The sequence below is a fragment of the Microcoleus sp. Pol14D4 genome (assembly GCF_036701245.1).
Classification (GTDB): Bacteria; Cyanobacteriota; Cyanobacteriia; order Cyanobacteriales; family Microcoleaceae; genus Microcoleus.
Genome location: NZ_JAUBQM010000008.1, coordinates 75,004 through 119,852 on the forward strand (window position 1 = coordinate 75,004; position 44,849 = coordinate 119,852).

Annotated in this window: 41 protein-coding genes and 1 other RNA gene; 19 read left to right on the forward strand and 23 right to left on the reverse strand. The window is 45.7% G+C overall.

Features of this window, described 5'->3' with window-relative positions; all coding sequences use genetic code 11:
* From QUA33_RS05960 to QUA33_RS05970, 3 genes are all read left to right on the forward strand, one after another.
* Positions 1-610: transposase (locus tag QUA33_RS05960; RefSeq protein WP_333147275.1), on the forward strand; the 610-nt coding region annotated here is incomplete at its 5' end.
* Positions 611-1,199: 589 nt separating this feature from the next.
* Positions 1,200-2,051, forward strand: a complete 852-nt coding sequence (locus tag QUA33_RS05965; RefSeq protein ID WP_333147277.1) for a hypothetical protein — start codon at positions 1,200-1,202, stop codon at positions 2,049-2,051.
* Positions 2,052-2,420: 369 nt separating this feature from the next.
* The gene (locus QUA33_RS05970) at positions 2,421-2,660 is read left to right on the forward strand and encodes a type II toxin-antitoxin system PemK/MazF family toxin (protein ID WP_333147279.1); all 240 of its coding nucleotides are present in this window, start codon (positions 2,421-2,423) and stop codon (positions 2,658-2,660) included.
* Positions 2,661-2,980: 320 nt separating this feature from the next.
* Here QUA33_RS05970 and QUA33_RS05975 read toward each other — a convergent pair whose 3' ends face one another.
* Positions 2,981-3,922: a glutathione S-transferase family protein gene (locus QUA33_RS05975; protein ID WP_333147336.1), complete on the reverse strand. Its 942-nt coding sequence runs from the start codon at positions 3,920-3,922 to the stop codon at positions 2,981-2,983.
* Between the two features lie 233 nt (positions 3,923-4,155).
* On the opposite strand from QUA33_RS05975, the gene QUA33_RS05980 reads away from it, so the two are divergent.
* Together QUA33_RS05980 and QUA33_RS05985 are read left to right on the forward strand one after the other, a co-directional pair.
* Positions 4,156-4,380: an addiction module protein gene (locus QUA33_RS05980; RefSeq protein ID WP_333147281.1), complete on the forward strand. Its 225-nt coding sequence runs from the start codon at positions 4,156-4,158 to the stop codon at positions 4,378-4,380.
* Between the two features lie 3 nt (positions 4,381-4,383).
* A complete protein-coding gene (locus QUA33_RS05985; protein ID WP_333147283.1) occupies positions 4,384-4,680 on the forward strand; it encodes a type II toxin-antitoxin system RelE/ParE family toxin in 297 nt (98 codons plus the stop codon).
* A 59-nt stretch (positions 4,681-4,739) separates the two neighbouring features.
* Here QUA33_RS05985 and QUA33_RS05990 read toward each other — a convergent pair whose 3' ends face one another.
* Complete coding sequence (locus QUA33_RS05990; RefSeq protein WP_333147285.1) at positions 4,740-5,642, reverse strand: hypothetical protein; 903 nt, start codon at positions 5,640-5,642, stop codon at positions 4,740-4,742.
* A gap of 146 nt (positions 5,643-5,788) precedes the next feature.
* Here QUA33_RS05990 and QUA33_RS05995 point away from each other — a divergent pair, with 146 nt between their 5' ends.
* The 4 genes from QUA33_RS05995 (at position 5,789) to QUA33_RS06010 (ending at position 7,965) form a co-directional block, all read left to right on the forward strand.
* On the forward strand, positions 5,789-6,079 hold the full coding sequence (locus QUA33_RS05995; RefSeq protein ID WP_194066274.1) for a hypothetical protein: 291 nt from the start codon (positions 5,789-5,791) through the stop codon (positions 6,077-6,079).
* Between the two features lie 42 nt (positions 6,080-6,121).
* The gene (locus tag QUA33_RS06000) at positions 6,122-6,346 is read left to right on the forward strand and encodes an addiction module protein (RefSeq protein WP_333147286.1); all 225 of its coding nucleotides are present in this window, start codon (positions 6,122-6,124) and stop codon (positions 6,344-6,346) included.
* Positions 6,347-6,402: 56 nt separating this feature from the next.
* Positions 6,403-7,338 (forward strand): class I SAM-dependent methyltransferase, encoded by a 936-nt coding sequence (locus tag QUA33_RS06005; protein WP_333147288.1) that lies wholly within the window; start codon positions 6,403-6,405, stop codon positions 7,336-7,338.
* A 303-nt stretch (positions 7,339-7,641) separates the two neighbouring features.
* A complete protein-coding gene (locus QUA33_RS06010) occupies positions 7,642-7,965 on the forward strand; it encodes a hypothetical protein (protein WP_333099580.1) in 324 nt (107 codons plus the stop codon).
* 32 nt (positions 7,966-7,997) lie between these two features.
* On the opposite strand, the gene QUA33_RS06015 is transcribed toward QUA33_RS06010, so the two are convergent.
* From QUA33_RS06015 to QUA33_RS06045, 7 genes are all read right to left on the reverse strand, one after another.
* Positions 7,998-9,350, reverse strand: a complete 1,353-nt coding sequence (locus tag QUA33_RS06015; protein ID WP_333147290.1) for a cytochrome P450 — start codon at positions 9,348-9,350, stop codon at positions 7,998-8,000.
* A 104-nt stretch (positions 9,351-9,454) separates the two neighbouring features.
* Positions 9,455-10,324 carry a methylated-DNA--[protein]-cysteine S-methyltransferase gene (locus tag QUA33_RS06020; RefSeq protein ID WP_333147292.1) on the reverse strand — a complete coding sequence of 290 codons (870 nt, stop codon included), beginning with the start codon at positions 10,322-10,324 and terminating at the stop codon, positions 9,455-9,457.
* A gap of 277 nt (positions 10,325-10,601) precedes the next feature.
* Positions 10,602-11,108 carry a MogA/MoaB family molybdenum cofactor biosynthesis protein gene (locus tag QUA33_RS06025; RefSeq protein ID WP_006632696.1) on the reverse strand — a complete coding sequence of 169 codons (507 nt, stop codon included), beginning with the start codon at positions 11,106-11,108 and terminating at the stop codon, positions 10,602-10,604.
* Between the two features lie 83 nt (positions 11,109-11,191).
* The gene (gene psb28, locus QUA33_RS06030) at positions 11,192-11,527 is read right to left on the reverse strand and encodes a photosystem II reaction center protein Psb28 (RefSeq protein WP_333075282.1); all 336 of its coding nucleotides are present in this window, start codon (positions 11,525-11,527) and stop codon (positions 11,192-11,194) included.
* A 199-nt stretch (positions 11,528-11,726) separates the two neighbouring features.
* Positions 11,727-13,187, reverse strand: a complete 1,461-nt coding sequence (locus QUA33_RS06035; protein ID WP_333147294.1) for a DUF1565 domain-containing protein — start codon at positions 13,185-13,187, stop codon at positions 11,727-11,729.
* A 308-nt stretch (positions 13,188-13,495) separates the two neighbouring features.
* Positions 13,496-14,092 carry a Uma2 family endonuclease gene (locus QUA33_RS06040; protein ID WP_333147296.1) on the reverse strand — a complete coding sequence of 199 codons (597 nt, stop codon included), beginning with the start codon at positions 14,090-14,092 and terminating at the stop codon, positions 13,496-13,498.
* A gap of 290 nt (positions 14,093-14,382) precedes the next feature.
* Entirely contained in the window at positions 14,383-15,432 is a 1,050-nt protein-coding gene (locus QUA33_RS06045; RefSeq protein ID WP_333147298.1) for a hypothetical protein, read from the reverse strand.
* Between the two features lie 39 nt (positions 15,433-15,471).
* Between QUA33_RS06045 and QUA33_RS06050 the strand changes: the two genes are divergently transcribed.
* On the forward strand, positions 15,472-19,350 hold the full coding sequence (locus tag QUA33_RS06050; protein ID WP_333147300.1) for a zinc-ribbon domain-containing protein: 3,879 nt from the start codon (positions 15,472-15,474) through the stop codon (positions 19,348-19,350).
* A 164-nt stretch (positions 19,351-19,514) separates the two neighbouring features.
* On the opposite strand, the gene QUA33_RS06055 is transcribed toward QUA33_RS06050, so the two are convergent.
* The gene (locus QUA33_RS06055) at positions 19,515-21,242 is read right to left on the reverse strand and encodes a hypothetical protein (protein ID WP_333147302.1); all 1,728 of its coding nucleotides are present in this window, start codon (positions 21,240-21,242) and stop codon (positions 19,515-19,517) included.
* A gap of 97 nt (positions 21,243-21,339) precedes the next feature.
* Positions 21,340-22,254, reverse strand: a complete 915-nt coding sequence (locus QUA33_RS06060) for an SMP-30/gluconolactonase/LRE family protein (protein WP_333147304.1) — start codon at positions 22,252-22,254, stop codon at positions 21,340-21,342.
* 362 nt (positions 22,255-22,616) lie between these two features.
* Here QUA33_RS06060 and QUA33_RS06065 point away from each other — a divergent pair, with 362 nt between their 5' ends.
* The 6 genes from QUA33_RS06065 to QUA33_RS06090 all read left to right on the forward strand — a co-directional run bounded on the left by QUA33_RS06065 (position 22,617) and on the right by QUA33_RS06090 (position 30,798).
* On the forward strand, positions 22,617-25,751 hold the full coding sequence (locus QUA33_RS06065; protein WP_333147305.1) for a BTAD domain-containing putative transcriptional regulator: 3,135 nt from the start codon (positions 22,617-22,619) through the stop codon (positions 25,749-25,751).
* A 201-nt stretch (positions 25,752-25,952) separates the two neighbouring features.
* Positions 25,953-27,161: a flavin monoamine oxidase family protein gene (locus QUA33_RS06070; RefSeq protein ID WP_333147307.1), complete on the forward strand. Its 1,209-nt coding sequence runs from the start codon at positions 25,953-25,955 to the stop codon at positions 27,159-27,161.
* 245 nt (positions 27,162-27,406) lie between these two features.
* Positions 27,407-27,928 carry a DUF4242 domain-containing protein gene (locus tag QUA33_RS06075; RefSeq protein ID WP_333147309.1) on the forward strand — a complete coding sequence of 174 codons (522 nt, stop codon included), beginning with the start codon at positions 27,407-27,409 and terminating at the stop codon, positions 27,926-27,928.
* Positions 27,929-28,079: 151 nt separating this feature from the next.
* Positions 28,080-28,823, forward strand: coding sequence for a hypothetical protein (locus tag QUA33_RS06080; protein WP_333147311.1), 744 nt, complete (start codon positions 28,080-28,082; stop codon positions 28,821-28,823).
* 97 nt (positions 28,824-28,920) lie between these two features.
* Positions 28,921-29,643, forward strand: a complete 723-nt coding sequence (locus QUA33_RS06085) for a peptidylprolyl isomerase (RefSeq protein ID WP_333147313.1) — start codon at positions 28,921-28,923, stop codon at positions 29,641-29,643.
* 81 nt (positions 29,644-29,724) lie between these two features.
* On the forward strand, positions 29,725-30,798 hold the full coding sequence (locus QUA33_RS06090; RefSeq protein ID WP_333147315.1) for a class I SAM-dependent methyltransferase: 1,074 nt from the start codon (positions 29,725-29,727) through the stop codon (positions 30,796-30,798).
* Positions 30,799-31,125: 327 nt separating this feature from the next.
* On the opposite strand, the gene QUA33_RS06095 is transcribed toward QUA33_RS06090, so the two are convergent.
* Positions 31,126-32,850, reverse strand: a complete 1,725-nt coding sequence (locus tag QUA33_RS06095; RefSeq protein WP_333147317.1) for a zinc metalloprotease HtpX — start codon at positions 32,848-32,850, stop codon at positions 31,126-31,128.
* A gap of 226 nt (positions 32,851-33,076) precedes the next feature.
* On the opposite strand from QUA33_RS06095, the gene QUA33_RS06100 reads away from it, so the two are divergent.
* From QUA33_RS06100 to folB, 3 genes are all read left to right on the forward strand, one after another.
* On the forward strand, positions 33,077-34,360 hold the full coding sequence (locus tag QUA33_RS06100; protein ID WP_333147318.1) for a glutamate-5-semialdehyde dehydrogenase: 1,284 nt from the start codon (positions 33,077-33,079) through the stop codon (positions 34,358-34,360).
* Between the two features lie 183 nt (positions 34,361-34,543).
* Positions 34,544-35,911: a serine/threonine-protein kinase gene (locus QUA33_RS06105; protein WP_333147320.1), complete on the forward strand. Its 1,368-nt coding sequence runs from the start codon at positions 34,544-34,546 to the stop codon at positions 35,909-35,911.
* Positions 35,912-36,064: 153 nt separating this feature from the next.
* Positions 36,065-36,421 carry a dihydroneopterin aldolase gene (folB, locus tag QUA33_RS06110; protein WP_006632705.1) on the forward strand — a complete coding sequence of 119 codons (357 nt, stop codon included), beginning with the start codon at positions 36,065-36,067 and terminating at the stop codon, positions 36,419-36,421.
* A gap of 91 nt (positions 36,422-36,512) precedes the next feature.
* On the opposite strand, the gene nuoK is transcribed toward folB, so the two are convergent.
* The 11 genes from nuoK to QUA33_RS06165 form a co-directional block, all read right to left on the reverse strand.
* Complete coding sequence (nuoK, locus tag QUA33_RS06115; RefSeq protein WP_228042566.1) at positions 36,513-36,818, reverse strand: NADH-quinone oxidoreductase subunit NuoK; 306 nt, start codon at positions 36,816-36,818, stop codon at positions 36,513-36,515.
* Between the two features lie 79 nt (positions 36,819-36,897).
* Positions 36,898-37,521, reverse strand: coding sequence for an NADH-quinone oxidoreductase subunit J (locus tag QUA33_RS06120; RefSeq protein ID WP_333070831.1), 624 nt, complete (start codon positions 37,519-37,521; stop codon positions 36,898-36,900).
* A 197-nt stretch (positions 37,522-37,718) separates the two neighbouring features.
* Complete coding sequence (gene ndhI / locus QUA33_RS06125) at positions 37,719-38,294, reverse strand: NAD(P)H-quinone oxidoreductase subunit I (protein ID WP_333042046.1); 576 nt, start codon at positions 38,292-38,294, stop codon at positions 37,719-37,721.
* A gap of 103 nt (positions 38,295-38,397) precedes the next feature.
* On the reverse strand, positions 38,398-39,516 hold the full coding sequence (nuoH, locus tag QUA33_RS06130; RefSeq protein WP_333147322.1) for an NADH-quinone oxidoreductase subunit NuoH: 1,119 nt from the start codon (positions 39,514-39,516) through the stop codon (positions 38,398-38,400).
* Between the two features lie 365 nt (positions 39,517-39,881).
* Positions 39,882-40,272: a transfer-messenger RNA gene (gene ssrA, locus QUA33_RS06135) on the reverse strand.
* 168 nt (positions 40,273-40,440) lie between these two features.
* Positions 40,441-42,222, reverse strand: coding sequence for a serine/threonine-protein kinase (locus tag QUA33_RS06140; protein ID WP_333147324.1), 1,782 nt, complete (start codon positions 42,220-42,222; stop codon positions 40,441-40,443).
* 117 nt (positions 42,223-42,339) lie between these two features.
* Positions 42,340-42,603, reverse strand: a complete 264-nt coding sequence (locus QUA33_RS06145; protein WP_006632711.1) for a Txe/YoeB family addiction module toxin — start codon at positions 42,601-42,603, stop codon at positions 42,340-42,342.
* The gene (locus QUA33_RS06150; protein WP_333147326.1) at positions 42,600-43,178 is read right to left on the reverse strand and encodes a hypothetical protein; all 579 of its coding nucleotides are present in this window, start codon (positions 43,176-43,178) and stop codon (positions 42,600-42,602) included. Before QUA33_RS06150 ends, QUA33_RS06145 begins: the two co-directional genes overlap by 4 nt.
* 2 nt (positions 43,179-43,180) lie before the next feature.
* Entirely contained in the window at positions 43,181-43,837 is a 657-nt protein-coding gene (locus QUA33_RS06155) for a serine protease (RefSeq protein WP_333147328.1), read from the reverse strand.
* Positions 43,838-44,064: 227 nt separating this feature from the next.
* The gene (locus QUA33_RS06160; protein WP_333147329.1) at positions 44,065-44,307 is read right to left on the reverse strand and encodes a hypothetical protein; all 243 of its coding nucleotides are present in this window, start codon (positions 44,305-44,307) and stop codon (positions 44,065-44,067) included.
* 137 nt (positions 44,308-44,444) lie between these two features.
* Positions 44,445-44,849 (reverse strand): GNAT family N-acetyltransferase (locus tag QUA33_RS06165; protein WP_333147331.1); only part of this gene is annotated, 405 nt, incomplete at its 5' end.

Consider the following 44,849-nt stretch of genomic DNA (forward strand, 5'->3'; position numbering starts at 1 on the left):
TCTGAACCCTCCCCTTCCGCTAGCCACTCACCTATCCTCTGATATGCCACGTCGCCAAATTATCTTCCAAGCGGGTAATTACTACCATGTTTATAACCGAGGTAATAACCGTCAGCTTATCTTTTTTGAGCGAGAAAACTATATTTATTTTTTACGTCAATTAAGAAACCATCTGATTATTCATGATGTCGATATTATTGCTTATTGTTTGATGCCGAACCACTATCATTTATTAGTTTACCTGCAAACGGATGATTTTTCCAAGCTGATGCAGTCATTTACTCTGTCTTATGCTAAGGCTATCAATAAACGCTATCAAAGGGTGGGTTCACTATTTCAGGGACGGTTTCAGGCGATTCATGTGGATGGAGAAGACTATTTATTACACTTAACTCGATATATTCACTTAAACCCAGTCTGTGCTAATATAGTTGAAAAAGCAGAGGATTGGGAGTTTTCCAGCTATCAGGAATATATTGATTTGCGTCAGGGAAGTTTACCTAAAATAGATGGAGTGCGATCGCAATTTTTTTTAGCCGATGCTTATCGTGACTTTTTAGAAGGTTCAACTAGCGATAAATTAATCCAGTATTTAACATTTGAAGAATAGAAGGCTTTAAGAAACCGGGTTTCTGGGAGAATTTTGACATCCTCACGCCCGATTTGGGTAAGAAACCCGGTTTCTGAATCCCCACGCGTGTTCCCAGAAACTCCAAGAAACCGGGTTTCTGGGAGAATTTTGGCATCCCAACAGAGATTTGGGTTTCAAACCCGGTTTCTCAACCCCCCACGCGATCGCGCCTAACCCTGAGCCAAGAAACCGGGTTTCTGTGATAATTTAGGCATCCTACCCAAGACTTGGGTTTCAAACCCGGTTTCTGAGCCCCACGCGCGACTATATCTAGTTGTTATAATAAATAAACCTGAGCATTTTTTCTTCTAATAGAATAGCTTGTATTAATTGCCAGATGAAGATTAAGCGCGATCGCCCCCCCGGAGAGTGACAGAAGAGGGATATAGGGTTTAATCTTCAATATTGCGATCGCAATAGAAACGCATTCTTAATATTCTGTTTATTCCTTGCTATTGAAACTGTTTCAGAGTAATCTAGTAACCATAAGTCAGTTATAATATTTTCCTAAGTTGGATTCACGAAAAATTTCTGCAAGTTTAACTCACATCTCTTGCGATCAAATCATATGGACACATCTGAAAAGTTTGGTTTTTGTACTCTAGCTGTAGGTGAGAGGTATCGTGCTCATGTAAAGATGCTAGCTCAAGATATCCAGACCCATATGCCTTCCACAACTTTATGTATCCTAAGCGATCAACCAGAGCAGTTTAAAAATTTCCCTCATGTTCTGGTGTTCAAGCACCACCTCCAGAGTGTGAAAGGGTATCATGACAAACGTTTCGTTCTTGAAAAAGCTCTCTCACTATTTGAGAGTTGTATGTTTTTAGACTCTGATGTTAGATTGCTAGGCCCTCTAGTAGAAGAAATGAATTGGTCTCCTGGAATTACAGCAAGAGCAGGTACTGATTTGGTCAAACGCATACAAAACATTAAAAATCCGAAAGAAATTGAAGTTATAAAAGCAGCAGGGCAAAAACTAAATATTGATATTCAACAAGTGAAGTGGCTTCACGAGTTTATGTTTGTCATGAAGAGACAGAATGGATTAGAAGGGGAATTTTTTGAACTTTGGCAGACAATTTCTTACTTTTTTGAAATGCAAGAAATCTATCATGGTGAGGGTTATGCTATGGGGCTAGCTGCAGCTCGAATTGGGATGACATTTGATTTTTTCCGCGAAGACAAATTTCCATTCTTTAAGGATAATATTGAACGAGTAAGAATCCAAAATGGACAAGCAATTATTCAGGAGAAACAAATTTACTTCGACATCCATAAACAGATTGAATATCCCAAACGTTCCCTTTGGGAGAAAATCAACAACAAACTAAGTAAACAGGTTGTGTTTTATTATCGATTATTGAGACTGAGAGTTTTTATTAAAAAAGATCCTAATTATTATAAAATCTTTGGATGAGTATACAAAAAATAATGGCTCTTCATTACTTGGTATGCCAACTTGTATATAAATAGTCAAAACCTTTGCTCCGCAAAGGTTTTGACTATTTATTTAGATGAATAGGGCTAGAATGAGCGATATTTCGTTTAATCCTTATTTAACAAGGTTTACAGCTTGATTTTGGGTTGTTTAGCATACTACGTACTGAAGAACCAAATATTTCAACCTGAAAGCAGATGATGCAGTAATTTGCAGTATAGAAAATGGAAAAATAGTCATAGATCCTGTAAATCAGAAAGTTTCCAAATATACCCTAGATGAATTATTAGCAGGCGAAATATAACCGGGCGAAGAAATCTCTTGGGGAAAACCAGAAGGAGAAGAATTTTGCTAAAATATATCCCCGAACGAGGTCATTTCATTCGCCTCAATTTCGATCCTCAAGCCGGACACGAACAAATGGGTACTAGACCTGCACTGGTTGTAAGTCAAACTAAATTTAACCGAAAAATGGGGTTTGTGTTTGTCTGTCCGATTAGCACCACACAACGCAAAAATCCGTTTTATGTTCCCATTCCTGAAGGTGAAGCGGTGACAGGTGTAATTATGACAGATCAAATCCGTTAAGCAAGATTATCGCTCAAGGCAAGCAAGTTTGATTGGTGAATGTCCAGAAGATTTAGTTAAGGAAGTATTGAAGCGAATTGAACCTATTTTGTTTGAAGATATGACTGTTGATGAGTAGTTAATCATCAAGAATACGGCAGTTGTAGAGTTGGCATTAACAAGATCGACCCTCAGCCAAGAAATCGGGTTTCTGCGATAATTTTGGCATCCTCACGCCCGATTTGGGTAAGAAACCCGGTTTCTGAGTCCCCACGCGATCGCCCAAGCATCCTAGAAACCTGGTTTCTGCGATAATTCTGGCATCCTCACGCCCGATTTTGTTAAGAAACCCGGTTTCTGAGCCCGGCGCGATCGTGAGCTTTGAGCAAACTCCCCGGATCGGGCCCAGCGGGGATAATGCAGCCGGGATTCAGCGGGAACAAATTGCCGTAATAATCGCGCTTCACAGCCTCCAAATCGCAAGTGCCCGCAACTCCCGGTAACTGGTACAAATCGCGCAGATAAGCTCCCAAATGCTCGTAATCTTGAATGCGGCGCAGATTGCATTTGAACAAGCTGTAGTAAACGGCATCAAAACGGAATAGAGTAGTAAAAAGCCGCACGTCTGCTAATGTCACCCGATCGCCACAAAGGTAACGGCTCATCAAGAGCGATCGATCGATCTCGTCTAAAACAGCAAACAATTCACTGCAAGCCGAATCATAAGCAGCTTGAGATTGCGCGAAACCGCAGCGATAAACGCCGTTATTCACCGATTGGTAAATCTTCTCATTCCACTCGTCAATTTGTTCTCGCAAATCCAGAGGATAAAGATCCATTTGAGGATTGCTAGCAAACTCATTAAACTCGGAGTTTAGCATCACAATAATTTCCGAACTCTCGTTATTGACGATCGCCTTTTTCGACTCATCCCACAACACCGGCACCGTACACCGCCCCTGATAGCCCGGTAAAGCCAACTGGTAAAGTTCCGGCATCGTGTTGCAGCCAAAAGTCTCCGACTCCATCACCCACATTCCCCCTTCCGAGGGATAGACAATAGATACGGATATCGCATCTTCCAGCCCTTTGAGCGCCCTCGTCACCAGAGTGCGGTGCGCCCAAGGGCATCCCGTACCCACGAAGAGGCGATAGCGTCCCGCAGCGGGCCCGTGAGGGTTGTCTGGTGCAGTGCTGACAAAGTTGCGGAAACTGCTGCTGGGGCGAATGTATGCTCCCGTGCGATCGGGCGGCGCTAGTTTTGACATCATTAATTGCCACATTGATGTCCAGACAAATTTGCCTAGCTTGACTGTTACGGATGAAGGAAGCGATTTGTTTTTCACAATGCGATTAAAAGAGCTTTGCTAACATAATCAGCTTATTTTAACTCACATTGCGACGTTTATTCCCTCGTTCCCAGCCTCTTCCTGGGAACGCATATCCAGAGGCTCTGCCTCGATGTTGGTTTTGAGTTATAATAATCTACTAAGTCCTTGGTGCTTAACTTAAATTTATGGATTTCACAGGCACTTTAAATCAGATCGTCGCCCTCAGCGTTCAAGATCGGATTCGTCTTGTACAAGCAATCTTAGAGAGTATAGCGGCAGAACAGGTTCACCCAGACCTGACAGACTTTCAAAAGCAGGAACTCGATCGCCGAATTGATGATTCTGAAGCAAATCCTGATAATGTGCTGACTTGGGAAGAAGTTAAAGCTTCAGTCAAAGCACGAAAATAAACAATGAATTATGCGTTAGTATTCCGTCCAGAAGCTCGTGAAGAAGTTGATGAAGCTTACACTTGGTATGAAAGCCAGCAAATAGGGCTTGGTGACGAGTTTTTAGACTGTATTCAGGAAATGCTCGATCGAATTTGCCAGATGCCGGAGTCATATCCAGTTTTCTATCGCGATGTTCGGCGATCGGTGGTGCGTCGCTTTCCCTATGCTGTGTATTATCGCATTGTATCAAGCCGAGTGATAGTGACCGCCATTTTTCACGGTCGCAGAGACTCAACAGCATGGCAAACGCGAACCTAACCAGTTCCCTCGTTACCATGCTCTGCCTTCCGCTGTTCCCTCGCCTGAGAACGACTTTTCTAGTATCTGCCAGAGGCTATTTCAGCATAAGCTCGATCGATCAATTGGCGAGCAACTGTCTGAATTCCTGTATGTTCGTAATAATTGGTAGTCATGTCTAAAAACGCCGCCACATAATCCAATTTGTCATCAGTAACATCAACATATTGCTTGAGATGGCCCAAAACTATGGCGGGAGTTAAGCCGCGAGACTGTACTAAATTGTTCATCCAACCTTGGGCTGAGGCGAAAGTTGCTGTTACAAATCCGAACTTTTGTGAATTATTTGCGCCCGGAATTAGATTGCTGATATTTTGGAATGTTGAGTTTTGCTGCAAGGTTGAAGGATTCAATCCGCCTAGGGTATTTTGTGCTACTCGAAGGAAGTCTGGACCGAGGGGAATTAAACCGTCAGCACACACTAAAGCAGCCATCCGCATCACAGATTCGCCTTTGTAATGAGATAAATAATTACCAAAACTTCCCACATTGTCAAGGGAAATATTGTTAAGTTTGCAGAAGGCAATTAGCTCGATCGCCACTTTGACGCACAAGTCGATCGTTTGAGTGGTGTCAGCTTTGGGAGTGAGGCGGTTGAGAAAAGAAAGAAAGCCGATGTTTTCGCCGATTTTACTGGCCATAGCCGTTGCACCTAACGCACTGTCAGCGCTGTCTGCTAACTGGTAAAGCCTGACTGCGCCTTGATATGGCTCGTTGGGGTTGGCGTAAAGCTCGATCGCGCGATCGCGAATTTTTTCAACTAATTTGCGCTTGGTTTCCCCAGTCACCGCTTGAATAGTATTATCAAAACCCGTTAGATTGTTCCACTCCCCCGGAACCACAAAATCGAGAGATTTTAACATCATCACAGTCACGCCACCAGACGGCAAATTGTCAACCAGTTCCGCAATAGATTTACTCACAGCAAACTCCTGAATAGCCTGATTTAAAAATGTTCTATCAAATACTCCAACTTCGGGCAAAGGGATTCCAGAAAAGTCTAAATTCTGACGGATGCCAGCGGTTAATAGTTTTGAGTTATAATAATTCCCAAGCAGCGAACTTACATATGACAGTCATCATGGCAAAACTTACACTTCAAGTCCGAACAGATGATAATTTGCTAGATCTGCTTGCCAAGTCAGAGTCTGGGGCTTGGGTTATTGCAGAAGACAGGGTTCAGAGAATTACTCATGTTCAAGTTATAAACTTTGTCGGATCACAGATGATTGAAGGTATATTTGACCGAAGCGCCAGCTATAGAAAAGAGGATAATAGGCTTGTTGTAAAGTTTTTAGACGGGCGTATTGTCAATTGCAATGTTCAGTTTGTTGGACAAAACCCTGTCCGCTATATTTGAGATGTACTAATTCATTACCTCCATGACGCTTAACTAAAATTTATGGATTTCACAGCCACTTTAAATCAGATCGTCGCCCTCAGCATTCAAGATCGGATTCGTCTTGTACAAGCAATCTTGGAAAGTATAGCGGCAGAACAGGTTCACCCCGACCTTACAGAGTTTCAAAAGCAGGAACTCGCTCGCCGAATTAATGATTCTGAAGCAAATCCTGAAAATGTGCTGACTTGGGAAGAAGTTAAAGCTTCAGTCAAAGCACGAAAATGAACTATGAATCCAGTGCCGTGGTAAAATAACTATCGCCAAATAGAAACAAATAAAATATGACTGCTGCTGTTAACACAACTCCAGGATTAGCATCGCGCTTAGTAAACGGCGTACTCTCCATCAAACCTTTGGCTAATCTAGCCAAGCACCAAGCGCGGGAAATGATGATAAAAAGAGCAGAAAAAATCGGAGTGCATTGGCGACAAGAATCCCAAGCACTTTTAGCTCGGAATTGGGAGGCAGAATTGCTCAGCGTCCAAAATCGCGATCTTGTTTACCCGAAATATTATCTAACTTCATTCCACGCTTACGAACAAGGTAATATGAGTTGGGAAGCTGCTACAGAAGTTGAAGTTGCCGCCCGTACAGTTCACGCCACAATTTGGCCGGAAGCAGGTGCAGAAGGCGATGCTAAACTCCGCGCCAGCTATCACGAAGTCATCAAATCTCAAATTGCTTCTTCACCGCAGGATATTGTTGATTTGGGATGCAGTGTCGGAATGAGTACCTTTGCTCTTGGGGAGGTTTACCCGGAAGCGAAGATGACTGGGGTGGAATTGTCGCCTTATTTTTTAGCAGTTGCTAAATACCGTTCCCAACAGCGAGAATCTGAATTTTCCAATCAAAAGTCTCCGACTTGGGTTCACGCTGCTGCTGAATCTACTGGTTTGCCTGCGGCTGCTTTTGATTTAGTTTCTATTTGTCTAGTTTGTCACGAATTGCCGCAGAAAGCTACTAGAGAAGTGTTCCGGGAAGCGAGGCGTTTGCTACGTGTTGGCGGACACTTGACAATTATGGATATGAATCCTCAGTCGGAAATTTATGCCAAAATGCCTCCTTATATTTTGACTTTGCTCAAGAGTACGGAGCCTTATTTGGATCAGTATTTTGGGTTGGATATTGAGCAAGCTTTAGTTGATTCGGGTTTTGCCCAGCCCACAATCACTTGCAATACAGTCCGACACCGCACTATTGTTGCTGAGGCAATCTAGCGCTTTTCAGTATAGTGCACTACAGATATCGGGTAGGACACGGCAATGCCGTGTCTAAAGCTGTCTTTATTTAATTCGATTAAAAACTGCTATAAATAGTAAAGTTGCATCGATATTATTCAGTTCTTGGGGTGGTGCGTGAGTGTAAATAGTCTAATCTGTGGATTTTAAAATTTCTGCGATCGCGCCCCCTACTGATAAATAATTCCCATGCAACCGGATTTGATATTAGACCGACGTAGGAACTATTAACAGCGCCATTTGTTACTGATTTTGATCGAACCCTAACTAAAGGACATCATCATGAACTTGACAGCCCCCTCTCAAAAGGTCATTGATTGTTTGCAGGTTATCTTGGATGCCACGGCAGCGAAAAATTACGAGCTTTTTACAACAGTGGGCGATGCAGGCTACAAAGCGAGCATTACACAAAAAATGTTTGACGATGTTAGCGAGCAACTCGCTTCCCGCCTGGAAAAGGGATACTCAATTAATTATTTTGGTGAGCTAAAACAAGGTAATTGTCAGATTTATTTGTGGAAGCTGAGTTTTGAAGATGGTGGAGATGAATTTGTCGTACACATGACTATGAATGGAGACAAAGTTGCTGGGATTTTCATCGAATAACATATCTTGCTTGACACGGCTTTTCAATGAATCTAACGCCGATCGCCCACAACTGTTAATCGAAACCGATCGGGCGGCACAAAGGTGATTCCCCGGCGCGCCGGACGAATTGGCCGATCGAGATTCGATACAAACTCGCGCGAAGACAAAACCGTTGCTAAAACCAGCTTCATTTCAAACATCGATAACGCCATCCCGATGCAGCTTCGACTCCCGCCTCCAAACGGTAAAAATTCAGAGGCGGAAAACTTGCGATCTAAAAAGCGATCGGGGTTGAATTGAGCTGGATTTTCGTAGGTTTCAGGGCGGCGGTGGGCCAAATAGACACAGGGGATTAAAATCGTTCCCGGTTGATATGTATAGCCTTCGAGTTCGATCGTCCGTTTCACCTTGCGCGGCTGCGAAATTAAGGCAATTGGATAAACGCGCAGCGCTTCCTTGCAGACTGCTGTTAAGTAGGGCGACTGCGAAAGCGCGATCGGATCGGGATTCTCGCCCAATTCATCCAATTCCTTCCGCAACCTAGCAAGGCATTCGGGAAACTGATGCAGCCAGTAAAACGCCCAAGTCAAGGCCGATCCAGTGGTTTCATGTCCCAACAACAACAGCGTCATCAACTGATCGCGCAATTCTCGATCGCCGAGGGATTCGCCGGTGTCGTCGCGGGCCATCATCAACACCGACAGAATATCCGTGCGAGACGAATCGAGAGATTGCGATCGCCTCTCGGCAATTTCCGCATAAATCAGCGAGTCAATCTGCGCCATCTGCTCCAAAAACTGCCCCCACGGACTCCAAGGCCCCAAATTTTGCTGCAACGGTTCAAAGAAAAATTGCATGGAGTAAAGCTCAGAGGTAATCGCCTCTAAAAGCTTGCTGAGCAATTGTTTCAGCCGTTCGTAGCGCTCTCCCGGCACTAATCCAAACACGACTTGCAATATTACTTGCAGCGAAATTTCTGACATTTCTTCGCGGACTGCGATCGCATCTGGGGCCTTCCAGTCGATCGTCTGCTTTTTCGTCAAATCAACAATCAAATGCCCTTGACTGTGCAACTGTTCCCGATGCAGCGCGGGCATTAATAGCTGTCGCTGTCGCAGATGTCGCGGCCCTTCATTCATAATTAGGGATTCATTTCCCACCAGCGGGCGAAATACGTTGGTCACTTTGCCAAACTCAAAGGCATCGGCTAACGTCGTAAACACCGCCTGAATCGCTTCTGGACGGCCCAGAAACACCACGGGGGGCGAAGAGGGCCCCAACACGCGGGCGGTAAATGTATCGCCGTATTTGGCAGAGTACCGATCGAAAAAAGCGATCGGGTCAGCTACCAGCGAAAGCGTTTGGAACAAAGCAGGAGAACGAGATCCGGTAGGCAGCGTCATTGAAAAACTGGCGATACACAATCTTTCTAGTGTATATCGATCGACCTTGCCGCCTGAACTTTATCTGCGATCGATTGCCAAGGCAAGTAGGAAAAATAGTAATGCTATCGGGATCGATCGCAGATTGTACGGCTAGCTTCCCAACCTAACATGACTGTTTTACGCTCTAATCCCCAGCCATAGCCGCCGAGTTCTCCAGATTCTCGAATGACTCGGTGACACGGAATTAGATAGCCGATGGGATTGTTACCGATCGCATTTCCTACAGCTCTAGCAGCAGTTGGGCGAGCTACCATTTGAGCTATAGTTTGATAAGTTGCGATCGCACCAAATGGCAATTGCAAAAGTGCTCGCCAAACTTGAATCTGAAAGTTAGTGCCTTTTACCAAGAGCGTTAGTGGTTTTTGCTCGCTGAGAGTTTCTGAATTGAAAATCAGGTCACACAATGATTGAGTGGTTTGCTCATCACGAATGATTTCAGCATTTTTCCAGGTCAATCGCAGTCTTTGTGCGGCGGTTTGTTCCTCTGTTGTCTCCAAGAAATAAAGATTACAAATACCGCGGGTAGTTGTAGCAATTAGAGATGTGCCAAACGGGGTATCATGAATGCCATAGCGAATTTGCAAACCTGCTCCGCCTGCTTTGAACTCCCCTGGTGACATTGCTTCTAAGTTCACAAATAAATCGTGCAATCGTCCGGGACTCGATAGCCTCACGTCCAATGTTAGGTCTAGAAGGCTTTTAGTCTGAGTGATTTTTGACTTGGCATATTCAACTGTCAGATATTGCAAAAACCGCTTGGGGCTAATGCCTGCCCATTGAGTAAATAGCCGTTGAAAATGATATTCACTAAGTCCTATGTGCTCGGCCACAGTTGCCAGATTGGGCTGGTTTAGGTGGTGTTGTCGCATAAAGGCGATCGCCCGAGCAATCCGGTGATAATCTTCGCTAGCATAGACACTCGCATTCTGCATCGAAATCATCTAGTCTAAGTCAAGGGAATTTTGATGTTTCCTTACTTTAGCTATAGAGCAGGCTCAAAGCCACCCGTTTCTTGCGGTGAATTCAGTCAGTCGATTTTAGATTTTAGATTGAAGAGATTGAAGAGATTGAAGAGATTGAAGAAAGCGACCTCATTGCTAAACCGGGGGCTGGCGATGAGGATTCAAAGCTTTTTTCTCACTCCCCGGAGGCATCGGGGGGGTTGTAACCAAATTGCTTTCGGCCAGGTGATTAACCGAACTTTCGCTCTCACCCACCGCGCAACTGCGTCACCAAGTGAACTAATTCAGGTAAAATTAGCTTCTCCACAGCTAGTTTCACGCCATTGCTAGAGCCCGGAAGAGAAAAGACTAACTTGCCTTGATAAACGCCTGCAACGGCGCGAGAGGCGATCGCCCTCGAACCAATTTCTTGATAGCTCAAAAACCGAAATATTTCACCAAATCCTGGTAAAATCCTGTCTAGCAAACTCTCCATCACATCATAAGTCGTATCTCGCGGAGCGATGCCCGTGCCGCCGTTAAAAATGATTGCATCCACATCTTCACGCTGGGAAAACGCCTGCATTTGCAATACAATTTTGGCCGCATCATCTTTAACAACAGTGTAAGCTACCACCGAGTGACCCGCATCTTTTAGCAGCTTCTTAGTTAACAAGCCACTATTGTCGGTTTCAGCGGAGCGCGTGTCGCTAACAGTAATGATAGCGCAGTTTACGGTTATTTTAGATAAGTCGGGGTGAGGAATTTGCGTCATAGTTTCTTCTTCTAAGCAATCGGCAACCGGCAACCGGCGATCGGCTAATTACCAATTACCAATTACCAATTACCAACTACCCATTATGCCTTGCTAAATCCTAAACCGTTTGCTTCCGAGTAGCGTTCCATGAAACGGATAAATCGATCCCATTCGGCGGAACTTTTCATGATATAAAGAGCTTCCAAACCCGCAGGCTGACCGTTGATGAACTTAGCCTTAACCTCGCGAGTGAGGAGTTCGCCTTCGTCGTCGATCAGGTACATTCCAGTAATGTCTTCGGTACTGGTGCTGCTGAGAGCTTTGGGATTTTCAAAGAGAAACGTGGCAGTGCCTTGCTCTCCGCTTTTAGAACGGGTTAGGCGCACTTCGGGCACAACATCTTCGTCTATACCCCGAGAAAATTGAATTTTAGCCATAATCTGACACTCGAACCTTAAGGATTGCTTAATTTCTTAATGTTTAATCATAAAACGATTCGGGTACTCGCAAATCAAGACTTGGGAGAGTGGGAGTGGGTGAGAGTGGGTAAGAGGGAGGCAATCGGAGACAAGGGCGAGGGGATATGGGTTAGTTCTTTGTACCGCAAGTTATCCTCTCCCTTATCTCCCAATTCCCTTAGACGATGTAGGGAGAGTTAATGGGTTCGGCCCGCTTTGTAGCTACCAGAGTTTGGTAGATGAGGGCGGATATCTCGCCACGGGTGATGTCGTGGGCGGGAGAAAACTTTTCGCGCGCGGGATAGTTGACCACGATTTTGCGCTCTGTGGCGGTTGCTATCTCGTCGGTGGCAAAACTGGGAATCTGAGCTCGATCGACATAAACGCTCAAAGAATTGGGGTTGCCGCCACCCAACTGCAAGCCGTTTACCAAAGATACGATCGCCTGAACTCTAGTCAAATTCTGCTCCGGGCGAAACGTGCTGTCTGGATATCCAGCCAAAAAGCCAGCTCGATTAGCTTGGTCGATCGCTCCCTTGGCCCAAAAATCCGCCGCCACATCCTTAAAAACCGCCGCCTCACGGCGCGGCACCAATTCAAACGCCTTCGCCAACACAGCCGCATACTGAGCTCTGGTTACAATCTCGTAAGGTTGAAAAGTCCCGTTGGGAAACCCGCTAACAATATTCATCTTTGCCAAGCGATCGATAAAATCCTTAGCCCAATGCGTGCTGATGTCGCTAAACTTTAGCTCGCCAGGAGTCGTAGTTGGCGTCACATTGCCCAAATCAAATAAACCTTTCACCCGCGAAGAATTGAGCTGATTTCCCACCGCAGAAATTTTAACCCCAGTCGCGTTTTGCAAGTCTAATTCACCGTTATTCTGAAAAATATTGCCCCCCAAATCTTGAGCAGTACCAATATCTGGCAGCGACTTCCCCACCGCAGTCAAACCGTCTTCGGTATTTTTTTCAATGCGATTCTTGCGTAAAACCGGCTGAGATTCCCCCGCTACAACTATACCGGAGCGATTTTCCAAAATTTGGTTATCAACAATCAAAGGAGCCGACTGAGCTTGCAGAGAAATCCCGAAACCCGTCTTTTGAAAAATATTGCGCCGTATTGCTCCTTTAGCAGTTCCCGCCACAATCACCCCAGCGGATGAGTTTTCCACAAATATGTTGTCTAGAATCGCAGGATTAGCAGTGCCCGCGGCAAAAACACCTTCGCCCTTACAAAGTGTGAAAGTGCAGTTAGCCACAGTCGGAGAAGTTGACTCAATCCAGACTCCCGTGCCGCGACTATCGAGATTAGTAACAGTTACTCCGCGCAATTGGGAATTAGTTGCTAGCAGTATCGTGATATTTTGGCCCGCAGCGGTGGGACTGACAAATTTGCCGCTGCCTTGAACCAGAATGCCTCTACCTTTGTTATCTTCATTGCCAATAACTTTTACTCCAGAGGGAATTTCCAAGGGGAATTTTTCGCCACTAGCAGCGCTGTAAATTCCCGGTGCTAACTCAATAGTGCTTCCCGATGCAGCGCGGGCGATCGCGCGGGCTATAGTTTTGAATGGGGCCGATTGGGTGCCCGCTGCGGCATCACTGCCTGTTTGCGGGTTGACGTAAAGTGTTGCCATGTTTTTGTTAAAGAGATAATTGGCGATCGAGCTTTTGTGCAATTTTCATTGTCTGCGAACTTGACCCCGGATCTATATTCAGCTTTGATTGCGGAGATTATTTAATTGCACGATATCCGCAACATCACCCATCAGGAGTGGCAACCGCAGGGGAATTGCCCCTACAAAAGACTGTATTTCTCGTTCCCAGCAACAGCAGAACCCGACTTATTTAAGAAGTCCGGGATCTGGGGATTATATTTTTTCCAGATGTTGCCAAAACCACTAAAATTGCGATCGCCTCCACCGGAAAATGGAACGTTTTGCTGTCATGTACGATCGATCGAGATTCCCTGCCCAAAAACCTTAACCGCTTCAGCCAAATCAGTTTCACCCATTAAAATGCAGCGTCTTAGCAAATCGATATCCAGCGTTTCCAATCCTGATAGTTGACTCTGAATTACTTGCTCGTAGCCATCTTCCCGGAGATGATACAGCCGCAGCGTGCCATCTTCCCAAAACCAGATTTCAGGCACGCCCAAAGCGCGATATTTTGGCAACTTGCTCAGTCCACCGCTAGTATAAACAACCTCGATCGACAAATCGGGAATCAACTTAGGTTCTCCCAAACAAAACGATTTGTCTGCTTGAGTTGAAGCTTCTCCCGCCCTCTCCTGCGTCATTGAACCAGAAGGGTAAAACTTAATACCTTGTTGCAGCAGAAAAGTGGTCACCAAGTAACCAATGATTTCAGAAAAATTTTCGTGTTGGAATCCCGGCATCAGAATCTCGATCGCCCCTGCAAAAAAAGACAACTTTATGCCAGGGGAATCTTCCGAAACCTTCTGGATTAACTTGAATTGCTCCCAAGTGCCGTTGAGCACCACTCGCCCATCGAGAGTTTCCCGATCGAGAACTTGTGTCATTGACCCGCACCATTATCTCCTATCGGCATTATAACGCATTGTGCGATCGATCCTACAGAATATCCATGCAGCAATTGTAGCTGAGGAATGCGAACATTTTTTAGTTTATCAGAGTCAGTAAGAATCACAATGTATTATGTCCGGTCACTCGATCGCAATATTTCAGCAAGCTTGGGTGGGTTTACGAGACAGGACTTACCCAGGCACACTACATACAGTAATATCGCCTTTTTAACATCAAATAACCAAATGAAGAGTGGAAAGTAGCAGGGATGGAAGCTTACGCTTGCTTATAACTCTATAGATGATAACTTTATTAACTTTTCTTGCTCTAGCTCTATTGTTTGTATTAAATTCATCGCAGGCCAGTTTGTATATGAATACTCAAAATTAAACCAAGGCAGAGAAATTAATTTTTTCCATAAAGATGGTTTAATTGCTTTTTTACTGAAAGGGTTTTCTAAAATTACCGTATTTCGGGAAAAAGATATTATGACAGCATCTAATTTAGTAGGTTCAGTAGAATTTATAAATCGTCCCGCATGACCCATTTTTACTACAGGGTTAAGAAGCGTATCCAAGCTAAACTGTTCAAAGATAGGAGCATCTTTCCATCCATAAAAGGCATACCAAAATTCTCCCGAGTAAAAAGCCCTATTCCAAGTTCTTACAGGTAATACTCTATCGACTGTATCTAATAATTCCCATACCTCATCTTGAAAATCTAACCATAGGATAGACGTATAGTCTGTACTCATTTGATGTTCTCTTTTTTTTATAGCGCATAGTTTCCTTATAGCATTTGCAGTTACATTTTCATCTTTTTTGGGTTTTCCAAAAGGAACAGTTTTATGCTCACCAATAACCAATCCTGTCTTTCTGTCACTCTTAGTCATTTCATTCCTTAAATCATTGTAGAATTTTTCTAACGATTCAGATTCTTCATCATAAAATTGCTTTGAGTGTACTTCTATCAAAACTTTTTCTTGGTTATCTTCAACCAAAAAATCCGCTCCGTTTCGCCTTATTGGTTCCACTGAAATACCAGCCTCTAGTATGGCTCCTAAAGCTCTGATTTCTCCTAAAGCTCCAGAAGAAGTTGAATAATCATCAATATTAAGAAGCCTTGGCTTTAAATTCCTAAGCCATTGAGTATGATGTTGCTTGAGATGCCTAAATGATCTTTCAGTATTTACTATAACTTGAGAGTCTCTTTCGCCTCTATCTTTGGGATATAATAGTCTCTTGACAGGGTGACACCTATCTTTGATGGTAGTATTTTCTATTTTTTCTATTTCCGATTCCGAAAGCTCTAAAAATTGTTTTAGTTGATCTGTCATTTATTTACAAAAATTAACAATTTACAACAGGTATTTTCGATGAAAAACCCTTTATCAATTATAAGCCCTCAACTAGCCGCGCAGTGGCATCCCACAAAAAATGGTGGGCTCACTCCAGAACAGGTTTCGGCAGGCTCAAAAACGAAAGTTTGGTGGAAATGTTCTAATGGGCCTGACCACCAATGGCCAGCTTCTATTGAGAAAAGAGTCAAAAGAAGGGAGGGATGTCCCTGTTGTGCTGGGCAAAAAGTATCAGTTACTAACTCCTTGGCAAGTATTTCTCCTGAAATAGCCCAACAGTGGCATCCGACAGAAAACGGTAGCCTGACTCCAGAGCAAGTCGTAGCAGGTTCACCAAAGAAAGCTTGGTGGAAATGCCCCAAAGGTCCCGATCACGAGTGGCCAGCTTCTATAGGCAGTAGAGCAGGAGAGAATGGGCGAGGATGCCCCTTTTGTGCTGGTATAAGAGTATCGGTCACTAATTCTCTAGCAAGTCTTTACCCTGAGTTAGCACAACAGTGGCATCCGACAAAAAATGGTAGTCTGACTCCAGAGCAAGTAGTCGCAGGTTCAGGCAAGAAAGCTTGGTGGAAATGCCCCACAGGGCCTGACCACGAGTGGGAAGCTGTTATTGACAGGAGAGCTAGAGGGAACGGATGTCCATGTTGTCGTGGTCTACAAGCTTCAATCACTAATTCTTTAGCAAGTATTTCTCCTGAGTTAACACAACAGTGGCATCCGACAAAAAATGGAAAACTCACTCCCGCTGAAGTAGTGGCGGGGTCAAACAAGAAAGCTTGGTGGAAATGCTCCAATGGTTCCGATCACGAGTGGGAAGCTGTTATTGACAATAGAGTTAGAGGGAACGGATGTCCATTTTGTCGGGGTCTACAATCATCTATCACTAACTCTCTAACAAGTCTTTATCCAGAGATAGCAAAACAGTGGCATCCGACAAAAAATGGAAAACTCCCGCCAGATCAAGTAGTGGCTGGTTCAACTAAAAAAGCTTGGTGGATCTGTCCTGAAGGAGCAGATCACGAGTGGGAAGCTGTTATTGACAATAGAGTTAGAGGGAAAGGATGTCCATATTGTGCTGGGCAAAAGGTCTCGGTTACTAATTGTCTGGCAACTCGTTATCCTGAAATTGCTAAACAATGGCATCCCACCAAAAATGGGACACTTACTCCAAGTGCAGTTGTAGCAGGTACACAACAGAAAGTTTGGTGGCAATGCACTCAAGACTCAAAACATGAGTGGGAAGCGAGAATTTCCAATAGAGTTCATGGGAGAGGATGTCCGTTTTGTAATTTAGGTTGGACAATAGAAGCGATTCGTGGATTTGTCGCTTCCTTAATAAATTATATGGAAATTTTCACTCCTGCTGAACTCTATATACTCTTCCAACAAAGCGGGCTACTTCAAATCAAAGGTAAAGGCAAAAGCTTCGTAAAAGCTCTCGCTACTGGACGCTTCCCAAAAGAAGAAATAGCAAAATTCGTTAACGATGAATCTTCAATCGTTGATAAATTCATCCAAGATAAACAGCTAACTCTGGAATCACTAGAAACAAACAGCAATAATGACATCTCTGATGAACAATACATCACCTCGGACGATAATCTTGATAACCCGATCAATGAAACTATCGAACCATCTCATGGAGAAGACAACTTTAACCTTCCCATTGTCCAAACGCGAGAAGTTCTATCATCCTTAGAGCATCACGTCGTATCCTCAGCCGATGAAGAAGCCGTCGAATTCCTCATCGCATCGGCAAAAGCCAAGATTTGGAAGCACGTTTTTCACGATGAAACAACAGCCGTAGCCCAAGCAGAAGCATACACTGGAGATAGCTACGCCGATCGCGTGAGAACAGAATTCCTAGACGAGTATCACCGCGCTAAAAATCTCGAAATTCCCACAGGTTACGCCTTCCGTATCGGCGGCAAATTAGCCGAGCCAAACCTGATGCAGCGACTAATCGCCGTTCGGGTACGCGACCAAAAGCGCGTCGGTAATTGGTCGGGAACAGGTGCAGGCAAAACCCTCTCCGCAGTTCTCGCCAGTCGCGTCATTAACGCCCATCTTACCTTGATCTGCTGTCCAAATAGCGTCGTCGAAGGTTGGAAAAATTCCATCCTCAAAATTTTTCCAGATAGCGTAGTTATTACTAAAACTTTTAATCCCAATTGGGCAAAAGCGATCGGTGATGAGACTGGTTTAGGTGCTGTTCTAAATCCAGAAACCCACCATTATTTGATTTTGAACTATGAAATGTTCCAACAACCAGACTCGGCAAATTGGATACGTTCATTTATAGAAAACGAATCTATTGATTTCATAGTTATTGACGAAATTCACTACACCAAACAGCGCCAAGTTGAAGATATGTCCCGGCGCAAAGAATTAGTAACTGCCCTCATCACTACCACCGCAGAACGCAACCCCAATTTGCACGTTATCGGAATGTCAGCCACTCCGGTAATTAACAATATCCAAGAAGGCAAAAGTTTAATAGAAATGGTGACGGGATTCGCCCACAACGAACTCGATATCCACCCAACAATTGCCAACTGCATGAGATTGCACCAGCGACTCGTTACTCTGGGAATACGCTGGATGCCTCAATATAATTTAGATTACGAACAAATCGAAATTCCCGTAGATTGTGGCGACTACATCGAAGAAATTCGCGCTTTAGCTGGAAATGGTACTCCATTGCAATTAGAAAAAATCCTCACTGTTGCCAGATTACCCATTATTCGCCAGCACATCCAACCGAAAACCCTAATTTACACTCATTACATTCAGGGAATCGATCGCATATTGAGAGATGCCTTAGTAAATGATGGCTGGAAAGTGGGTTTCTACACGGGCGAAGACAAGTCCGGTTTAGAAGGCTTTTTAAACGGCAAAATTGATGTTCTCATCGGTTCTAGCGCCATAGGGACTGGTGTAGATGGCTTACAGCACGTTTGCAACCAGCTAATTGTCAACGTCCTACCTTGGACTCATGCCGAATTTGAACAATTGAAAGGTCGCATCTATCGCCAAGGACAAACCCGCGATACAGTCAAAATGGTGATTCCTCTGACCTATGCAACTGTTAACAGTCAGCGCTGGTCGTGGTGTGATTCCAAAATGCAGCGCTTAAAATTTAAAAAGTCGATCGCTGATGCTGCTGTTGATGGCATTGTACCAGAAGGACACCTGCGATCCTCTGCTCAAGCTTACCAAGATGCGATCGGCTGGTTAGAACGCCTCGCATCTGGCGGAGTCCAAATCATCACCCGCCCGAAAATTATTATCCCCATTCCAGATACCAACCCAGCCGAAGTACAGCAACGACTGGCCCGTTACGGCGACTTCTCCACCATGAATCGCCACTGGAACCAAACCCACAGCGCCACCACTCACCAACGCTTACAGGAAAACCCTGAAGAGTGGGCGCATTACCATACTTTGTATCAAGAATCAAGAAAAGATTGGGCAGTTATTCCCTACGAGGAGATGATTCGCTGGTGTCAACAACGTAGCGGCTACACTATTGGTGATTTTGGTTGCGGTGAAGCAAAATTAGCTGAGGCAGTTTCAGATAGACATACAGTTTACAGCTTTGACCATATTGCTATCAATGATAATACGATCGCCTGCGATATGGCGCACGTTCCGCTAGATGATGAAACCCTAGATGTGGCCATTTTTTCTCTTTCTTTAATGGGTTCAAACTTCACCGACTACCTGCGGGAAGCATATCGTACTCTTAAACTTGACGGTCAGTTGCATATTATCGAGTCAACTTCACGCTTTAGCGATCCGGGTCAATTCCGAACTGACTTAGAAGCTTTGGGATTTACCGTTATCAGCATTCAGGATATGTGGAAATTTACCCATATCCGTGCTATCAAGAGTTAGAGGTCGTTTTAAAATTTGTTGAACAACCATATAATAATTATGATTTTCTAACCATTAGAATTCATGTTTGATATCTTCCCAATCCCCTAATTGATTTTTTTATAGTTCCCAGGAAAAACCTGGGAAAGCAGATGCTTTGGCTCGGCATGGCCTTAACTCCCCGCCTATTTTACAATACAAGACGCCTCCAAAACCACTAGAATTTCATTCTGAAAAACCGCACAACTTGTCATTGCTGAAGCTAAGGCGGGAATTTTCACTTGTTCGATAGAAAGCCTCGCCTCCGGTGTAGAATCAAATTGATTTAGCCAGCCATCATCCTTTACATACTGAAGACTCAAAGCATCGCGATCGAGCATCCAAAAATCAACTCCATATTGATTAATAAAATTTTGCAATACAGCTCGATCGGGAGTGTATTGAGCGCGAATTAAATCGTTAAGTCGCTGCCGATATTTGCTGTAGTAGCCTTTCTGATAAGGCACTGCATATTCCTTTGCAACCAAAACTGAACGCTGACTAAAGGTTGGTAAATTATCAGTCTCGGCCGCGATCGAAGCAATCAATATCTCTTTAGGTTGTTGCTGAAAAAATTTGTACAAACCCGGCATTTTACCTTCTACATACCCGACTGTGGGAAATTTTTCGACCAAGCAGGGATAAAGGACAACGGGAATAGCGATTGTCGCTGTCGTAATTAGTGCAACTAGATTTTTTACATCTAATGTTGTTGCGGTTTTTGATGCCCAATGACCGACTCCATCGATAATTAAAGTTAGGGCTATCGCACTTATTAAAACAATAATAAATCGCAAGCTGTAGGCAGTATAGCGACCGGGTTGATATAGCTTAAAAATGGTGGCGTGAGCCGCAAAAAACATCGCCAAGGATGCTAAAAATAGCTGAAGCAAAAGCCAGATTTGGCGTTGAATCTGATTGGCTAAGGGAAAAGCCGATCGCAAAAATAGCAGCAGCGGAAATAACAATCCGACACAGTGAGTTACAGGCGTAAACAGCGACTTGGGAAACATCCCGCTACCCCGCCCTGTTAACCAATAATCTTTGGGATTTGGACGAAAAAAAGCATTTCTGCCGTTGGGGACAAATTCGGCCATTTGCTTCGCTTCTGCTGCGGTATAAGTTGGGCCAAATTCAGAGTTATCTAAGGCGTAGGGCAGCATTACTAAAAAAATAACTCCCAAACCTGTACTGCAAAATAGGTAATTAGTTCGATCGCCCGAAAAGTGCAAACCGCCGTTTTTCCAGCATAGCAAGCGCAAAACTAAAATTCCGGCAGCAACCAAGGCGTAAGGAGGATAGAATAGTCCGATCAGGGCGATCGCCCCTAAACAAGGCAGCAACGAACTGCGCGACAAATAATATAAAAAAGCAAGGAATATCGGATAGATAAAAGCTCTTGGCGTTGTGGAAGCCAAATCGTCTGTCATCCACATATGCTGATTTAGCAGCAAAGATGCAATAAATCCAGTCATCGCCACTGGCAGCATTTCTAGGCACAGGCCAAAACAGTAATAAGTGGAGATTAAGCCGAGAAATAGCGGCAATATTTTGTGAAAAAATAGCGGGTGAATGCCAACTGTTGCTGCTAATTTGTAGAGCGTGCTGTATCCTGCGGGGGCGACTGATTGAAAGTAATTAGCAATGAAATCGTTGGGGAATAATTCAGGATCGACAAACCGCATCATCCAGAAAACGTGCTGCCTCGCATCGTCTTGCACCATATACTCGGCGCTAAAGGCTTGCTTGAGTCCTAAAACACCATAAAGTGCAGCAAATGTCAAGCTCAAAGTCAACCAAAATATTGTGTGCGATCGGGATTTGCGATCGACTGTAGCAGTTAGAAATTTGTGCAACCGAGCTATTAATACCATTAGAGATTTGAGATTCGAGATTAAAGAATCGGGAATGACTGATTCTCAAACCTACGATTATATCATACCCCGTCAATCACCCCTAATAAAAACTGCTTTACTTCCAACTTCGCCCGATTTTAGATCGTTTTCCAGGCCGCACACCCGCAATTTTAAGGCGAATCCGATACAGACTTTTACTTGCAGTAATGTAAAGCGTTTTGCGATCGCTTTCTCCCCAGGCCAAATTAGTCGCCGTCTCAGGCACAGAAATCTTCCCCAAAAGCTTGCCATCCGGCGATAAAATCCACACTCCCCCCGGCCCGGTGCTGTAAACATTCCCCTCTAAATCAACTTTTAAACCGTCGGGAACTCCGCCTTTAGTGGCGGCATCTTTTAACTCCGCAAAAAGCCGCTGGTTGGTAACAGTTCCGTCCGGTTTTACATCAAAAATAGCAATGTATCCCGCTTCCGAATTGTTAACATAAAGCTTTTGCTCGTCTGGTGAAAAGGCAATGCCATTCGGCAGCACTAAATCCTTAACCAGCAGAGTTAATTGCCCGTCGGGTGCCAGCCTGTAAACACCGTAAAAACCCAATTCTTCCTGGTCTTTACTAACACCGTAGGACGGATCGGTAAAATAAATGCTGCCGTCGGATTTAACAACCAAATCGTTCGGACTGTTGAGCCTTTTTCCCTCGTATCTATCCGCCAATGTGATAACTTTGCCATCTTTTTCAGTGCGCGATACGCGGCGATTTTCGTGTTCGGCAGTAAGCAAGCGGTTTTCTTTGTCTAAAGTATTCCCGTTGGCTTTTCCCGAAGGGCGGCGAAATACCTCAACTTGCTGGTTTGAGGTAAATTTATAGATAATATTGGCGGGAATATCGCTAAACAGCAAAAAGCCGTCTGGATGCCAAATCGGGCCTTCTATAAATTGGAAATCGCCAGCTACTTTTTCTAATTTTGCGCTGTCATCTAGAATATTTTGCAGGGTGTTTTTTTCCTCCCTGTTTTCCGTACGGGCGGTCAATATTGTAGATTTTGATGTTAATTTATTGGGCGAGTTGCTGTCAGGGAAAAGTTTTAAAAAAAGATTTTGGGAAAGCGTGTTGCTGAATGCTACAGTCAAAACTATAAACAAAAGGCTGATTGTAGCAATTTTGGCGATCATGTTTGCCTTATTAATTGCATTGAGTGAGAGTCGTAGTAAAAGCGATCATACCGCACCTATATTACATTTATATTAAGAATACAAAATTGTGGCTTCCAACAGAGCGTCGCGCGGATAACATAGTATAGCAATGTCATTTCAATTAGCGATCGCCACCTGCTGACATTCCTGAAGTTGACACGCCGGAGCATGGATTAAAATCACAAATAATATCTAGCTATATGCTTTCTACCTTAGATATCAAACTATTAGGCGGATTCTGCCTTTCCTGTGCAGACAAGCCCGTTGTCGGTGTCACCGCAGAGCGCCCGCAAGCTTTGTTGGCTTACCTGGTACTGCACCGCGATATCCCCCAAACCCGTCAGCGGCTTGCCTTTCAATTCTGGGCCGATTCAACGGAGGCCCAAGCTCGCACCAACTTGCGCCGGGAACTGCATCACCTGCGTCACGGACTCCCCGATGCCGATCGCTACCTGCTGGCGGATGCCAAAACCCTGCAATGGAATCCCCATGCACCTTTCCTGCTGGATGTGGCTGAGTTTGAACGGGCATTCGCGGCAGCAGAAGCAGCGGAACGAGCCGCAGATGTTAGCGGTGCCAGAACAGCCTGGGAGCAAGCGATCGCACTTTACGGCGGTGATTTGCTGCCGAGTTGTGAGGATGAGTGGATTTTTCCAGAGCGCGAACACCTGCGACAGAAATTGCTCCATGCGCTCGAATCTCTGACTCGCCTGTCGGAAGCTCAGGGTGATTATCGGGGTGCAATCCGCTCTGCACAGCGCTTACTGGAGATCGATCCGTTGCACGAAACCAGCTACGCAGCTTTGATGCGATCGCACCATTTGAACGGCGATCGCGCCAATGCACTCCAAGTCTACCACCGCTGCATGACTTTGCTGCGCGAGGAACTAGGAGTTGACCCTAGTGCGATCGTTCGCAAGCTCTACGAGCAACTGTTGCTGGAAGACGAAGCGCCCGAAACTCAACCATCCTCTCAGTCCGCCGGGCCGCCCCAAACGAATTTGTTTCCCTCACCTGTGGCTTTGTCGCCTCTAGTGGGACGCGATCGCGAATGGGCATCGATTCAGCAGTGGGCAAACCCCATACTGCTTGGGAAATGCGGCGAGATCGCTCACGCTGAGGCATCGCCAGTGCTCTTGCTCGCGGGCGAACCCGGAATCGGCAAAACTCGCTTGCTCGAAGAGCTGCGAGCCACGGCACAGGGGGTTCAAGTGCTGTGGGGACGCGGATTTGCCGCCGAGATGGTGCGACCCTACGGTATCTGGATTGATGCTTTGCGATCGATCGCAAAGCCCTCCACAGGCAACATACCGCCGGAGCTAGGTTTCTTGCTCCCAGAACTCGGTCAACCAGCGCCAGCCTCGCCCGATATGCCTCCGGCACCCTTGCGCGAACGCAGTCATCTATTTGATGCAGTGGTGCAACTGCTGGCTGAATGTGCCGATCGAACTCCGGTGCTGGTAATTTTAGATGACATTCAGTGGATCGATGAAGCTTCATCGGCATTGCTGCACTACGCCATCCGCTTGCTGAGTCATAAGCCGGTTTTATTCGCCTGCACCGGGCGTTCCAGGGAACTAGAGGAGAATTCAGCCATCTGGCGGGTGGTGCAGGTCCTGAGACGAGAGCGACGGCTGCTAAGCCTGGAATTGCATCCTTTGGATCGAGAACAAACCGCTGAACTGATTCGCAGTGTTCCAACGCTCGATCGGACAAATTTGTCTTTAGAAGTTGTGAATCGTATATTTATTGACAGTGGGGGAAATCCCCTGTTTGCGCTGGAGGTTGCCCGCGCCCAGGGCCAGGATCACTCGACTCACGGGCAGGATTTGGAAGCTTTGATCCGCGATCGCCTCCACCAATTGGATGACACGGCTCGCGAATTTTTGCCTTGGGCCGCTGCATTGGGGCGGAGTTTCAAACCGACAGCGGTGGCTCATGTGGCAGACTATCCGCTGCCGAAATTGCTGATGGCGATCGAACAGCTCGAACAACAAACCATTATCCGTCCCAGCGCCTCTCTCGGTGACGAAATGGGCTATGACTTTGCTCACGATATTGTGCGTCAGGCTGTCTACCTGCAGTTGTCACAACCGCGCCGCCATTTGATACATTTGCAAATTGCTCATAAGTTGCATCAACTATCCACACCAGACAACGCCTGGGCTGGCGATATTGCCCGTCACGCCGCGCTGGGGGGCGATCGAGAATTAGCAGCGTCTAGCGCCTACTGTGCCGCCGAACGCTGCCTGAAATTGTTTGCCTACACGGAGGCGTCCGACCTAGCTCAGCTTGGGATCGAGCAGTGTCAAGGACTTGACGATCGCACTCGCATTCAATTGCATTTAAAATTGCTGCGGGTTTGTGCGATCGCAGGCGTTACGGGCGATCGAGTTTCTCAACTCGACAGCGAGGTGCACCGCTTAATCGATGAAGCCAACGATCTCGGTTTAGAAGAAGCAGAAGCCACGGGACTTGAGGCATTGGTGATCCTGCATTTCGATCGCAGCAACTTCGCTAACGTCCACCAATACTCGCTGCGGGCAGCAGAGGTAAGTCGGGCATCCAGTCCAGCTACTGCCGTGCGATTGCTGGTATATAGCGGCTCTTGCTTGGCTGAAATTGGACGGGAAATGACGCGGGCAGAAGCTTTGTTGCTGGAGGCACAGTCCCTGGCCGCGAGAGTTGGCGCTCAAAACATCGGAATTGCCCAAGGGTTGGGGGCTGTAGGGCGCCATCACGGGAACTATGCGGAAGCGCGAATTTTGTTGCAACAGGCGTGGCGATTGGCTGCAGCCGAGCAGGATCGGTGGTGCGAGTGTTATAACCTCAGCTATTTGGCGATGACGGAACTGGAAGCTGGCGATCCGGCGGCGGCATTGCCTTACTGTCAGGAAATGGCGATCGTCGCAGCCAAAATTAAAGGCGAAGGCAGTGAAGGTGCGATCGCCCAGGCACTTTTAGCTTTAGCAAACTATCAGCTTCAGCAAATTGGAGCCGATGCTGCTTTGGAGCGGGCGATCGCGACTTTGCAACAGGTGGATGCCAAACGGATGCTGTCTTACGTGCTGATTGGGGCGGCTCAAGTGGATTTAGAGTGCGATCGACCCCTTTTGGCAACAGCCCGCGCTGAAGCTGCTTTAGAAGCTGCTCAGACGGTCGATCATCCCAGCGAGATTGCTCTGGCTTGGGCGATTTTGATTGAGGGTGCTTTAGCTTTGGGCGATCGAGAAGGGGCGATCGCGCTGTTTGAATCGCTGCGCGATCGCATCGATCGCCCTGCGCTGAGTTTCCGCGCCCGCACTGCTGTCGATCGGGCGATCGAACAGATTTAGTCATTAGTTATTAGTCATTAGTCATTAGTTGTAGCGAACTGCAATTAGGGATGGTGTTCATCACAGAGAACTTTACTTTACTTCATATTGTTCATCTAATTTTTTAAACTTTTCAGCTTGTTTAGTAATTGTTTTATATTCCGCTTTTTTGCTAAATTAGGCAAAACCTTTAGTATTACTGTAATTATTGGGTAGACCGTTATGTTTAAAATGAATCGCCGTCAATTTCTATTAAGTAGCGCTGTAACGTTTGGTGCGGTAATAGCCCATGCTCAAGTTAAAGCCCAAAACTCCCGGACTCCAGGAGCATTAGAGAAAGGACTATCCTCTCAGAAAGTGATCGTTGTCGGAGCGGGTTTGTCGGGTTTGGTTGCCGCTTACGAGTTAGCAGCAGTAGGTCATACAGTAACTGTTTTAGAAGCCCGTGAGCGAGTAGGAGGGAGAGTTTTGACCTTGCGAGGCAATTTTAGTGATAATCATTTTGTAGAAGCAGGAGCAGCAAGAATTCCATCCGATCACAATTTAACACTTGGCTATGCTCAACATTTTGGTTTGACTCTGAAGCGTTTTTTACCACCAGATGGGCTTTACATTGCTGTGAAGAATGGGCAACGTCTTCTGATTTCTGCTGATGATTTAGCTAAAGTTATACCGGGCGGAGACATATCAAAAGTTGTTAAAATTGCTCAAGGTTCAGATCGATTACCGCAAGCATTTGCTACCGCTCTAGTTGATAAAATTCATCTAGGATCTGCCGTTACTCGCATTGAACAAACTTCTTCAGGGGTTCAAGTCTTGTGCCAATCAGGACAGCAATACACTGGAGACTGCGTAGTATGTACTGTTCCCTTGCCAGTCTTGGGACAGATAAATTTTCAGCCTCCACTATCACCTCAAAAACAGCTTGCTATCGCTGGGGGTTATAACTATCGCGCAGCGACACGAATGTTTGTTGAATTCTCTGAAAGATTCTGGGAAAAAGAAGGATTGAATGGTTGGGGGTTGTTTGAGGATCGTCCTGAAGAACTGTGGCAACCCAGTTGGGATTTTCCTGGAAAAACAGGTATTTTGGAAGCTTATCTGAAAGGGGAAAATGCCCTTGCTATGGATGCCCTCGCCCCAGAACAACAATTGCCTCAATTACTACAGCGATGGGAAAAGATTCTCCCTGGTGTCAGTGCTTATCAGGGCAAGATGACCAGTTATTCTTGGGCTAAAGACCCTTGGTCGAGGTCAGGTTGGGCATACCCGACTGAAGACCAAGAAAAAAGGTTGTTTGATGAACTTGGAAAGTCGGAAGGTAAAATCTATTTTGCTGGAGAACACACTTCTACTACGAGGGGATGGATGCAGGGCGCATTAGCATCGGGATTGAGGACTGCTAAAGAGATCCATCAGGCAAGAAGTTAATTTTTTGATATTTTTGTGCGATCGCACTATCATTTACAGATTGGCTGAGAATGCGAGCGTAGAGCAGACTTTGCCCACGTTTATGCTGGGGGGGTGACAACTCGCTCACTTTGTCCACTGCGAGGCGGTGAAAAAATTCGGGTGAGAGTGTGGAAAATCCTCAATCGCTACAATTAGTCATGAGTCATTAGTTAACAGTCAACAGTGACCAATCAACAGTCATTACTAATTAAGAGGAAGTAATTATGTCTCTTATCAAAGTTGAAACAGTTGCCGCTCAACCAATCACCGCAGAAATGTTAGCTGATACGCGAGTTTTGGATTGTCTTGGGGCAAGAAATGCCAAGTGGCACTACTCTTTACTATCAGCCGATCGCGATCGCATGATTTGCACCTTTGAGGCACCAGATGCAGAGTCTGTGCGACAAGCTTATCGCCAAGCCGATGTTGGATTTAGCAAGGTTTGGACAGCCCAAGTTATTGAACCTGAAGGTGTGCCCCCTGTATGGAACGAACCAATCCTTAAGGTGTGGGAGGGAAGCTATCCGAATGGCTTTACCGATGAAGAGTGGAACGAAGCCAATCGATTAATTTTAGCGTGCTATGAGGAACGGGGTATTGAATGGGTGCGTTCCTCTGCGTCGCTGGATAAAACTCGCGTGGTGTGCGAACTGAACGCGCCCGATGCCGAAGTGATTCAAGAAGCCCACGGTAAAGCTGGAATTCCCTTCGATTGCGTTTGGTGTGCCGAAGTTCTCAAACCTTGAATTCGCGCGGACGATCGCGCTTGGATGCTTTGGGAACGCTTCGAGAACGCTTTCGGAACGGTTTCGGAACGATCGCCTCGTTAGATTGATATCAAGTTAATAAAACAACCAGCAAATTAACTCATCCCTTTACACTTTAAGGAGAAATAAAATGGCTGAATTTGACCTTGGTACCTTGCCATCTAATAGTGCCGTAGTAGTTCCGCGCCGCACTATCAGTAATCTCAACAGCAAAGACACCTACAGTTTCCGTCTGGATAGCGATAAAAATATCAACCTTGGGCTGGTTGGTATGACCGACGATCTGAATGTTCAACTATTTCGCGATTTCAATGGCAATGGCTTAGTTGATGGTAACGATAAGCAAATTGCTATTTCCGATCGATTGCGTTTGGATGAAGTAATCAACTTGTCCTCAGCAGTTGCTGACGTTGATGCAGGCAATTACGTGGTGCAAGTCAATCGGAACCGTGCGTTCAACGATACTCCCTACAATTTGAGAGTATCGGCTGACGCGGCCGGTACACCCAGCAAAGTCCTCGCAGTAGAAGATGATTTCGGTGCCGTCTTTTCCAACGACAAACCAAGAACTCATCAAGGTTCTGTGGGTAACACCGACACCACCGATACTATCCATCTCGCTGTCAATACCCAGGGATTTTATCACTTTGGTCTCAATAATCTCAGCGCTGATGCCGATCTCCGATTGATTCAAGACAAAAACAACAATCGCGCCGTCGATGCAGGTGAGGTAATTGGAAGTGTGGTTAAGCGAGGCACTATTTCCGAAGGATTTGTTCAAAACTTGGCTCCTGCAACTAACTACTATCTTCAAGCCTCTCAATTCACAGGTAACACTAATTACTCTGTTACGTTGACTCCGATTCCCAACTAGAAAGTCCTGGATGTAAAAACTCTATCTGTAGGGTGCACAATGTGCACCTTACCTATCAATTGTTCGTTCAAATGGCTTTAATTGAAGCCAGACAGCTATGACCGCAGTTTTATTACAAATCCGCAATCGCACCATCTCTGGGGAAGAGATAGTTCCTCGACTTGCCAGCTACCAAATGCTGCCCCAATTATACCGCGAGAGCATCATTGATGAAGCGATCGCCCCCATCGATTGCACTGCTGAAGAAATCATAAATGTCCGCCAGCAGTTCTACGAACAAAATCAACTGACCGACGAAACCACACAACAAATTTGGCTAAAACAGCACGGGATGAGTCGGGAATTTTTAGAGACTGTTTTCATTCCAAGGCTGCTCAAAATTGAGAAATTCAAACACCAAAATTGGCATCACAAACTAGAGTCCTATTTTCTGCAACGCAAGCGATCGCTAGATCGAGTCATCTATTCTTTGATTCGGGTTAAAGACGCAGAAATTGCGCGCGAACTGTATTTTCGGATTCAAGAAAAAGAGCAATCCTTTGCCGAACTGGCGCGCGAGTATTCCCAAGGCCCAGAAGCTCAAGTCAATGGAATCGTTGGCCCGGCAGAACTCGGCACAATCCACCCGAACTTGGCGCATCTGTTGGCGATAAGCCGTCCCGGTCAGCTTTGGCATCCTATCCCTGTAGAAGGATGGCTGGCGATCGTCAGATTAGAAACATTGATTCCGGCTCAGTTCGATTTAGCGATGCGTCAGCGTTTGCTCCGCGAATTGTTTGAAATTTGGGTGCAAGAACAGATAGGTGAAATGTTGAATTGACGGGCAGGAATCTGACGATCGTAGCCCTGGCAACATCCAATCTTCCAAATAGAAACTTTTGAATACCATCACGCTTAAATTATGATGACACAAACATTCGATCAAACCAAAGCAGAAGCATTCGCCGGACGGATGCTGGACATTCTCAACAGTGGCGCACTCTCCGTCATGATTTCGATCGGGCATCGCACCGAACTGTTTGACACAATGGCAGAATTGCCGCCCTCTACCAGTCAACAAATTGCCGATGCTGCCGGATTGAACGAACGCTACGTGAGGGAATGGCTCGGTGCAATGGTAACGGGTCGCTTAGTGGATTATAATTCGATCGACAAAACCTACACTTTGCCGACAGAATATGCAGCATTCCTGACACGGGCTGCGGCTTCTGACAACATTGCCCCCTTTGCTCAATTCATTCCGGTGTTAGCATCGGTGGAAGATCGGATTATCGATTGTTTCTACAAAGGCGGCGGTGTACCCTACTCAGAGTTCAAACGTTTTCATGCGGTGATGGCAGAAGATAGCGGTCAAACCGTGTTACCTGCTCTATTTGACCGCATTCTGCCGCTAATTCCCGCGCTTACCGAAGCGTTGGAAAACGGTATTGAGGTCCTAGATGTCGGCTGCGGTAGCGGGCGAGCACTCAACAAGCTGGCTGAAGCCTTTCCGAATAGCCGATTCACAGGCTACGATTTTTCGGGAGAAGCCATCGCCACTGCCAACACCGAAGCGCAATTGCGGAAGTTGAATAATATCCAGTTTGAGGTGAAGGATGCCGCCACATTGGATGAGTGCGATCGCTACCATTGGATCACCACATTTGATGCAATTCACGATCAAGCCAGACCCGATATTGTACTCCAAAACATCTACAAAGCTCTGCGTCCCGATGGTGTTTACTTGATGCAAGATATCCGCGCCACAACGGATGTAGGCGGCAACATGGAACATCCGATTGCACCGTTACTATACACCATTTCTTGTATGCACTGTATGACAGTTTCTTTAGCCTACGGTGGTATGGGACTGGGAGCGATGTGGGGTCAAGAAAAAGCCCTGAAACTTTTGAGTGAAGCTGGGTTTAGCAGCGTTGAAATCAAGCAACTCGCCCATGATTTTCAGAACGACTATTATATCCTCAAAAAGAGCTAAAATCATGTGCAAAATTTGTGCTATAGGCCAACAATTGCAGAAGAAAAAACAGCCGAATTCGGGGTTGTTGGATACCAGCCAATTTTCGGTCTTCATCGATCTGAAGCAATTGTCCTCCACACCGGAATTCAAATCAGCTAAACTACCTAACAATCCTCAGTCATCGGTTAAGCTCCTAGTTTAACACTCAGGGATTCTAATCAGGAAGAGGTTAATCTCTCAACTGCTTATGTTGGCGCAAATGCTGTCCTCCTTAACCCTGATTTAAGGCGAATAAAGTCTTTACTATGAACCTGTTGGTAGTAAGGACTTTATTGCGTTCAAATTTCAAGCTGGAAATGAAACAAATAGCACTGCAATACCAAGAACGATCGCCCCTATACCCATCACAAAAGACCAGAAGCGGTGATAACTCTTAACCGTCGTACCGCTATCGCTTTCAAGCTGAATCAAATCCATCCAAGGTGCAACACCCCGGCGGAACCAACCCAAAGCGCTAACATCCATTCCAATCAAACTTTCAACCCGTTTCATGCCAAACAGAAAATTACCAATTGGCCCAAAACGAGAAGCATAGCGCAGATAAATCATGCCCGTTCTATCTTGCAGTTTCAAATCAGAACCAAAGGTATAACCCGCATCGCCGCGACCAATTAATTCGCCTTGCAGTTGCGACGGTTGACCCCGCAAAGGACTTGCATAAGGGTCAGACATTAAGGTTAAAATATCCAAATGTTCTGCTTGTTGGTAATTGGGGAACATCACCAAAGTCTTGAGCAAAATTCCCGCACCCAAACCGATTAAAGGACAAGCAACCATCATCATCGGGTTTACAGCATACAGGGAAATGCCGATCGCAAAACCCACAGCTAACCCCAGAGTTTCTGCACTGTACAGCAGTAAATCGAACACAAAATTGCCGTACAATCTCCGCTTGCTCAAATCGTTGCCTTCGCCGACAATCCGGCCCATGTCAAACTCAATATCCAAGCCTAATTGTTCGGCATAAGTGCTCAAAGCGCGAACTCGTTTACCAGTCAGCGGGTGAGTAGAGTTCAACTCCATCCACCAACCCCAGGGATTAAACATATCCCACAAAAATACTCGCCCAATTTTTTCCGGTTCCGAAGTAATCCTGTAAGCAGTGCCGGTAGATGTGGCAGCTTTGGCATCGTAAATGCCTAAAGCGCGAGTTCCTTCTAATAAGCGGCTGGGTTCGGTTGCTCTTTGTCCTTCTTCCAGAATACCGTAAGCAATTTTTACCAAAGCGCGAGACAAAGCGTTGGGATTTCCGGTTGTTTCGGCTGCAAAATGGTCGGCAAAATATTCTCGCGTCCGCGACAAATACAGTAATAAATAAGTGCCGGCGATGTAAAATAAATAAGCAACAGCAGCTACAGTACCGGCCGCATCTTTAGCTTTTTCGCCACCACTTCGACCCATTCTTTGAGCTGTTGTGTAAATTAAATAAGTAATCTGCACCAAAGTCGAGGCTAAAGTCATTACTGCAAAGTCCCAGTGGACGATGTGACCGAGTTCGTGGGCGTAAACAGTGGCAATTTCTTCGTCGTCTAAATAGGTAAAAAGACCTTGACTGACCACTAAGCGAGCGCTATTGGGAAATGAACCGTAAGTAAAAGCAGTAGGGTTTTGATCGTCGATAATTCCTAAACGAGGCTGCTGGAGTTTTTTCTGCTTGCAAACCTTCTTAATAACTTTCGCTGTTTCGGGACTTAGGCTTTCAATTTCTGCTAGGGAAACCCAGCGGGTATTGTAGAGCCAATTTTGGCTTAAGTCCATCAAGTAAGGCGATAGGAAAAAAGCAGCGATGTTAAAAATCAGAGTTATGGGAAGTGCGATCGCCAATCCGGCTACTGGATCGGGACTGTTGAGAATCAAAACAGAGGCTAAAGATAGCGCTAACACCATACCAAACAGCAGGCTGATGGTGACGCCAGAAGCTAAAACGAGATTTCCGCCAGTTTTCTGTATCAGTTTAACGCCGGCTTTGGCGGCTCGCCCTGCCTTGCGTAAAGGGGCGTGAGATGACATAATACTCTCCAAAGGTTATTGACAAATGGAAATGACCATGGGATTTTATCTATACTTCACTGTTTTAACCTGTTAATGCGGATTGCTGTCAGGGGTCTCAACAAAAATATAGAATTTCCTCTAGAATTGTTAAGACTGAAAACCGCCCCGAAATTTATTTGTGCGGATTCAATTCACAACTCAAAATTCAAAACCCAACAATCAAAACTATTTAAAAGTTACTGCCATGTCTATTATTGAAATTGCCCAAAAAACGCGCGTATCTGCTAGAAAATTGGCAGTTTTGTCCGCTGATGCCAAAAATCACGCTATAGAGGCTATAGCTAAAGCTTTAGAAGCTGCTGCGCCGGATATTGTGGCGGCGAATGCTGCTGACTGCAAGGCGGCTGAGGTTGATGGAATTGCGAAACCGCTGTACGATCGCCTAAAGTTGGATGAGAGCAAGTTGAAAAGTGCGATCGCAGGCGTGCGCGACGTTGCCAAACTCCCTGACCCGATCGGTGTCGTGCAAATCCACCGTGAATTGGATACAGGATTAATTCTGAAGCGCGTCACCTGTCCTTTGGGCGTTTTAGGCATTATTTTTGAAGCGCGCCCAGAAGCTTTAATTCAGATAGTATCCTTAGCAATCAAATCAGGAAACGGCGTCATTCTCAAAGGCGGGAAAGAAGCAGTCCGTTCCTGCGAAATCTTGACAAAAGTGATACATCAAGCATTAGCAGAAACTGCCGTCAATCCCGAAGTTGTGCAGTTGCTCACCACGCGGGAAGAAACAATCGAACTGCTCAAAATGGATGAATATGTAGATTTGATTATTCCCAGAGGTTCTAATTCCTTCGTGCGGTTCGTGCAGGAAAATACCCGAATTCCAGTCTTGGGACACGCCGACGGAATTTGTCATTTGTACGCAGACAAAGCGGCGGATATTCAGAAAGCAGTAGAGATTTCTGTCGATGCAAAAACTCAGTATCCAGCCGCCTGCAATGCTATTGAAACCTTGTTAGTTCACAGTGCGATCGCCCCCAAATTCCTGCCCGCAGTTGCCGAAGCTTTGCAGCAGAAAAAAGTAGAATTGCGGGGAGACGAAAAAACTCGCGCCATCCTAGAAAATATTGCCGAAGCAAATGAAGCGGATTGGTCTACAGAATACAGCGATTTAATTTTGTCAATCAAAATAGTAGATTCCGTGGAAGAGGCAATTAACCATATCAATACATACGGTTCCCGACATACAGATGTCATTGTTACCGAAGACAGCGAAGTCGCCGAAACATTTTTAAATGGAGTCGATGCGGCCGGAGTTTATCACAATTGTTCGACTCGATTTGCCGACGGTTTCCGCTACGGTTTCGGTGCAGAAGTGGGGATTAGCACGCAGCAAATGCCACCTCGCGGACCTGTTGGTTTAGAGGGGTTGATTACCTATAAGTATCGAGTTGTTGGAGATGGCCATATTGCGGCTAGTTATGTAGGGAAGGATGCGAAGGGGTTTACTCATCGGGATTTGTAAATCCTCGATAGCCGATCAAACCCGACAATAAAAAAGCCTGTAAATACTGAATCTTAACCAAAGTGTCTCTTCTCCTTCATCCATCCAAAAAAAAAGCGATCGCCCTCGCATTCAAACAAACTTAGCTACAATAAGCTATACTGTGCTCGGCGACTCCCCAAATCGAACAATTTGCCGTGGTTTATGTCTAACTCCTCCCTCCTCATCCCTGGTTCGACTCTCGAAAAACGCTACCGCATCCTCCGCGAATTAGGCCGCGGTGGCTTCGGCCGCACTTACCTCGCCGAAGATATCAACCGCTACAACGAACATTGCGTGCTCAAAGAGTTTTCTCCGGTGGTTCACAGCCCGAAGGCTGCCGAATTGTTCGATCGCGAAGCGAGTATGCTTTACCACCTCCAACACCCGCAAATTCCCCGCTTTCGAGAACTCCTGCGAACCGATTTGGGCGGGAATCCATCTTTATTTTTAGTGCAAGATTATATCAAAGGTCAAACCTACGAAGAAATATTAATATCGCGTCAGCAACAAGGTAAAAATTTTAGCGAAGCTGAAGTTACTCAACTACTATTTCAGATTTTACCAGTTTTAGAATACATCCACTCAAAAAATTTAATTCACCGCGATATTTCCCCGGATAATATTATTCAGCATGATGCTGACAAACTACCCTTTTTAATTGATTTCGGTTCAGTCAAACAAATCGCAGCCAATGCCGTACTTCAGTTTAACGGACAATCGGATACGGCGATCGGCAAACAGGGTTATTCGCCGGCCGAACAAATGCGACTGGGGAAAGTTTCTGCTGCTAGCGATTTGTATGCTTTAGCCGTCACTGCTTTGGTACTGCTAAGCGGCAAAAAACCTCAAAAATTGTACAATATTAATAATAAAACTTGGGATTGGCGATCGCACGTCACCGTCAGTCAAAATCTCGGTACTGTGTTGGATAAGATGTTAGCAGAACAACCGGGCGATCGCTACCAATCCGCAAAAGAAGTCCGCGAAGCACTCAAAGATCCAAAACTATCTCACATTGGCAGTATAATTTCCCAAATGGTGACAATGAACTTTGTCGGCCGCCCTTTCAAAAACGCCACTCAAACTGCTACCAGCAATCATACTCCTGTTAACCCAAACCCTCAAATTGTTAAAAACAACAACATTTTCCAGTTAATACCTTGGAAAACCCTAGGGAGTTTAAGCGTGGTTTTATTGCCGGGAATGTTAGCTTTTAGTGTAGTCAAATCTGGTTTCACGTTGCCCAAGCTGCCGGAGTTACCTAAATTTTCTTCGCGCCAGCAACCTCCCGATACGTCCTTAGAGGAAGCCGAAATAATTCGTCAAGAAAAGATTGGTAAACGACGCAAAAATCTCAACATCAATCAAGATATATTCTATCAAAAAGTGGATGAATTATATTACAATAAATATCCAGAATTACAAGGTCGCAGCTTGACAGAAAAGCCAGAAGATGCTGAAATTAGGCGGAAATGGTATGAAGTTGCTGAGGATTTACTCGACAAGTTGGAGAAAGGAGGAGAGTTATAAAATCTAATATAGAATAAGCGTGATTGAACCGCAGAGGGCGCAAAGAACGCAGAGGAAGAAGGAAAAGGGCAAAAAAAGAGAGGGAAGAGAAAGAGAACTTTATCTGGTTTAATACAAAGTGGTATAGACAACGCACTTTTAGTTTATTGCAAAATGGATTCTATTCAACTTACAGGAATTCGCTGTTACGGATATACGGGCTATCTGCCGGAAGAGCAAGTTTTGGGGCAGTGGTTTGAAGTGGATGTTACTCTATGGCTGGATTTATCGCAAGCTGGAAAAAGTGATGATATTCAACATACTCTTGATTACCGCAGCGCCATTACTCTGATTCAAAAGCTAGTCAAAGACTCGAAGTTTTTATTAATCGAACGCCTAGCAGATACTATTGCTCAAGCGCTTTTAGAACTACCGTTAGTCGAAAAAGTTAAACTACAACTCTCGAAACCTGCTGCCCCCATCCCTGATTTCGGGGGTAGAATTACTCTAGAAATTACTAGAAGCCATTAGTCATTAGTTCTTAGTCCTTAGTCATCAGTCTTTAATCTGCATTAGTTTGTGGCTAATGACTGATGACTGATGACTGATGACTATTGATTAATTACCACTTCAGCAAGTTAAATTCTTCCATGTCTACGGTATTGCGGTTGCGATAAATCGCCAAAACAATTGCCAAACCTACGGCAGCTTCAGCCGCCGCTACCGTAACTACAAACACGGTAAATACTTGGCCCTTAATTTGTACAGGGTCAAGATAATTGGAGAAACCCATCAAATTGAGATTGACAGCATTCAGCATCAACTCGATCGACATCAACACGCGCACTGCATTTCTGCTGGTAATCAAACCGTAAATACCAATACAGAAAAGTGCGGCGGCTAATAACAGGAAATACTGGAGTTGCAGTTGCATAAATTTTGCGATTTTGTCTCAATCTAAAGTTACTACAAAACTAACACTATGGTGCGCTTAGCGCACCATAATATTACTTAGATTCTGGCGAAGACACATCTCCGGCAGAAACTAATTCGCGAGGTCTTTCCGGCAAACTCAAAGCAGGTGTTTCGGATAGCTTTTTTGACAGTTCATCCGGGAAAAAATCGCGGCGCGCCAACACAATTGCTCCCACCATTGCCATCAACAAAAACACTGATGCTAACTCGAAAGGCAGCAAAAAGTCGGTGAAGAAATGTTTGGCGATAGTGACGATCGAACTTTCGGCAGGTGCTCCTGTCGTCGCGACAATAGCCCAAGGAGTAGACACCACCATCGTACCCAAAAGCGCAAACAAGCCTACGCAAACTACTGCTGTTGCTACTTGACGCACCCAAGCGTTGGGAATTGTGCGGAAATCTTCTCGCTTGTTCACCAACATAATCGCAAACAAAATCAAGACGTTAACAGCACCAACATAAATCAATACCTGCGCTGCTGCTACAAAGTCGGCATTCAGCAACAGGTACAAGCCGGCGATGCTGGTAAATACGCCGCACAGCAAAAATGCTGAGTAAACGATATTTGAGAACAGCACTACTCCTAGTGCTCCTGCAATCATCATTACCGACAGTATGCCAAATGAAACAATTTGAACCCCTTCAGCTAGATTCACAATTTTTTATCCTCTGTTAATTGGGCATTGGGCATTGGGCATTGGGCATTGGGCATTGGGCATTGGGCATTGGGCATTGGGCATGGGAAATTTGTTATTTGTTATTAGAAAAACTACTAACAAGTAATCATTAACCATTAACCACTAACTACTAACTATGCCTCATGCCCCATGCCCCATGCCCCATGCCCCCTTACCTACTTTTCGATAATTTCCTCTGGACGCAGACCGGCGCGGCGATCGGTGTAGGAAACTTCATGAGGGTCGATCGCACCTTTCGGCAAATAAGCGAATTCCCGCATCGGTGTCACCATCGGATCGTCTGTAACCTTGTAGGGTAAACGTCCGAGGGCCACGTTGTCAAAATTCAATTCGTGACGTTCGTAGGTGGCCAACTCATACTCTTCTGTCATCGACAAACAATTAGTCGGACAATATTCTACGCAGTTGCCGCAGAAGATACACACTCCGAAATCGATACTGTAGTGCTTGAGTTGCTTCTTCTTAGTTTCTTTGTTAAATTCCCAATCCACTACAGGTAAGTTGATCGGACACACCCGAACACATACTTCGCAGGAGATGCACTTGTCAAATTCAAAGTGAATTCGACCCCGGAAACGTTCCGAAGGAATTAGTTTCTCGTAAGGATACTGCACCGTAATCGGCCGGCGTCTCATGTGGTCAAAAGTAACAGATAGCCCTTGACCGATATACTTAGCAGCTTGAAGAGTCTCTTTGGCGTATTCGCCTACTTGATTGAGGAATTTTAGCATGGTGTTCTCTCTCTGTACTTGAGTTTTTGGTAATTGCTAATTGATAATAGGTAATTGGTTAACAGCTATTTTTTTTTAGCTGTTGCCATTTACCTATTATTAATTAACCGCCAAAAGCAAAGGGAAAGGCAAGTTTCAAAGCTGCGGTCAATAGCAAATTAACTAGAGCAACGGGAAGTAAAAACTTCCATCCCAAATTTAGCAATTGGTCGATCCGCACTCGCGGCAGAGTCCACCGGAGCAGAACTGCCAGAAACAGGAAAAAGTAGGCTTTCAGCATGGTCATTGTAATGCCCAGCAAGCCGGTAATTACCTGCAACCAAGGAGTCGTTTCGCTCAATCCCAGGGCATTTGTCAGCACTTCTACAGGAATCGGGGATTCCCAGCCGCCGAGGTACAAAACTGCTACTAGCAGGCAAGAAAGGACGAGGTTAACGTAGGAAGCGATATAGTACAAAGCAAATTTCATGCCTGTGTACTCAGTCTGATATCCTGCTACCAATTCTTCTTCTGCTTCCGGGAGGTCAAAGGGCAAGCGTTCGCATTCTGCTAGTGCTGCAATCCAGAAAATCAGGAAACCTGCGGGTTGGCGCCAGATATTCCAGCCGACAATGCCGTAGCCGGCTTGCTGGTGTACGATGTCGATCGTACTGAGGCTATTGGACATCATCACGACTGCCAATACTGCCAAAGCTAGGGGAATTTCGTAGCTGAGGGATTGAGCCGCGGCTCTGAGTCCGCCGAGGAGGGCGTATTTGTTGTTTGAAGCATAGCCGGACATCAGCAAGCCGATCGGCTGAATGCTAGACAGGGCAATCCACAGAAATATCGCTGTCCCCATATCGGCGATCAGCATATGCTCTCCGAAGGGCACGATTAAGTAGGAGAGAAAAACTGGAATCACCACAATTACCGGGCCTAGGGTAAATAGTAGCGCGTCAGCTTTCGCCGGTACAATGTCTTCTTTGAATACCAACTTCAGACCGTCAGCAACGGGCGCTAAAACTCCCAGAGGGCCGATGAATTCCGGGCCTACCCGCTGTTGAGCGGCGGCGGAAATTTTCCGTTCCAGCCAGACGCTAGTTAGTACCCCGAAAACGGCAGCGACAATCATCAGCAACATTGGCAGCGGTAGCCAAAGCACTTGGGCGATGTCCGCCGGTAAGCCCAAATTCATCAGGGCTTCTACGAAACTTCCTTGTAAGTCAATTCCTGGGTTCATTTGTCCAGCTTTTGAGCGATCAGCATATAATTTTTCACCCGTCCTTTGTAGGAGTAGGCTTAGAAATCGGGGTCTTTGTAAAGATTTTTAATGCTTTACCGCCTAATAGTATATCGCCCGACAGGCTCCAAGAACGCACAGACAGGGTGAAGTTCTAATTATATGAGTCCGCAGCGTAGCTAATGGGTGGGTAATTTATGTATTTTTACTTAGTGGCTCGATCCGAGCGATTTTAGATTTTAGATTTTAGGTTTTAGGTTTTAGATTGAATGCCAAACAAAAGGGCCAAGAGTTAACTCTTGGCCCTTTTAATGCTGTAAAGTGGCTTTCAAACGGCTTAAACCATTGATTTTACGTCACTTTTTTTATGGAACTGGGCAGAATCGAACTGCCGTCCAAAGCGGGTATTTACCTTCCGATCGTTCACAGGTTTATCCCCTCTAATCCTCGGGGCGGGAACCATCTTTATCCCAAATGGGGGGATTTTCTAGTGATTGCTTTCCTAGCTAGCCGACTAGAAACGTTTAGCTAGGGCATCCGTTGGGGGTTGTTATGCTACCTTTAACGGAGTGAGGTGGCATACACTCTAAACCGAGCTCAAGAAGTTTTTAGGCTACAGCTACGGCTTTGCGAGCGAAAGGAACGATGTTGTTCGCATTTACTATTTTTTTTGAGCCGATATTAACGAGAGTAGACTCCCTCTCGACCTGCATCACGGAGCAGCTTTCGCCACCCTGTCGAAACCATTACAGCCCCTCGTGTGTTCTTTTATCATAGACAATATTTCGTGTGGCGTCAAGTCAAGCGATTTTAGATTTTGGATTTTCGATTGGGGATTAAAGAAACCGGGTTTTTTGCGGTTTTTGTCGGCTTTAACGAAGTCTTGGAGCAAAAACCCGGTTTCTGACCACCCGTGCGTAATTCCTAATTATGCAAGTTGTCGTCCCAGACGCCGATGTAAATCCGATCGCGCTCATTGCGTTCGATCGTCCCTTCGAGCGAACCCTTCCTAAACGTAAACCGATTACTCCGGCGCTGCTGCACGTCGCCCAAGCCTTGCAAAATCTCTCGGCTGGCGCCGCCCACCATCCCGTTTAACGCGGTTCGCACTACCAAATCGTCCACCGACGGGGCAAAAGAACCCTCTGTTTGTACTAGCTGGCCCGAATCGCGATCGTAAATGTAGCCGAGAGTAATCCGGTTGGGCAATATTTCGTAAAGTGCGGTGCGAGTATTCGGCCAATAGCCCCGCGCTTGAGAGTCAGTCGGTTCTCCCAATTCGGATAAAATCTGACTTTCCGCCGTACCAACGGCATACCCAGGGATTGTGGGAGTCTTCTGATAACTGGTTCCCGGTTGTTCGCTGGGTGCGGGCGATCGATCTGGCGGCAACTCTTTGTCAACAAGTTTTTCCGTTGGTGTGGGTTCGGCAGCCTCCGGAGAAGGCGCTGGTGTTGGCGCTGGGGCTGGTGTTGGAGTTTCAGCAGCCGGCGCTGGTGTTTCAACAGCCGGCGCTGGTGTTTCAACAGCCGGCGCTGGTGTTTCAGCAGCCGGCGGCGGAGTTTCTCTGCGAGTCGGGGCTGGCGTTGGTGTCGGCACGGGAATTGGTGCGGGACTTGAGCGCGCGTCTGGATCGGCAGGGGCCGAAGTGCGATCGTCCTGGGCCACAGGTGCGGGTTCCGAAGACGGCCGGTTGAGGAAAACCCTAGCAATACCGACAAAACCTGCAACAATAAGTGCGATCGCCACGAACCCCAAAATCCACCAAACCTTGCGGTTGTTGTTCCCTGAAGGCACCACAGCAGGCGCTGTTCTGGAACCCGCAGGCGACTGAGGCCCGTGTCCCGGAATCACCGCCACCGTCGGCCCGGTGCTCGGCGACGCTGCACCAAGAGGCTGCCCGTGCAGCAGCGACAGCCACTCATCCACAGTAGCAGGGCGATTTTGAGCTTCTACCGTCATCCCCCGCATCACTGCAGAGCTGACAGCCGCACTTAGCTGAGGCTGCAAGTCGCGGGGCGAAGGCATCGGCTGGCTGGTACGCAAAATTGCAGCCACCGGCACCTGTGCTGTCAGCAGAGTATAAAGCGTCGCCGCCATACCGTAAACATCTGTGGCGGGCGTATATTTTCCTTGGGCAAAATACTGTTCTGGCGGTGCGTAGCCGTCGGACACCATATTAGTGTGACTTTGGGTTGCACCAGGAGTAAACTCGCGGGCAATGCCAAAATCAATCAGCACGACTTCCTGAGTACCTTGGCGCAAAAGAATGTTTTGCGGCTTGACATCTCGGTGCAGCAAACCCTTTTGATGAACTACTTTTAAAGCAGCCCCTATTTGAGTTATGTAGAGAATTGCGAGATTTTCTGGTAGCGGATTATTTGAACCGACTACATCGCCCAAATTCTGACCGGCTATGTAGTCCATCACCATGTAAGGCTGCCCGTCTTCCACAAAGAAATCGCTGACGCGGACAATATTCGGATGAACGCAGGAAGCCAACCGCCTCGCTTCGTCTTGAAATTTGCGATCGAACTCAGCAAAATTAGGTTGCTGCCGCAGAGATTCGTTGAGGGTTTTAATGACTACAGGCTGTCCTAAATAGCGGTGATTTGCCCTGAAAGTTATTCCAAAGCCGCCGCGGCCCAATTCTTGTTCGAGGGTGTACTTTCCACCCTGTAAAGTTTTGCCGATTAGCGCATCCATAGGTTCAGGCGATCGCGTACCAGATAATATGGCTGATTATTGCACGTATAGTGGGATCTCCTCACCACTCCAAAGAGCGATCGCTCTACCCCTGTATTAGTTAACCTGTTAGAAACACTACTCATAATGCGTCCACATCCGCAAAATTTTTACCGTGTTCTCGGACTCAATCACCTCGTACACCAGACGATGCTGAATGTTGATTCGCCGTGAATATGCACCTTCCAAATCTCCCACCAATTTCTCATAGGGTGGCGGATTCTGAAACGGATTGGTTTGAATGATGTCGAGTAACTCTTGCGCTTTGTCTCGTAAATTGCTAGAAGCGAGCTTTTTGGCATCTTTCTGTGCCTGTTTGGTATATACCAGATTCCAATTCACCACTCCAACTCCTTAGCGCAATCCTCGATCGGCGTTGCCAGTCCTTCCCGAATCGATTCCCGCATCCCTGGCACTGATAGAAGATACAGTGTCTCCTGCACAGATGCCGAGTCAGCTTCAGAAAATAACACTGCATTGCTACTCTGTGCTGCAATAACAAGGGGTGGCTCCGCCATCTTACTCATTGTCATGAATACAAGAACAACAACAGGCATGATGTAGGCTGCTGCTGTACCTATTACTGGGGCGATTGCTGCTGAAACAGAACTCACAAGAGTTTTTTGTAGTACCTGTGACGAAGAAAATAGCTGTTTGTGTTCATCAGCGTATTTTTCATCGCCGCTTAAGAATTTTTCCATTTCATCCCGGACTTTTTCAATAAATAGATTTCTCGCTTGTTCGGCTCCAAATGGGAATGTGTTCTCTGGCATTGCATTCAGCCACTGTTTTGCTGCCTCTTCGTAAGAGTTAGTGGAATCCACTAGCTGCTTGATCCTTATTTGTTGGTATCTAGGCAGCGTTGCGAGCCACTCTTCATTATCAACCTGAAATAAATGTTCTAATTTATTTTCCATATCTACAACATTTCCCTAACGTACTCAACAGAGACCGCATGAGTAGTCTGATGGAGGGTATGCGGATCTACTCCAGCCAATGAAATACCACCTCCACCACCTGGAGCATATGACCCAATGAGGATAGCAACCATGAATGTAGTGTATGCACAGAATATAGGGCTTCCAGATTGACCGGGGCGAGCCTGAGTGTTCAGTACGACTTGCTTGGTTTTGACTATTCCATTTTTAATTAAGATTTTTGCGCCGATCTCAGTTCGTTGATGAGTGAGTACCAATCTTCCATGATCTGCGTGAGGATAACCAAAAATATCAACAACACTGCCAAAATTGAGAATATCTGTGCTACCTATCGATATATTAGAGAACGCATCAATATCAGCAGACAAAATACACAAATCTGTGAAAGGGTCAATAGCTTCAATGCGAACCGGAATCATCTGAACTTGAGAATCAGAAGTATCTTGATAGTCATTGATGCTCGAATTATAAGGTTTTACAACCACGACTAGATTCTGCTCATCTTTATTAGTAACATGGGCAGCCGTAACAAACTTTCCGGGACTATTTAGTAGAGTTGCTGTACCAAGCAGCGATACCCCATTTGCTCCGCTTCGTCCGACCGCAAATACCACGTTTGCGAGAGATGAGTATGACATTTGACTTCTTACGATTAAAGTATGAACTTGCCATATAACTATTAATTATACCATAAGTGCGGTAGAATAACACTCTCATTGATAGATCATACCGCACTTTCGCCAAAGTTATGTTTCTAAGTTAAGTATATCGTACCGGAACTTCAAAATTCTACTTTAGAAGTTCTGGGGAATGACAGTATTCACATAAATAGCTCGCTCTTTCTCGAACCGTCTGTCTCGTCGGCTCACTGATTGACATCTTGAGCCACCATCATTGCATTGATGTGGGTAAAGATGCGATCTAATTCCCCAATGGCGTCGAGTTCCGCTATCTCTTCTGCCATTAGTTGATCTGCCTTTTTCTTCTCTAACAATTGTTCCATGCGCTGTTGGAGCGATTCACTAAATTTGAACAACTTCCACCGATCGACTTTTTCAATGCAAATCTCATGGATTAACGAGGAGGGTTTGCTGAGAATTGAAACCATTGTAGGCTCCGAGCTTCGGGTTTTAGGTAGTGACTAGATTATAGCTTTTATTCAATCTGCCAGATTTAATGCTCCAACCGAGAACCTTCAAATTACCGCCAAAACCAATGGCTTAAACAGCGAAACGGCGTTACAGTTCAAGTCGGATGATATTCATCCCTGCTTATTTGCCATCGCCATATCTTGCCTTCTTCAGGATCGTCAACCTCTGCAATGAACTTCATTCCCACTTTTTGCAACACGCTATTCGAGGCATTTTTTTCAGCTAAAGTGTGAGCGATGACTGCTTTCACCTCCTCGTGACCGAAAGCATAATCGATCATTCCCTGTGCCACCTCAGTTGCAAATCCGCGATTCCAATATTCGGAAGCAATTTCATAACCTATCTCTATAGTCCCCGACTCATCAGGTGAGCTTGTGAAACCTCCATTGCCGACAAGCACTTGATTTTTTGGATGAATAAAGGGCGTTGCTGAACTATGGTATGATGAAGTTGTCCTCTGAGCGTCAAAAATAACACATATTTCCAAAAAAATATTATG

What these genes read in the sequence shown, in the direction of transcription:
- QUA33_RS06105 (WP_333147320.1), top strand. Translation starts at nt 34,544, where the DNA reads ATGTCTAACTCCTCCCTCCTCATCCCTGGTTCGACTCTCGAAAAACGC.
- QUA33_RS05975 (WP_333147336.1), bottom strand. Translation starts at nt 3,922, where the DNA reads ATGTGGCAATTAATGATGTCAAAACTAGCGCCGCCCGATCGCACGGGA.
- QUA33_RS06065 (WP_333147305.1), top strand. Translation starts at nt 22,617, where the DNA reads ATGCTTTCTACCTTAGATATCAAACTATTAGGCGGATTCTGCCTTTCC.
- QUA33_RS06025 (WP_006632696.1), bottom strand. Translation starts at nt 11,108, where the DNA reads ATGACGCAAATTCCTCACCCCGACTTATCTAAAATAACCGTAAACTGC.
- QUA33_RS06070 (WP_333147307.1), top strand. Translation starts at nt 25,953, where the DNA reads ATGTTTAAAATGAATCGCCGTCAATTTCTATTAAGTAGCGCTGTAACG.
- QUA33_RS06000 (WP_333147286.1), top strand. Translation starts at nt 6,122, where the DNA reads ATGGATTTCACAGCCACTTTAAATCAGATCGTCGCCCTCAGCATTCAA.
- psb28 (WP_333075282.1), bottom strand. Translation starts at nt 11,527, where the DNA reads ATGGCTAAAATTCAATTTTCTCGGGGTATAGACGAAGATGTTGTGCCC.
- QUA33_RS06020 (WP_333147292.1), bottom strand. Translation starts at nt 10,324, where the DNA reads ATGCAGAATGCGAGTGTCTATGCTAGCGAAGATTATCACCGGATTGCT.
- QUA33_RS06085 (WP_333147313.1), top strand. Translation starts at nt 28,921, where the DNA reads ATGACCGCAGTTTTATTACAAATCCGCAATCGCACCATCTCTGGGGAA.
- QUA33_RS06035 (WP_333147294.1), bottom strand. Translation starts at nt 13,187, where the DNA reads ATGGCAACACTTTACGTCAACCCGCAAACAGGCAGTGATGCCGCAGCG.
- QUA33_RS06155 (WP_333147328.1), bottom strand. Translation starts at nt 43,837, where the DNA reads ATGTCATACTCATCTCTCGCAAACGTGGTATTTGCGGTCGGACGAAGC.
- QUA33_RS06055 (WP_333147302.1), bottom strand. Translation starts at nt 21,242, where the DNA reads ATGGTATTAATAGCTCGGTTGCACAAATTTCTAACTGCTACAGTCGAT.
- QUA33_RS06040 (WP_333147296.1), bottom strand. Translation starts at nt 14,092, where the DNA reads ATGACACAAGTTCTCGATCGGGAAACTCTCGATGGGCGAGTGGTGCTC.
- QUA33_RS05995 (WP_194066274.1), top strand. Translation starts at nt 5,789, where the DNA reads ATGACAGTCATCATGGCAAAACTTACACTTCAAGTCCGAACAGATGAT.
- nuoH (WP_333147322.1), bottom strand. Translation starts at nt 39,516, where the DNA reads ATGAACCCAGGAATTGACTTACAAGGAAGTTTCGTAGAAGCCCTGATG.
- folB (WP_006632705.1), top strand. Translation starts at nt 36,065, where the DNA reads ATGGATTCTATTCAACTTACAGGAATTCGCTGTTACGGATATACGGGC.
- QUA33_RS06150 (WP_333147326.1), bottom strand. Translation starts at nt 43,178, where the DNA reads ATGGAAAATAAATTAGAACATTTATTTCAGGTTGATAATGAAGAGTGG.
- QUA33_RS06045 (WP_333147298.1), bottom strand. Translation starts at nt 15,432, where the DNA reads ATGACAGATCAACTAAAACAATTTTTAGAGCTTTCGGAATCGGAAATA.
- QUA33_RS05980 (WP_333147281.1), top strand. Translation starts at nt 4,156, where the DNA reads ATGGATTTCACAGGCACTTTAAATCAGATCGTCGCCCTCAGCGTTCAA.
- QUA33_RS05985 (WP_333147283.1), top strand. Translation starts at nt 4,384, where the DNA reads ATGAATTATGCGTTAGTATTCCGTCCAGAAGCTCGTGAAGAAGTTGAT.
- QUA33_RS05965 (WP_333147277.1), top strand. Translation starts at nt 1,200, where the DNA reads ATGGACACATCTGAAAAGTTTGGTTTTTGTACTCTAGCTGTAGGTGAG.
- QUA33_RS06160 (WP_333147329.1), bottom strand. Translation starts at nt 44,307, where the DNA reads ATGGTTTCAATTCTCAGCAAACCCTCCTCGTTAATCCATGAGATTTGC.
- QUA33_RS06050 (WP_333147300.1), top strand. Translation starts at nt 15,472, where the DNA reads ATGAAAAACCCTTTATCAATTATAAGCCCTCAACTAGCCGCGCAGTGG.
- QUA33_RS06015 (WP_333147290.1), bottom strand. Translation starts at nt 9,350, where the DNA reads ATGACGCTGCCTACCGGATCTCGTTCTCCTGCTTTGTTCCAAACGCTT.
- QUA33_RS06140 (WP_333147324.1), bottom strand. Translation starts at nt 42,222, where the DNA reads ATGGATGCGCTAATCGGCAAAACTTTACAGGGTGGAAAGTACACCCTC.
- QUA33_RS06075 (WP_333147309.1), top strand. Translation starts at nt 27,407, where the DNA reads ATGTCTCTTATCAAAGTTGAAACAGTTGCCGCTCAACCAATCACCGCA.
- QUA33_RS06005 (WP_333147288.1), top strand. Translation starts at nt 6,403, where the DNA reads ATGACTGCTGCTGTTAACACAACTCCAGGATTAGCATCGCGCTTAGTA.
- QUA33_RS06010 (WP_333099580.1), top strand. Translation starts at nt 7,642, where the DNA reads ATGAACTTGACAGCCCCCTCTCAAAAGGTCATTGATTGTTTGCAGGTT.
- QUA33_RS06090 (WP_333147315.1), top strand. Translation starts at nt 29,725, where the DNA reads ATGATGACACAAACATTCGATCAAACCAAAGCAGAAGCATTCGCCGGA.
- QUA33_RS06095 (WP_333147317.1), bottom strand. Translation starts at nt 32,850, where the DNA reads ATGTCATCTCACGCCCCTTTACGCAAGGCAGGGCGAGCCGCCAAAGCC.
- QUA33_RS06100 (WP_333147318.1), top strand. Translation starts at nt 33,077, where the DNA reads ATGTCTATTATTGAAATTGCCCAAAAAACGCGCGTATCTGCTAGAAAA.
- ndhI (WP_333042046.1), bottom strand. Translation starts at nt 38,294, where the DNA reads ATGCTAAAATTCCTCAATCAAGTAGGCGAATACGCCAAAGAGACTCTT.
- QUA33_RS06080 (WP_333147311.1), top strand. Translation starts at nt 28,080, where the DNA reads ATGGCTGAATTTGACCTTGGTACCTTGCCATCTAATAGTGCCGTAGTA.